Raw genomic sequence first — 55,389 nt, forward strand, 5'->3', positions numbered from 1 at the left:
GATCAGAAGCTTCGGCCGGCAGCTCAGGCCGATCGCGATCATCACGCGCTGTCGCTGGCCGCCGGAGAACTCGTGCGGGTACTGGTCGAGGCGCGCGGCCGCGTTCGGGATGCGCACGAGGTCGAGCAACTCCCTGGCCCGGGCGCGGGCCGCGCGGGCGTCGAGGCCGAGATGGATGCGCAGCGGCTCGACGATCTGCGCCGCCACGGTCATGCCGGGGTTGAGCGAGCTCATCGGATCCTGGAACACGAAGCCGATCGCGCCGCCGCGGATCTTGCGCAGCTCCCGCTCCTTCAGGGCGAGGAGGTCGCGCCCCTCGAACAGCACCTGCCCGCCGGTGATGCGGCCGGGCGGGCGCGGAATCAGGCCCAGCATGGCCAGCACGTGCACGCTCTTGCCGGAGCCGGACTCGCCGACGATCCCCAGCGTCTCGCCCTCGTGCAGGGTGTAGGACACGCCGTTGACCGCGTGGACCGCGCCGCCATCGGTGTCGAAGGCGACCGCGAGGTCGCGGACGTCGAGGAGAGGCTTGATCATGTCCGCTGCCTCGGATCGAGGGCATCCCGTAGGCCGTCGCCGAACAGGTTGAAGGCGAGCACCGCCAGGAAGATCGACAGGCCGGGCCAGATCGCCATCCAGGGCGCCTCGTCCATGAAGTTCTTGGCGGTGTTGAGCATCGCCCCCCAGGACGGGTCGGGCGGCTGCTGGCCGAGGCCGAGGAACGACAGGCTCGCCTCCGCGATGATCGCGGCCGCGATGGTGAGCGTCGCCTGCACGAGGATCGCCGGGACGATGTTGGGCAGGATGTGGACCCGGGCGATCCGCCAGGGCGGGTTGCCCATGGCGCGGGCCGCCTCGACGAACTCCTCCGCCGCCACGGCGCGCACCTGCGCGCGGGTCAGCCGGATGAAGGTCGAGGTCGCCGAGAGGCCGATCGCGATCATCGCGTTGACAAGGCTCGGGCCTAGGAAGGCGGCGAGCGCGATCGCCAGAATCAGGAATGGGATCGCCAGCAGCGCGTCGGTGAGCCGGGAGATCGCGCCGTCGATCCAGCCGCCCGCGTAGCCGGCGAGCAATCCTAGGGGCAGGCCGAGGGACACCGCCAGCGCGACCGAGACGAGGCCGGCGCCGAGTGAGGCCCGGGTGCCGAAGATGATCCGCGAGAGCACGTCGCGCCCGACCTCGTCGCCGCCGAACGGGTGCGCGAGGCTCGGGGGCCCGCGGACGTTGCCCCAGTCGGTGGCTGTCGGGTCGTAGGGAGCGATCCAGGGCGCGAACACCGCCATCAGCACCAGCAGGCCGACGATGACGAGGCCCACGACCGCGCTCCTGCGCGCGCGCAGGCGTCGCCAGAAGGCCGCGTAGGTGCCGGGCTCTCGGAGGATGGCGTGGGCGGGGGCGCCGGACGGGGCGGCCTCCAGGCCGACCGCCTCGGCGCGGGCGATCTCGCTGCCGGTGCTCATGCCCGCCTCAGCTTCGGGTTCACGGCCGCCGCGAGCAGGTCGGCGGCGAGGTTCAGGGCGATGTAGGTGGCGGCCGTGCAGATCACGACGCCCTGCACGGTGGCGAAGTCCCGGTTGAACACCGCATCGACCATCAGCTTGCCGAAGCCCGGCACGGAGAAGACCTGCTCGGTGAGCACCGCCCCGGAGAGGAGCTGGCCGAATTCCAGCGCCCCCAGGGTGATGATCGGGATCGCGGCGTTGGGCAGCGCGTGCCGCAGGGTGACCCGCAGCGGCGAGACGCCCTTGGCGCGCGCGGTGCGGACGTAATCGGAGCCGAGCACGCCGAGCATCGCCGCGCGGGTGTGGCGCATCATCACCGCCGCGATGGCGTTGCCGAGCACGAAGGCCGGCATCACCATGGCGGCGAGGTTCTCCGACAGGCTCTCGAAGGGCGAGACGTAGCCCGAGGCCGGCAGCCAGCCGAGCTCCACCGAGAACAGCAGGATCAGCAGGATCCCGAGCCAGAAATTCGGCACCGACAGGCCCCAGAGGGCGATACCGTTGGCGACCGTGTCGGCGGCCTGACCGCGCTTGACCGCCGAGAGCACGCCCATCGGCACGCCGATGGCCAGCGCCACCAGCATGGCGAGGCAGGCGAGTTCGAGCGTCACCGGCAGCTTCTCGACGATCAGCTCGGAGACCGGCTTCTGCAGCCGGATCGACTCGCCGAGATCCCCCCGCAGCACGCCGCCGGCCCAGTAGGCGTAGCGCACCGGCAGGGGCTCATCGAGGTGGTACTTTTCGCGGATGAACGTGATCACTTGCGGGTCGCGCTCCTCGCCGGTCAGCGCGGTGGCGACGTCGCCCGGCAGCAATTGCTGCAGGGCGAAGATGATCATCGAGGCGAGGATCAGGGTCGGGACCGCCAGTGCGAGGCGTCGGGCCAGAAATCGGAGCATCAGGCGCGCAGCATCAGTTCAGCTTCAGCCCGGTGAAGCGCACGAGCCCGTCCGGGTAGGGCACGAAACCCGTGATCTTCTGGCTGTAGGCCCAGAGCAGCTTGCGGTGCAGGATGTAGATGCCCGGGCGATCCTTGAGCACCTGATCGGCCAGAGCCTTCCAGGCGGCCTTGCGCTTGGCCGGGTCGACAGTGCCCCGCTCGGCCTGGAGCGCCGCGTCGGCTTCCGGGCTGCAGTATTTCGGATAATTCAGCGCCGCCTTGCAGAACAGGAAGCTGAACGTGTTGCCGTCGGGGTCCGAGCGGCCGCTCCAGGAATAGAGCTGCGCCTCGTAATTGCCCTTGTCGGCGGCATCGAGCGCCGTGGTGAAGTCCACCGCCTGGATCTTCACGTCGAACCCGGCCTCCTTGGTCATCGCCTGGATGACCTGCCCGACCTGCGGCGACTCGCTGTTGGCGTAGACGGTCAGCGTGATCTGCGGGTTCGGCTTGCCGGCCTCGGCCAGCAGCGCCTTGGCCTTGGCGACGTCCCGCTTGGGGATCGGGTACTCGGCGACGTAGTTCGGGTTCTTCGGGTTGACCCACTGGTTCCCAGCCAGGAACTCGCCGTTGTAGACCACCTGATTGATGGCGTTGCGGTCGATGGCCGCCTCGAAAGCGGCGCGCACCTTCGGGTCGGAGACCGGCGAGCCGGCCTTGTGGGGGTTGAACAGGATCTCCTGGAAGCCGAGCTCGTAGGTGGAGTCCAGCTTCAGCTTGGCGTCGCGCTTCACCTGCGCCACGTCGGTGGGGGCGAGGCGCTCCAAGAGGTCGAGCTGACCCGCGCGGAGGTTGGTGAGCCGTACGGTGGCGTCGGGGATCGGCCGGAACTCGATCCGCTGGATGTGGATCGCGTCCTTGTTCCAGTAGTCGGGGAAGCGCTCGACCACGATCCGGTCCTGCGGCACCCGCTCCACGAACTTGTACGGACCGGCGCAGACCGGCGCGGAGGCGAACTTGTCGCCGAGCCGGTCTGCGGCCTTGGGCGAGACCATCATGCCGGCCCGGTCGGTGAACTGCGCCAGCAGCGGCGCGAACGGCTGCTTCAGGTTGATGCGGAAGGTCAGGTCGTCGACCACGTCGACGGAGTCGATCGGCGCGATCTCCGAGCGGCGCTGCGAGCCCGGCATCTTCATGTGCCGCTCGATCGAGAACTTGGCGGCGGCGGCGTCGAGCTTCTCGCCGTCGTGGAACAGCACGCCCGGGCGCAGGTGCATGGTCAGCGCCTTCTCGTCGGGCGACAGCTCCCAGGAGGTGGCGAGCTGCGGCACCGGCTTCAGGTCCGGGCCGATATCCACGAGCTTGTCGCAGAGCGCGGCGAACACCATCCGGCTCGCGAAGGTCCGGGCGAGCGTCGGGTCGAGGGCGTCCGGATCCTCCATCATGCCGTAGCGCAGGGTCTGCGCGGCGGCGGGCCCGGTGAGGGCGAGCCCGGCGAGGAGACAGGCGGCGTAACGCAACATGAGACCGATCCGGGCGGAGGCGGGAGAAGCGGAGCGGACCGGCCAGGTCCATTCCGGGGGCGGCCGGCAGTGTTGCGCGGCCGTTTGGCATGCACAATCCCAGGCAGCATCCATGCCATACAATCAGGATGCATCTTTTATTCAGTTCGCGCCGCGAGCCTCTGGAGCGGCCGTTTCGGGCTGGCCGGCGGAGCTCGATGACGGCGCGACCGCGCCCAGCGTCGAGATCGGCCTTCTGCCAGCTCCGTGAGCGCCGGATCTCAGGTGCGACTTAGATCGGGATAAGTCCAATTTTACGCATTGCTTGAACAGGCCGGAAAAAACTTCAGCCCCAGAAGGTCGCCGATGTATTCTTCATGATGATGCGGGTGTGATGGTCCGGCGGCACATCGTCATGTTGCCCGCGTTGTGCTGGAACCAGCGGCGTCGCGATTTCTACGCCGTGACCGCCGACGTCTCGACCGAGGGCATCCGATTCCGCTCCTCTTCGCTCCTGGCGCCGGGTGAGCAGCTCACCTGCAGCATCCGCCATATCGGCACGCTCGAGGCCCGCATCGCCCGCGTCGCCGGTCAGGAATTCGTTGTCTGTGTCCGCGGTGGACGCGCGACCCTCACTGACCTCGCCCGTCAGTTCGTGACGCTGGCAAAGGCCCAGGACCTGCAACCCGAACCGATCCGCGCTTACCGTCGGATCGTGCCGAAGCAGAAGATCGTCCAGATCACCACCGCGTCGGGCGAGGCCTTCCAGGGACACGTCCTCAACGTTTCGGCCTCCGGCGTGGCCCTCCTCGTCGACCACGCGCTGGAGATCGGGACGATGATCCGCGTCGGGCGAAAGACCGCCACCGTGATGCGCCACTTCACCCACGGTGTCGGGGCCGCCTTCGCGGAGCCGTTCGCGCCGTCCGCGGTCCACGAGGCGATGTCGCTCTGAGGGCCGCCCGCGAAACCGGGCGCCGCCGCCGAGCTGCGATCATCGGCCACCCGCCCCTCGCAGAGGCGGCGGAAGGGCGCTACAACTTCGCGGGTCCAGCGAAGGATCACCGATGAAGCGACCGCTCTCCGCCCGTTCCGCCACATCCCTGGCGCTCCTGCCGGCCGCACTCGTCCTGCTGCCCCAGGCGGCCTTCGCCCATCCGGGGCACGGCAGCGCGACGGGCGCGGAGGCGGGGTTCCTCCATCCGCTTCTGGGCGCCGACCATGTTCTCGCGATGGTCGCGGTCGGCCTCCTCGCCAGCCTGCGCGGCGGACGGGCGCTCTGGGCGCTGCCCCTGTCGTTCCTGGCGTTGATGAGCGTGGGGGCGGGGCTGGGCATGGCCGGCACGGTGCTGCCGCATGTCGAACTCGGGATCGCGCTGTCCATCGTCGTGTTCGGCCTCGCCGCCATCGTCGGCCTGCGCGCGCCGGTAGCCCTGCTGGCTGCCCTGGTTGGGGTCTTCGCGGTGTTCCACGGCTACGCCCACGGCGCCGAGATGCCCGAGACCGCCTCCGGCCTGTCCTTCGGCCTCGGGTTCCTCGCGGCCACCGCGCTCCTGCACGCCGCGGGGATCGGACTCGGTGCCGCGGCGTCGCGGATCGGAGCGACGCGGGCCGCCCCGGCCCTCGGCGCAGGCCTCGCCGCGGCCGGTCTCGCGCTGCTGGCGCTCCCCGCCTGAGCGCCGTACCCGACCCGCTCCGGGGCCCCGACCGGGCCGCGGGCGCGGCGCCCCGGCTGAGCATCCGCATCGATCTCGGGCCGGGGCACCGCCTCGGCCCCGGCAAGGTGCAGCTCCTGGAGATGATCGCCGAGCACGGTTCCATCGCGGGCGCTGGCCGTGCGCTGGGCATGTCGTACCGCCGGGCCTGGCTGCTGGTCGAGGCGATGAACACCGGCTTCGGTCGCCCCGTGGTCGAGGCGCAGACCGGTGGCCGGGCCGGCGGGGGTGCGCGCCTCTCGGCCTTCGGCGCCGACGTGGTGCGGCGCTACCGGGCCGTCGAGGCGGCCGCGGAGGCGGCGGCCGCGCCGTTCCTGCGTTGCCTGGGACAGGCCGGGGACGCGTAACCGGGCCGGGCACGGGCGCGAACCCGGATGCGACGTCACAGGCCCTCGTGGGCTGACGTCCCGTCATCCCGCCCCACGTCCAGCCGGTCGTGACAATCCCGGCAGCAGGAAGAGAACCCCCATGGCAAAACTGACGACGCTCGCCCTGATGAGCCTGCTGGCCATCACCACCGGTGCGCAGGCGGCACCGAAGGTCGAGCGCCTGCGCGGGACCGTCGAGGCGGTCGCGGGCGACGGCTTCACGCTGAAGACGCGGGACGGCGCGTCGGAGACCGTGGCGCTCGCCCCCGACGCCAAGGTTTCCTGGGTGGTCCCGTCGAGTCTCGACGCGATCAGGGACGGGGTCTTCATCGGCACGGCCACGAAGGGCGAGCCGCCGGTGGCCCTGGAGGTGGTGCTGTTTCCCGAGGCGATGCGCGGCACCGGCGAGGGACACTACGACTGGGACATGATCCCCGACCACACGGCCGGCGGGGCACCGGTGAGGAGCGCCATGACCAACGGAACCGTGAAGGCGGACGTGCGCTCGACCGCTCCCGACGCGCCCCGCGTGAAGAGCGCGATGACCAACGGGACCGTCAAGGCGAGCCGCGGCGGGGCGGAGCGGACCCTCACGGTCGATTACGGTCAGGGCCAGTCGCTGCAGATCCTGGTACCGCCACAGGCGCCGGTCGTCAGCTTCGAGCCCGCCAGCGCCGCGGCCGTAGCGCCCGGCGCCAAGGTCTTCGTGATCGCCGCGCGCGGGGACGACGGCCGCATCACGGCGCGGCGCGTCGCCGTCGGAAAGGACGGGCTGACGCCGCCCATGTAAGGCGCCCGTCCGGCGCCGGCGAATCGGCTGGGACGGCGTGAGCCGCCCGGTCCCGGGTCGGGGCCGGGCGAAAGGCTGCCCGTCGGCGCGGCAGCTCAGCCGCTCAGGACAGCATTCGTGCACATTCGGCGGACCGTTGCCGACTAAAGCGCCCCGAGAATGTTGCCAGGCCGCAACATCGCGCTGGAACTGCCAAGGCAGCCGCGAATCCTCGTTGCTCGCGGAAACCCGTTCGCACATGGTGATCGTGCACGGGGGCATCGCCAAGCGAGAGCCCGCAGGAGCCTGCCACCTAAGACGCGGGCCAAACCTACAGAACGTGCGGCTAGACCCGGATAACCGGGCAGGTCCGCATCATTGGGTCTCGAAGCTTTGGAGATGTCTATGAAGCTCTTGAAGAGCTCATTGCTCGGGTCTGCTGCTGCGTTCGCGGCCGTAGGCGCAGCCCACGCCGCCGACCTCCCGGTCAAGAAGGCGGTCCCGATCGAGTACGTCCGCGTCTGCGGCGCCTACGGCGCCGGCTTCTTCTACATCCCCGGCACCGACACTTGCCTGCGTCTCTCCGGCCGCGCCCGGTTCGAGGGCGGCTACATGACCAGCTACTCGCGCCAGGGCACCAACGGCGACACGTCGGGCTACCAGGGCCGGATGCGCATCAACCTCGATGCCCGCACCCAGACCGCCTACGGCACCCTGCGCGCCTTCGTCCGCCTCGATGCCGGATCCCGCACGGGCTACTCCGGCGTCGGCACCTCCGGCACCCAGCAGCGTATCGCTCAGGCCTTCCCGGGCCTCGGCATCGACCAGTTCGGTCGCGCCCAGCAGTTCGTGAACGTCGACAAGGCCTTCATCCAGTTCGCCGGCATGACCGCCGGTCGCGCCTCGTCGTTCTTCGACTTCTACGCCCACGACTTCGAGTTCGCCGGCGCCACGCTCGGCTCCGACGTCGCCTCGACCAACCTGCTCGCCTACACGGCCACGCTCGGCAACGGCCTGTCCGCCACGATTTCGGTCGAAGATCCGGTCTTCCGCCGCAGCCCGATCTTCTCGCAGACCAACAACCCGACCGGCGCCACCGTTAACGCGACGATCCAGAACTTCGCTCAGACGGCCGCGCCCGCCGAGGTGTTCATCGGCTACACCGGCGGCGTGCCGACCCGGTTCAGCTTCGTCGACGCGATCCAGCGCTCGCGCATGCCCGACTTCGTCGGCGCCCTGCGCCTCGACCAGGCCTGGGGTTCGGCTCAGGTCTCGGCCGCCGTGCACGAGCTGAACGTCGGCAACGTGCAGAACGGCGCCGGCACCGGCACCGGTTCGAACATCAGCATCCCGCACACCAGCAACTCGTACGGCTGGGCGGTCCAAGGCGGCCTGAAGATCAACACGCCGTTCATCGCGCCGGGCGACGCCCTCTACCTGCAGGGCGCCTACGGCTCCGGTGCCCAGATGTACACCGGCTACTGCGCCTTCAGCGGCTGCTACTCGCAGAACCCGGCCACCATCCAGGGCCAGAAGTTCGCGCAGTACATGAACGACGCGACGATCAACCCGTTCTCGGGCCGACTCGAGCAGTCGACGAGCTTCACTGCGACAGCCTCGTACCTCCACTACTGGACGCCGGAGTGGCGCTCGGCCTTCTTCGGGTCGTACGGTGAGATGAGCTACAGCAGCGGTGCCCGTCTGGCCCAGGGCGCGGCCTTCGCGCTCGCCAACCCGGCCGGTGCCAACTCCTTCGGCGTGAACGCCGTCGGCGTGCCGGGCACCCGGTTCTTCCAGCTGAGCGAGGCGCTGCGCGACACCTACCAGTTCGTGGCGGGCGGCAGCATCATCTGGTCGCCGGTGAAGGATCTCGATATCGGTGTCGAGGGCTTCTACACCCAGATCGGCGTCAAGAACGGCCGCGTGATCGACCGCGACAAGACCCCGACGGCCTACGCGAACGTCGCCGGCATCAACAACGGCACCTTCGTGCCGCGGACCACGACGGCGGACAGCGTGTCCACCTTCCGCTTCCGCGTCCAGCGCGACTTCTAAGCCACTCCACCGGCGCCGGGGCCTCGGCCTCCGCGCCGGTCCCCGTGCTTCAGAAACCTCAAGGCTCGGCTTCAGCCGGGCCTTTTTCGTTGTGCCGGGCCGCCCTGGATCCGTAACGCCTCCGGCCGCCAGCGCGCGGTCGGCACGCGACCCGGTGCGTTCCGCGCCGCGATCCCGCCCGCTCCCGGCCGGTCCGTTGACCGACCCATGATAGGGTCCGGCGATGCGCCGCCCCGCGCGCAGGGCGCCGCCGATGCGCGCCATCGTTCGTTCGGACCCGCTTTCCGGGCGCGCGCCGCGTCCATCGAGCCGGGCAAACGCCGCCGCGCCGTGCGACACGTGCCATCCCGCAAATGAGCCGAGCCTCCGGCCGACGCGTCGGACGGGCAGGATTCGCGCGTCGAATCGCTCGCCGGCGACCGCGTGCCGTTCGCGGGGCACCCAGGCGGTTCTGACTGCATCCGCCACGCCTGTCCGGTCAGAGACGGCCCGCACGACAGCTCCGAGTTGACTTCCGGGCCATCGCTTCTCGATTGGTGCTGGTCGTTCGAACGAGCCGATTTTATCAATATTTCATCCGCTCGGCTAACCTGATAATATATAGATATACTGAGTAATTATCTCCGATTTTGCATTATTGGATAACATTTTGTTGCGTACGCGCAACGTTCATATGCAGGATTGAAGATAAATCCGAATCTTTGTTGCACGCGGTGGTGCCGCTGCACATCGTCGCCGGGCAAATGGGCCTCAAAACCGCCGTGGCGAGCGAAAACATGCCAATGATCTGCGAACAAATCGTGGATTATATTTGGTGTGTCCGGTCTCGCTCATCCGTTTGCGAGAATTGAGCTTGAAATTCCGGAGACATCGATGACATTACTGAGATCATCGCTGCTGGCGACTGCCGCCGCGTTCGCGACAATGGGCGCTGCGCACGCCGCCGACCTGCCGGTCAAGAAGGCTGTCCCGGTCGAGTACGTCCGCGTCTGCGGCGCGTACGGCGCCGGCTTCTTCTACATCCCCGGCACCGACACCTGCCTGCGCATCTCGGGCCGCGCCCGGTACGAGGGCGGGTACATGACGGCGTCGACGCGGCAGGCCGGCACCAACGCCGGCGACAGCGCGGGCTATCAGGCGCGTCTGCGCATCAACCTCGATGCCCGCACGCAGACCGCTTACGGCACCCTGCGCGCCTTCGTCCGCCTCGATGCGGGATCCCGCACCGGCTACGCGCGCTCGGGGACGCAGGCGCGCATCGGGCAGGCCTACGACGCCACCGGCGTCGACCAGGCCGGGCATGCGCAGCAGTTCATGAACGTCGATAAGGCGTTCATCCAGTTCGCCGGCCTGACCGCCGGTCGCGCCTCGTCGTTCTTCGACTTCTACGCCCACGACTTCGAGATCTACGGCGCGACCGCGGGCTCGGACGTCTCCTCCACCAACCTCCTCGCCTACACGGTGACGGCCGGCGCCGGGCTGTCGGCCACGCTGTCGGTCGAGGACCCGGTCTTCCGGCGCAGCCCGATCTACGCGCCGGCCGGCACCGCGTCGCCGGTCAGCCCGGTCTTCGTCGGCTACTTCAGAGGCGCACCGATCGGGGTCAGCGGCGTCGACAGCATCCAGCGCGAGCGGCTGCCCGATGTCGTCGGCGTCCTGCGCGTCGATCAGGGCTGGGGCTCGGCGCAGGTCTCCGCCGCGGTTCACGAGCTGAACGTCGGCAACATCGCGGCGACGCCCGCGGCGGGCGCCAATGTCAGCGTCGCGCACACCAGGAGCGTCGAGGGCTGGGCGGTGCAGGGCGGCCTGAAGATCAACGCCCCCTTCGTCGCGCCGGGGGACGCCCTCTATCTCCAGAGCGCCTACGCCGACGGCGCGCAGATGTATACGGGATACTGCGCCTTCACCGGCTGCTACACGCAGCTCAACAACGGCTTCCAGGGCCAGAAGATCTACCAGAGCTTCTCGGACGCGACGGTCAACCCCTTCACCGGCCAGTTGCAGACATCGCAATCCTTCTCGGCGGTCGCGTCGTTCCTGCATTACTGGACGCCGGAATGGCGCTCGGCGGTCTTCGGCGCCTACGGAGAACAGGACTTCTCCCGCAACGCGCGCCTCGCACAGGGCGCGCTCTACAACGTCCTGAGCTTCAACGGCGCCGCCAATCTCGGCTCCAACGCGGTCGGCGCGCCCGGAACCCGCTTCTACCAGTTGAGCCAAGCGCTGCGCGACACCTATCAGTTCGTCGCGGGCGGCAGCATCATCTGGTCGCCCGTGCGCGACCTCGATATCGGCGTCGAGGCCTTCTACACCCAGATCGGCGTGAAGCACGGTCGCGCGATCGACTCCGACAAGAGTCCCACCGCCTACGCCAACGTCGCCGGCATCAACAGCGGCACGTTCGTCCCGCGCACCGTGACGCAGGACTCGGTCTCGCAGGTCCGCTTCCGCGTCCAGCGCGACTTCTGATCGACGATCCCGGCGGCGGGGCCTCAGTCCCGTCGCCTGTCCCCGTCCGATGCCGTCATGGCCCGGTCGGCCGCTTGGCCAATTCTCTGAGCTGTGATCACGACGGAGACGGGATCTTAATCCCGGCCGACGGGACAGGTCGCGTCCTTTGTTCCCTGGATCGCGTTGCCGCCCTTCATCCGCGCTGATACGCCGGATGTCACTTTATCGCCGCCGATTGTGCGCGACCCGATGGATCGCGGCCCGGCGCGCGGTCGCGAGGGCGCGGCGAAGCGGCCCGCGAGCGGTCAGAGATCCGGGGGGACGCCATGACCAGCACCGTTTCACCGAGCCCGATCCCGTCGCCGGCGGAGGGCCGGGCTGAGGACGGGCGCGCGGCCCGGTTCTGGCCGGACGTCTGGTGGCGGCTGATCGACTTCAAGATCGGCATCATACCGCTCCCGATCTTCGTCGTGCTGGCGATCCTCCTCACCGTCCTGGTCCAGGAGGGCGAGATCAAGCCCGACGGGCCGACCATGATCGCCGTGCTGGTGATGGGCGGCTTCACCTGCGCGGAGATCGGCAAGCGGATCCCGATCCTGAAGAACATCGGCGCCGGGGCGATCTTCGCGACCTTCATCCCCTCGGCGCTGGTCTACTACGCCCTGGTGCCGCCGCAGATGGTCAAGGCGATCACCGATTTCACCAAGTTCACCAACTTCCTCTACATCTACATCGCCACGATCATCGTCGGCTCCATCCTCGGGATGGACCGCGAGGTCCTGATCAAGGGCTTCCTCAAGATCTTCGCGCCGCTCGCCCTCGGCTCGGTGGCGGCGGCCCTGGTCGGGACGCTGGTCGGCACGCTCCTCGGCCTCGGCCCCTACAAGACCTTCTTCTTCATCGTCGTGCCGATCATGGCGGGCGGCGTCGGCGAGGGGGCGATCCCGCTCTCCATCGGCTACGCGGCGATCCTGGGGATGCAGCAGGGCGTGGTCTTCGCTCAGGTGCTGCCGCCGGTGATGCTGGGCTCCCTGACCGCGATCATCCTGTCGGGCACGCTCAACTCCGTCGGCAAGCGCTACCCGCACCTCACCGGCGAGGGCCGCCTCCAGCCCGATTCGGACGGCATCAAGTCGAGCGACGCCCAGGCCAAGGCCGAGGCGGCCAAGGGCCAGATCGATCCCGCCACGATCGGTGCGGCCGGGCTCACGGCGATCACCCTCTACCTGCTCGGCGTCATGGCCCACCACCTCGTCGGCCTGCCGGCGCCGGTGGCGATGCTGTTCCTCGCCGTCCTGGCGAAGCTCGCCAGCGCGGTGTCGCCCCATCTCCAGGCCGGCGGCTTCGTGGTCTACAAGTTCGTCCAGGTCTCGATGACCTACCCGCTGCTCTTCGCCATCGGCGTCGCGCTGACGCCCTGGCACGAGCTGATGGCGGCCTTCACTCTGGTGAACCTGATCACGATCGTGTCGACCGTCGTGACCCTGATGACGGTCGGCTTCTTCGTCGGCCGCTGGCTCGGCATGTATCCGATCGAGACCGCCATCGTGAACGCCTGCCACAGCGGCCAGGGCGGCACCGGCGACGTGGCGATCCTCACGGCGGCGAACCGCATGGCCCTAATGCCCTTCGCGCAGATCGCCACCCGCATCGGCGGCGCGCTGACGGTGACCGGCACGATCGTCGCCATGAAGTGGATCGGTGCCTGACGGGCACCCGGAAAGGACGTCGTCATGGCCGGTGATCCCGGGGCCGTCGGGGCCACGCTCAAGTCGCGGATCGGCGCGATCCTCCGCTCGACGAGCGGCAACTTCCTGGAGATGTTCGACTTCTTCCTGTTCGGGTTCTACGCCACCTACATCGCGCGGGCGTTCTTCCCCTCGGGCAACGAGACCACCGAGCTGCTCCTGACCTTCGGCACCTTCTGGCTCGGGGCGCTGATGCGGCCGCTCGGGGCGATCGTGCTCGGCGCCTATATCGACCGGATCGGCCGCCGGAAGGGCCTGATCATCACCCTCGCAATCATGGCGAGCGGAACGGTGCTCATCGCCTTCTGCCCGAGCTACGACACGATCGGGGTCGCGGCCCCGCTGATCGTGCTGGCCGGGCGCCTGCTGCAGGGCTTCTCGGCGGGCGTCGAGATCGGCGGCGTCTCCATCTACCTGTTCGAGATCGCCACGCCGGGCCGGCGCGGCTTCTACACGTCGTTCCAGTCGGCGAGTCAGCAGGTGGCGATCATGTTCGCCGCCCTGATCGGCTACGGGCTGAACGCGTTCCTGACCAAGCAGCAGCTCGGCGATTTCGGCTGGCGCATCCCGTTCTTCATTGGCTGCCTGATCGTGCCGTTCATCTTCTTCATCAGGCGGTCGCTCCAGGAGACGCAGGAATTCGCCAAGCGGACCCGCCACCCGACCACCCGCGAGATCCTGACCACGGTGGCCGCCAACTGGCGGATCGTGCTGCTCGGCATGATGCTGACCACGATGACGACGGTGACGTTCTACATGATCACCGTCTACACCCCGACTTTCGGCAAGAACGTCCTCAAGCTCACCGAGACCGACAGCCTGATCGTGACGCTGTTCGTGGCGATCACCAACTTCGTCTGGCTGCCCGTGGGCGGAGCCCTGTCGGACGCCATCGGCCGCAAGCCGGTGCTGCTGACGATCTCGACCCTGTCGCTGCTGACGACCTACCCGGCGCTGCACTGGCTCGTGGCCGACCCGACCTTCGGCAAGATGCTCGCCGTCGAGCTGTGGTTCTCGTTCTTCTTCGGAGTCTACAACGGCGCGATGGTGGTCTCGCTCTCGGAAGTCGTGCCGGCCCATGTCCGCGCCAGCGGCTTCTCGCTGGCCTACAGCCTCGCCACCGCGCTGTTCGGCACGGCGACGCCCATGGTCTCGACCTTCCTGATCGAGAAGACCGGCGACCGGGCGGCGCCGAGCTACTGGCTGATGGCGGCGGCCGCCTGCGGCATGGTCGCGACGCTCGCCCTGTTCCGCGGCCGGCCCGGTCTGGAGCGCGTGCCGGCCCACGCCTGAGGGTCGGGGGCCCTCAGCTCTCCTGCCAGATCCGGATCCGCGCCTTGAAGGCAGCGCGGATATGGGCCCGGGCCGCGGCCTCGGCGGCATCCCCGTCGTGGGCCCGGATCGCCGCCACGATCGCCGCGTGCTCGGCGAGCGATTCCGCGGCGCGGTCGGGTGCCGCCAGCGTGGTGGCGCCCGGGAGCAGCACCAGGGACAGGCGCATCGTCTCCAGCGTGCCCTGCAGGAAGCGGTTGCGCGCCGCCCCGTGGATCTGGCGGTGGAACAGCCGGTTGGTCCGTGCCAGCGCGGGCGCGTCGCCGAGCAGCGTCCGGTCCCGGGCGACCATCTCCTCCAGGATCTCGGTCTCGACCGTGCTGGCGTGGATCGCCGCGAGGCGCGCGGCCGTCCCCTCCAGCACCTCGCGCAGGTCGTAGAGCTCGCTCACCTGCCCGTAGTCGAGCTGCGCCACGCTGGCGCCCCGGTGCGGCTCGTGGGCGACGAGTCCCTGCGCCTCCAGCCGGCCGAGCGCCTCGCGGACCGGCGTGCGGCTGATCTGGAACCGCTCGGCAAGCTCCGCCTCGCGCAGGCGGCTGCCGGGGGCGAGCTCGCCCTCCTCGATCGCCCGCAGCAGCCGCTCGTAGGCGCCGGCGCCGCTGGAGCGCTCCGCTTCGCTGGCCTTCATGTCCGGCTCTCCTCGGCTCGGCCATAGCGCGAAAGCGTGACGCCTGAAACGCTTGCGAAGAATTGCATGCAAACGTATACAATGCTCCGAGAGCAGTTGTTGGAGAGGAGGCAGGCATGCAGCGTCCGGACGATGCGCCGTGGGACGTGGTCGTGGTCGGGTCAGGCAACGCCGCCATGAGCGCCGGCCTCGCCGCCCTGGAGCGCGGCGCCTCGGTGCTCATGATCGAGAAGGCCGAGCGGGACCTCGCCGGCGGCAACACCGCCTACACGGCCGGGGCCATGCGCTTCGTCTACGCGGGCAACGACGACCTGATCCCGCTGCTGGTCGATCCCGAGGACCCGCGCCTGCCGCGGACCGATTTCGGTGCCTACACGGCACAGAAATTCGAGGCGGACCTGCTCGGCTTCAACGACGGGCGGCCGCTCTCGCGCGAGCAGCGCATCCTGATCGACGAGAGCGGCGCGGCCCTGCGCTGGCTGGCGACGCAGGGGGTGAAGTTCGAGCCGATCTACTCCCGTCAGTCGTTCGAGAAGGACGGGCGCTTCGTGTTCTGGGGCGGCCTGACGCTCGCCACCCACGACGAGGGCTTCGGCCTTGCCCGGGCCGAGCTGGAGGCCTTCACTCGGGCCGGCGGCGAGATCCGCTACGGCTGCCCGGCCCGGGGCCTGATCGTGGAGGACGGGCGCGTCGTCGGCGTGGAGACGCCGCAGGGTCCGGTCCGGGCGACGTCCGTGGTGCTGGCCTGCGGCGGCTTCGAGTCGAACGCCGCCCTCCGGACACGCTTCATCGGCGAGGGCTGGGACAAGGCCCGGGTACGCGGCACGCCCCACAACCAGGGCGACGGGCTGCAGATGGCGCTCGACCTCGGCGCGAAGGCCCACGGCTTCTACGGTGGCTGCCACGCCACGCCGATGGACCTGCACACCCCCGATTACGGCAACCTCGAGCTGCCGCACGGCGAGCGCAAGCACTACCGGAAGATCTGCTACTTCCTGGGCCTCATGCTGAACGCGGACGGCGAGCGGTTCGTCGACGAGGGCAAGAATTTCCGCAACTACACCTACGCCCAGTTCGGCCGCTCGATCATGGAGCAGCCCGGGCACGTGGCGTGGCAGATCTTCGACGCCAAGGTCGATCACCTGCTCTACAGCGAGTACCGGTTCCACGACGCGCACTTCGTCGAGGCCGACACCCTGGACGGGCTCATCGACAAGCTCGAGGGCATCGACCGCGCGGCGGCGCGGCGGACCATCGCGGCGTTCAACGCCGCCGTGGACGAGAGCGTGCCCTTCGACCCGACCGTGAAGGACGGGCGCGGCACGAAGGGGCTCGCCCTGCCGAAGTCGAACTGGGCGCAGCGGATCGAGACCGGGCCGTTCAAGGCCTACCCGGTCACGGGCGGCATCACCTTCACCTACGGCGGCGTCGAGGTCGGCGACGACGGCGGCGTGAAGCGCGCGGACGGCGGCGCGATTCCCGGCCTCTACGCCTGCGGCGAGATGGTCGGTGGCGTGTTCTTCAACGGCTATCCCGGCGGCTCGGGGCTGACCTCCGGCGTTGTGTTCGGCCGCCGCGCCGGCTACGGCGCCGCCGCGAGGGCGAAGGGCTGAGGTCAGCGGCGGAGCGCGACCGAACTCCTCCGATGCGGGGAGGGAAGCCGCGCGATCGTTCCCCAGCGGCCCATCGTCCCCTGTCCGCCGCCCCGGCGCGGGCGTAGAAGCCCAGCCATGCCCGCCCGACAGGCCGTTTTCACCATCTCCCGCGGCGTCCCGTTCCTGCCGACGCTCGCCGAGGCGCTGCTCTCCGGCCGCCTCGTCGGGCCGGTGGCGGACGATCCGCTGGCGCTCGCCTCCGTCACGATCTACCTGCCGACCCGTCGCGCGGCCCGGGCGCTCGGCGCGATCCTGGCCGAGAAACTCGGCCGGGGCGCGCCCGGCCAGGCGACGCTGCTGCCGCGGATGGTGCCTCTCGGCGAGGCCGACGAGGCCGAGCTCGACCTCGCCGCCGAGCCGCTGCTGGAGGAGAACGCCGATCCCCTGAGCATCCCGATGCCGCCGCTGGAGCGCCGGCTGATCCTGGCCCGCCTCGTCCAGGCCTGGGCCAGGACCGTCGACCGGACGCTGCTGCCGCTGGACGCCGAGGTGCCGTTCCTGGTGCCGTCCTCCCCCGCCGACGCGGTCGGGCTCGCCGGCGATCTCGAGCGCCTGATGGACGCGCTCACCGTCGAGGGCCTGCCCTGGTCGGAGATCGGCGCGGCCGTCGAGGCCGAGTATTCCCGCTACTTCGGCCTGACCCTCGACTTCGTGAAGATCGCCGCCGAGAACTGGCCGAAGCTCCTGGCCGAGCGGGGCCTCGCCGATCCCGTCGCCCGCGCCCGCGGGCTCGTGCTCGCCGAGGAGAGGCGCCTGTCGCGCGGCGCGACGCCGGACCCGGTGATCGTCGCCGGCTCGCTGGGCTCCGTCCCCGCCACGGCCCGGCTCATCGCCGCCGTGGCCAAGCTGCCCCACGGCGCCGTGGTCCTGCCCGGGCTCGATCTCGACCTCGACGCGGCCGGCTGGGACGGCATCGACACCGGGGAGGGTTTTTCCCGCGTGATCGCGCACGGCCATCCGCAGGCGGTGCTGCACCGGTTGCTCGGACCGGAGAACCTCAACCTCGACCGCGCCGAGGTCGTCGCCCTCGGCGAGCCCGACCCCGGCCAGGCGGCGCGAGCCGCGCTCCTGTCGCAGGCCCTGCGGCCGGCCGACACCACCGACGCGTGGGCCGCCCTCGACCCGGCCGAGCGCGACACCGTCGCCCGCCTCGGCCTCGAGGGGCTCGCGCTCGCCGAAGCGGCCGACGAGCGCGAGGAGGCGCTGGTCGCGGCGCTGGCGCTGCGCGAGACCCTGCAGACCCCCGGTGCCACTGCGGCGCTCATCACGCCCGACCGCGGGCTCGCCGGCCGGGTCGCCGTCGAGCTGCTGCGCTGGGGCATCGTGGCCGAGGATTCCGCCGGGCTGTCCCTGGCCGTGAGCCCGGCCGGGCGTCTCGCCCGGCTCGCGGCGGAGCTCGCCGCCGACCTCGCCCGCGATCAGGCCGACGCGATCCCGGCCCGGCTGATCGCGCTGCTCTCCCATCCGATGGTCCATCTCGGCCTGCCGCGTCCCGACGTGGTCCGGGGCGCGGCCGCCCTGGAGATCGGATTGCTGCGCGGCCCGGTCCCGGCCCCGGGCTTCGACGGCCTGCGCAAGGCCCTCGCCGCCGAGCGCGCCGGGCCGCCCGAGCACCGGCCCCGGGCCAAACGCCGCCTGAAGGACGTCGACTGGGAGCTGGCCGCGAACCTGCTGGACCGGCTCGATCTGGTGTTCCGGGATTTCCCGGGACCGGACGGGGCGGGGGAATGCGACCTCGTCACCACCGCCGCGGGTCACCGTGAGGCCTGCGACCGGCTGATCGCCGGGCCGGAGGACGGTCCCCCGGTCGAGACGGACGGATCCCTGTCCTGCCTCGACGCCCTGTTCGACGACCTGGAGATGGCGGAGCCCGGCCTGATGCCGGGGCGGTTCGACGACTACGCCACCTTCTTCACGTCGCTCGCCCGGGAGCGCAAAGTCGCCTGCTCGGGCGAGGCGCCGCATCCGCGCCTGCGCATCCTCGGGCTGCTGGAGGCGCGCCTGCTCTCGGTGGACCGCGTGGTGCTCGGCGGGCTGGACGAGGGCGTCTGGCCGGTGCGCACGCTGACCGACTCGTTCCTCAACCGGCCGATGCGCGAGCGGGTCGGCCTCAACCCGCCCGAGCGGCGGATCGGGCAGATGGCCCACGACTTCGTGCAGGCGCTCGGTTGCCGCGACGCGGTGATCACCCGGGCGCTGAAGCGGGAGGGCGCCCCGACCGTGCCGTCGCGCCTGATCCAGCGCCTGCGCGCGCTCTCGGGCGACGCCCGCTGGGACGCCGTCCTGCACGCGGGGCGCCGGCTCGCGGGCCTCGCCGCGCGGCTGGACACGGCGCCGCCGGAGCCGCGGCTGAAGCGCCCCGCGCCGAAGCCGGACCCGGCGCTGTTCCCGCGCTCGCTCAGCGTCACCGAGATCGAGACGCTGGTGCGCGATCCCTACAGCATCTTCGCCCGCCACGTGCTCGGGCTCGACCCGCTCGATCCGCTGGCGGCGGCGCCGGGCGTCGCCACCCGCGGCTCCCTGGTGCACGACGTCTTCGCGGAATTCGCCAGTCGCCATCCCAAGGACCTGCCGCCGGACTTCGCGGAGCGGCTGCTGAACTTCGCGGTGAACGCCTTCGGCGACATCGAGGCGGAGTACCCGAACCTCTACGCCGAGTGGTGGCCGCGCTACGAACGCATGGCTTCGGCCTATCTGGACTGGGAGGCGCGGCGCCGGCCCGGCCTGACCCGGGTCTACCCGGAGGTCTCCGGGCGCTGGGCGATCCCGATGGGGCGCGAGACCTTCACGCTGCGCGCCCGGGCCGACCGGATCGAGCTGCGGCCGGACGGCACCGCCTGCATCGTCGATTACAAGACCGGGACGCCGCCCTCGGGCAAGATGATCTTCTCCGGGTTCTCGCCGCAGCTCACCCTGGAGGCGGCGATGCTGATGCACGGCGCCTTCGCGGATCTGCCGGCCGTGACGACGACGCCGGACCTGCTCTACGTCCACGCCTCGGGCGGCCGGAAGCCCTTCGTCCCGATCCCGGTGAAGCCGCCCCGGGGCGAGGAGCGCGGCGTGGAGGCGATCGTGGCCGAGCACGCCGCGCGGCTCCGGGGGCTGGTGGCCCGGTTCATGACCGGCGAGGCGGCCTACACGGCGCGGCCTTACCCGCAATATGCCAGCCGGTACGGCGCCTACGACCACCTCGCCCGGGTGCTCGAGTGGTCGCTCGCCGGGGACGAGGGCGGGGAGTGACCCCGCCCGCGCCCTCATCCTGAGGTGCCGAACCGCAGCGGAGGCCTCGAGGAAGCCTCCAGATATCGCCGCGATCCCGGGGGACTTCTTCGAGGCGGCGGCGCCGCACCTGAGGATGCGGTGATCCGGTGGGAGCGCGTCCTCCGCGCCTCAGAAGAACGCCTGCAGCCCCGTCTGGGCCCGGCCCAGGATCAGGGCGTGGACGTCGTGGGTGCCCTCGTAGGTGTTCACCGTCTCGAGGTTCTGGGCGTGGCGCATCACGTGGTACTCGCCCATGATGCCGTTGCCGCCGTGCATGTCCCGGGCGGTGCGGGCGATGTCCAGCGCCTTGCCGCAATTGTTGCGCTTGACCAGCGAGATCATCTCGGGCGCCATCTTGCCCTCGTCCATCAGCCGCCCGACCCGGAGCGAGGCCTGCAGGCCGAGGGCGATCTCGGTCTGCATGTCGGCGAGCTTCTTCTGGACCAGCTGGGTCTGCGCCAGGGGCCGGCCGAACTGCTTGCGCTCCAGCGTGTAGTTGCGGGCGCGGTGCCAGCAATCCTCGGCGGCGCCCATCGCGCCCCACGAGATGCCGTAGCGCGCCCGGTTGAGGCAGCCGAATGGCCCCTTCAGCCCCGAGACGTTCGGCAGCAGCGCGTCGTCGCCGACCTTGACGCCCTCCATGACGATCTCGCCGGTGGTGGAGGCGCGCAGGGACAGCTTGCCCTTCAGCGTCGGGGCGGACAGGCCCTTCATGCCCTTCTCGAGGACGAAGCCGCGGATCGCGCCCTCGTGCGCGTCGGACTTCGCCCAGACCACGAAGACGTCCGCGAAGGGCGCGTTCGAGATCCACATCTTGGCACCGGTGATCCGGTAACCGCCGTCGATCTTCTCGGCCTTGGTCTTCATGCCGGCCGGGTCCGAGCCGGCATCCGGCTCGGTGAGGCCGAAGCAGCCGATCCACTCGCCCGAGGCGAGCTTCGGCAGGAACTTCTCGCGCTGCTCCTCCGAGCCGTAGGCGTGGATCGGGTACATCACCAGGGAGGATTGCACGCTCATCATCGAGCGGTAGCCGGAATCCACCGCCTCGACGGCCCGCGCCACGAGCCCGTAGGCCACGTAGGAGGCGCCCGCGCAGCCGTACTCCTCGGGGAGGGTCACGCCGAGCAGGCCGAGCTCGCCCATCTTCCGGAACAGGCCGGGATCGGTCTTCTCGGAGGCGTAGGCCTCGACGATCCCGGGGAGAAGCTGCTCCTGCGCGAAGCTCTGGGCGACGTCGCGGATCGCCCGCTCGTCCTCGGTGAGCTGATCCTCCAGCAGGAAGGGATCGTCCCAGACGAAGCGGGCCGAGGCCGGGGCCGACGGGGAGGCGCTGCCCGGAGGGCGCATCGGAGCGTTCATCGAGATTCCTCGCCTGCAGGGTGGCGCGGGTCTTCGCGGCCCGCGCGCTTGACCCTACCCTAGACCCGCGCGCCGCCCGGTCCAACGCGCGTGGTGACGCCGGGGCGCCGCCGTCACGCCCGGCCGAGGAGCATGAGCCAGAGCAGCGTGGTGAGCGGCGCCAGCAGCGTCGAGACCAGGACCGAGGCCGCGACCATGCCGGTCTCGGTCCGGTAGCGCGCCGCCAGCAGGTAGGCGTTGATCCCCACCGGCATCGCGGCGAACAGGGTCGCGACGCCCGCGTAGGCGGCCGGCATCGCGAAGACGTGGAAGGCCAGGACCCAGACCGCCAGCGGGTGCAGGAGGTTCTTCAGGAGCGCGATCACGAGCGCACCCTTGAGGTCGAACAGCACCCGGTAGCGCTTCAGGCCGGCGCCCAGCGCCACCAGGGCGCAGGTGGAGGCCGTGCCGGCGAAGGCGTCGATCAGCGACTGGGCGATGCCGACCGGCGCGAGGCCGAGGGCCTTCATGGCCATGCCGATCAGCAGCGCCACGAAGATCGGGTTGCGCAGCAGCACCAGGGCGAGCCCGCGGATCCGCGCCAGGACCGGCAGGCCGGAATCGGACTCGATCAGGAAGGTGGCGCTGCCCATCATCAGGGGCAGGTGGACGGCCAGCAGCATGAACAGCGGGAAGGCGCCCTCCTCGCCGTAGGCCTGGAGGATCATCGGGACGCCCACGAACACCGTGTTCGACTGGCTCGCCGCGAAGCCGTGGAGGATCGCGCCCCGGCGCTCGATCCCGGCCCGCCGCCGGGCGATCAGCGTGCCGACAGACCACGAGATCGCCGCGCCGCCGAAATACGCGACCCAGTAGGACCACGCGATGGTCCCGCTCATCCCGGGCTTGGTCAGCGTGGCGATGATCAGCGCCGGGACGGCGACGGCGAAGACGTATTCCGACAGCCCGTCGCTCACCTTGTCGGAGAGGAGCCCCGCGAGGGCGGCCGCCCAGCCGATCAGGACGATCCCGAAGATCGGGGCGATGATGGCGAGGGCGTTCACGGGGCCGGCGGGAGCGGGGGCTGGTGCGCGGGGAGAGGACTCGGCCCATAGCACGCCGGCGCGCCGCGTCGCGCCCCGTCGGAAGCTGTGCTGGCATGTCGGACGAGAGGGGGGAGAATCACCGCGCCGCCGAGCGCCCCCCGGACGCCTTGGCGGTGCGGGCCCTCATCGCCGGCACCCGGCAACGCGCCGGCCGGGAAACCCTCGACTTCCCTTCCGTCACGACGGTCGACAGCGGCGCGTGACGGCGCCGCCTACTTGTTCTCCAGCACCTGGATCGGATCCGTGCGCTGGCTCGCGGGCGGTTCCTTGGTCAGGTTGGCGCCGCCCTCCCGCTGCACCTTGACGTCCTTCGGCGCACCCGGCCCGCCCACCGCGCGGCCGCCCTCGGCGCTCTGGGTCGGCACCGTGCCGGACGCCAGTTCCAGGCAGGTCACCATCTCTACGTAGGAGGGGAAGCCGCCCGCCTTGAACTGGTTCTGGCACTGGCTCTTCGCGGCGGGCGTGTAACTGCTCCAGTGGCGCTCGGCCTCCTTCTTGGCGTCGCGCTCGGAGCGGATGCAGCCGTCGTAATTCGCCTTGTCGCTGATGCTCGTGTTGGCGACCTGAGCCGACCGGCAGGTCCGCTCGACGTCGAGATCGGGCACCGCGTCGGCCCGGGCGGAGGCCGGCGCGAGCGCCAGGATGAGCAGCGCGAAGGTGCCGGGGACCATCGTGCGGGAACGGGTCGTCATGTCGTCAGACTCGCGATCTGTGGCGGTTCGCGCCGCCGGAACTGCCGGCACAACGCGCCAGGAGCCGGTTCGGCACCAAGCGCCCGCGACGATCAGCCCGCGTGGGCGCCGCGCAGGGCCTGGTCGAGGTCGCCGTACAGGTCGTCCGTGTCCTCGATGCCGGTGGACAGGCGCAGCAGGTCCGGCGGGCAGGGGCTGCCCGGGCCTTCCACCGAGGCGCGGTGCTCGACCAGGCTCTCGACGCCGCCGAGCGAGGTCGCCCGCTTCCAGAGCCGCACCCGCGCCGCCGTGGCGATGGCGCCGGCCTCGCCGCCGGCGACCCGGATCGACAGCATGAAGCCGAACCCGTCCCGCATCTGCCGGCGGGCGACCGCGTGGCCGGGATCGTCCGGGAGGCCTGGGTAGAGGACGCGGGTCACGTGCGGGTGCCCGTTCAGGCGCCCGGCGAGGCGCAGGGCGCCCGCCGCCTGCGCGGCCGCCCGCAGGTGCAGGGTCCGGAGCGAGCGCATCAGCAGGTAGGCCTCGAACGGCCCGAGGATGCCGCCGCTGCCGGCGCGGATCCCCCGGATCCGCTCCCAGAACGCGTCGGCCCGCGCCCCCGCCAGCACGCCCGCAACCACGTCGGAATGACCGTTCAGGATCTTGGTGGCCGAGTGCATCACGATGTCGGCGCCGAGTTCCAGAGGGCGCGTGTGCACCGGTGAGGCGGCCGTGGAATCGACGGCGAGCCGCGCCCCCGCCGCGTGGGCGATCTCGGCCGCCGCGGCGATGTCGGTGACGGTCCAGAGCGGGTTGCCGGGGGTCTCGATCCAGACGAGCTTGGTCCGGCCGGGCTCGATCGCGGCGCGCAGGGCACCCGCGTCGTCCGTGTCCACGAAACTCAGTGTGAGGCCGCGCCGGGGCGCCTCCTCGCGCAGCCAGCGCTTCAGCGCCCAGTACATGACCGTGCCGGCGACCACGTGGTCGCCGGGCTCCAGCGCGCCGAACACCGCGGTCGCCGCCGCCATCCCCGAGCCGAACAGCAGCGCGCCGGCGGCGGCGCCCTCCAGCATCGCCAGGACCGACTCCGCCTCGCGCACCGTGGCGTTGTCGGGCCGCGCGTAGCTGTAGCCGGAGCTGTAGCCGTTGTCGGGATCGCGGATGAAGGTGGTGGCGACGTGGAGCGGCATCACGACCGCCCGCGTCTCCGGCTCGATCCGGCCCATGGCCTGGGCGGCGAGGCTCCGGCGCGTGTATTCCGGCTCGGCGTCGCTCCGGGTATCCGACGGACCCTGCGGCGCGTAAGGCTGTGACATCTGGCGATTCTCGGCGGATGGAGACGGGCGCGTGCCACGGCGCGCGGGTGCCGGCAAGCCGCGCCACATGCCGGGCCACATGCCGCGCCACATGCCGCGCCCCGTGGAGACAGACGATCATGACCGCCGCCACACAGGTCCCCGAGGGATCGCCCCTGCCGCGCTGGCTGCGCCTCGCCGCCGCGATCCTGCCCGTCGCGGCCACGGCCGCCGTCGGCTCGGTGTCGACCCAGGCGGAGATCCCGGGCTGGTACGCGAGCCTGAACAAGCCGGCCTTCAACCCGCCGAACTGGGTGTTCCCGGTCGCCTGGACGATCCTCTACACGATGATCGCGGTCTCGCTCTGGCGCCTGCTCGGCGCCATGCCGCGCACGGGACCGAGCCGCCAGGGCTGGTGGCTCGCCCTCGCGGCGTTCGTGGTGCAGATCGCGCTCAACGCCGCCTGGACGCCGGTCTTCTTCACCGCCCACGCGATCGGCGCCGGCCTGATCGTCGTCGCGATGCTGCTGGTGATGGTGCTCTGGACGATCCGGCTGACCTGGCGGTTCGACCGGCTCGCGGCGTGGCTCCTCGTCCCCTACACGGCCTGGGTCGCCTTCGCGACGCTCCTCAACGCCGCGATCCTGCGGATGAACTGATTTCCAATTCCGGTTCGGTTTCCTTCCGTCATCGCGAGCGAAGCGACCCAGTGCAGCGTTACCTCGGTCGGCGTGGCGCAACTGGATTGCTTCGCTGCGCTCGCAAGGACGGTCAGGGCAATCCGGACGCCGTCAGGCGTACGGATCAGTGCAGGTCCTTCGTGAACGCCGCGAAGGCGCGCGGATCTCAGGACACGTGCTCGGGCTTCTCCTCGCCGGCCGGCTTGCCGTCGTCGCGCGCGCGGTGCAGCAGGAAGATCGCGAACACCATCGTGAGGATCAGCCCCGCCAGCACGCCGAGCTCGATCATCGAGGCCTGGAACAGCGCCTGCTTCTCCGGCGACCAGTCCTTGGCGTGCATGATCTCCGACGATTGCAGGGTGATCACCAGAACCCGCCGGATCGAGGCGATCAGCCCGACGATCAGGAACGGCTCGCAGGTCAGCGTCCCCGACCGCATCGAGACCCGGACCGTGTGCAGGATCTCGATCAGCATCAGCAGGAACAGCAGCCGGTCGATCACCTCCAGGATCTGCTGCGCGCCGCCGAGCGCCCGCATCGCCTCCCAGGTCATGCCGGCGGCCTCGATCAGCGCCACGAGGGCCGTGAGCGCCAGCAGGATGCCGAGCGCCGCGTAGATCGCGTGCTCGGTGTGCAGGAAGATCGCGCTGGCGACCTTCGTCAGGCGGCCCTGGTCTTCTGAGTGTTCCGACATCATTCCCCCCTGGAATGCGCCGAGACGATCAGCTTCCGGACCGCGCGTCCAGTGCGGCGACGCTTGTCCTCGATCGATCGGGATCGGGGGTGGCGTTACGTCGCTGCCGGCGGCCGGGGCCGATCAGTGGAAGAACGGCAGGGCGTGCGGCGCGAGGTAGCCGAAGCCGAGCAACGCCGCCCCGGCGAGGCCCAGGAAGCCGCCGGCGAAGACCAGCAGGCTGATCCCGGTGATGACCTCGGCCGAGGCCAGCACGATGCCGATCTGGAAGGCCGCCGAGGCCAGCTCGTAGTGGTGGTAGCGCAGCAGCGCGAGGTCGCGCCGGCCCTCCGAGGCGCGGGCCTTCTCGGATAGCTCCTTGCGGCCCTCGCCGGTCGACGGCTCCGAATCCCAGCGCGCCAGCGTCTTCGACCACTCGGCGCGCTTGGCGGCGATGGCCTCCTGGTTCGGTCCCGGGGGCACCAGCGCCAGGGCCTCGTCGGCGGTCTTGAGCACCGTCGCGCGGATCGTGCGGGCCTGGAAATAGGCCCACTGGTTCGCGGCCTCGACGTTGGCGCCGATCGAATCCGTCTGGGACGCCTTGCCCAGTGTCTCGCTGAACGCGAGGAACAGCGCCAGCACCGAGATCAGCAGCGCCACGCGCTTGTTCGACCCCTCGACCGCCCCGTGACCACCCGACATCGTCTCGCTCGTCTCCGTTGATTCGGCGGGGCCGAGTCACAGCCCATCGCGGCGCGCGACGCAATCCGCGCCGCCGATCCGGCACCCGCTCTCCGCGCCGACCCGCTCTACTCCGCGGCGATCCGCGGCGGCGGCGGGTGCCCGTCATTGGCCGGATGGGCCGGATCGAAGACGGGGGTATCCTCCGGATCGTCGCGCTCGCCGATGAAGCGGCCGAACAGCCGCGTCAGCAGGCGGGACAGGTCGTCCATCAGCACGAAGATCGCCGGCACGAAGACGAGCGACAGCACCGTCGAGACGATCAGGCCGCCGATCACCGCCACCGCCATGGGCGAGCGGAACTCGCCGCCGATCCCGTAGGCCATCGCGGAGGGGACCATGCCGGCCGCCATGGCGATGGTGGTCATCACGATCGGCCGGGCGCGCTTGCGGCCGGCATCGACGATCGCGACGTTCCGGTCGACGCCGGCGCGGATCTGCTCGACGGCGAAGTCCACCAGCATGATGGCGTTCTTGGTCACGACGCCCATCAGCATCAGGATGCCGATCACCACCGGCATCGAGATCGGCATGTGGCAGATCAGCAGCGCCAGGATCGCGCCGCCGATGGAGAGCGGCAGCGAGAACAGGATGGTCAGCGGCTGCAGGAAGTTGCCGAACAGCAGGATCAGCACGCCGAAGACCATCATCAGGCCGGCGCCCATGGCCAGCGCGAAGCCCTCGAAGACCTCGCCCATCACCTCGGCGTCGCCGGTCTGGCTGATCGTGACGCCGGGCGGCAGGTTCTTGGCGGTCGGCAGGTTCATCACCTGGCCGATCAGCGCGGCGAGCGCGTCGGTGCCCTGCATGTCGCCCTCCAGGGCGACGCGCACGGCGCGGTCGTAGCGGTCGATGCCGGTCGGGCCCTGGCCCAGGCTGATGTCGGCCACGGTCGCGAGCGGGACGGCCGTCCCGCCCTTCACCGGCACCTTCAGGGTCTCGAGGTCGGAGAGCCGGCCTCGGACGCTCTCGGGGAGCTGCACGCGGATCGGGATCTGCCGGTCGGTGGCGTTGAACTTGGCGAGGTTCATGCCGATGTCGCCGATCGTCCCGACCCGCACGGTCTCGGCGATGGTGTCGGTGCTGACGCCGAGATCGGCCGCCACGGCGGGCTTCGGCCGGATCCGGACCTCGGTCCGGTCGAGGGGGGCCGTCGACATGACGTTGACGAGGTGCGGGACCTGCTGGGCCTCGCGCTGGAGCTTGGCCGCCGTCTCGGCCACCACGGCTTTGTCGGGGCCGGCGATGATCAGCGCGAGGTCGCGCTGGCCGCCCTCGCGCAGGGCCCAGAAGCGCAGGTCCGGCTCCTCCCGGAGGATTGCCGCGACCTCGGCGTCGATCTGCTTCTGCGTCTTGTCGCGGCTGTTCTTCGGCGTGAGGTTGATGGTGAGGCTCGCGAGGCGCACCTCCTTCTTGGCCGGCAGCTGGCGGCCGCCGTCCACGAACACGCTCTTCACCTCGGGCAGCGCGCGGATCTTCTCCTCGATGCGGTCGGTGACCCGGACCGTGTCCTGGAGCCGGGCGCCCGGCGGCAGCTCGACCACGAACAGGGTGCGGGCCTGGTCCTCCGCCGGCAGGAAGCCCGCGGGCAGCAGGCCCGTGGAGGCGATGGAGCCGGCGAAGCACGCGAGGCCGAGCACCAGCGTGATGAACTTGTGCCGGACCGACCACGCCACGAGGCGGGTGTAGCCGCGCATGACGACGCCGTCCCGCTCGTGGTCCGGCCCGTGGTCGCGCAGGAAGTAGGCGGCGAGCAGCGGCGTGATCAGGCGCGCCACGAGCAGCGACATGAACACCGCGGCCGCGATGGTCAGGCCGAACTGCTTGAAGTACTGGCCGGCGATGCCGCCCATGAACGACACCGGCGAGAAGATCGCGATGATCGTCGCGGTGATGGCGATGACCGCGAGGCCGATCTCGTCCGCGGCCTCGAGCGACGCGCGGTAGGGCGATTTCCCCATCCGCATGTGCCGGACGATGTTCTCGATCTCCACGATCGCGTCGTCCACCAGGATGCCGGTGACGAGCGTGATCGCCAGCAGGCTGACGGCGTTGAGCGAGAAGCCCAGGGCGCTCATCACCCAGAAGGTCGGCAGCACCGAGAGCGGCAGCGCCACCGCGGCGATCAGGGTCGCGCGCCAGTCGCGCAGGAACAGCAGCACCACCACGACGGCGAGGAGGGCCCCCTCGATCAGGCCCATCATGGCCGAGTGGTAGTTGCCGATCGTGTTGACGACGCTGGTGTCGATCAGGTCGAACCGCACGTTGGGATTGGCCGCGTGCAGCGCCGCGATCTTCTTGGCGACGCCCACCGACACGTCGGCGTCGCTGGCGCCGCTGGCGCGGGAGATCGCGAAGGCGACCACCGGCTCGCCATTGAAGCGCGCGAAGGTGCGGGGCTCCTCGGCGGTGTCCGATAGGGTCGCGAGCTCGTCGAGGCGGACCTTGCGGTTGCCCGGCACCACGATGGAGGTCTTGGCGAGCGTCTCGAGACTCGCCGAGGCGGCCAGCGCTCGGATGGACTGCTCCTGGCCGCCGACCTCGGCCCGGCCGCCGGCCATGTCGGCCGAGGTCAGGCGCAGCTGCCGGTTCACGTCCGCGGCGGTGATGCCCAGCGCCAGCAGGCGGTCGGGCTTCAGGGTGACGCGGATCTCGCGGGCGACGCCGCCGAGGCGCTCGACGCCGCCGACGCCCTTCACGCTCTGCAAGCCCCGGGCGACGACGTCGTCCACGAACCACGACAGGTCCTCGGGCGTCATGGCGGGTGCTGAGGCGCCGTAGACCATGATCGGCAGGCCGGCGATCTCCACGCGCGAGACGATCGGCTCGTCGATCGTCCGCGGCAGGTTCTGGCGGATCTTGGCGATCGCGTCCTTGACGTCGTTGGTCGCCCGATCCTGGTTCACCTCCAGGCGGAACTCGATCGTGGTGGTGGAGGTGCCCTCCGTGATCGTCGAGAGGATGTGCTTGACGCCCTTCACGCCGGCGACCGAATCCTCGACCCACTTGGTGACCTGGGTCTGAAGCTCGGCGGGCGCGGCGCCCGACTGGGTGATCGTCACCGAGACGATCGGGATGTCGATGTTGGGGAACCGGGTGATCGGCAGCGCGCGGAAGCTCACCAGCCCGAGGATCATCAGGACCAGGAACAGGACCACCGAGGGCAGGGGCCTTCGGATCGCCCAGGCGGAGACGTTGAGGCGCATGGCCGGATCCTTCGACTCGTCCTACCGCGGGGCCGCGTCGGCGATCGGCGTGCTGGTGGGCGCCGGCACGGGGCGCACCCGGTCGCCGTCGCGCAGGAAGCTCCCCGCGCGGGCCACGACGCTCTCGCCGGCCGCGACGCCGGAGCGGAGCTCGGTGAAGCCGTCGGCCGAGAGCCCCGCGGCCACGGGCCGCGCCTCGACGCGCCCGTCCTTCACCACGAGGACGCTGGCGCGGCCGTCGGCCGCGTAGAGCAGGCTGGAGACCGGCACGGCGACGCCGGTGCGGCGCGCGATCTCGACGTTGCCGCGCGCGAAGGCGCCGATGCGCAGGGCCGGATCGTCGCCGAGGCGGATGCGCACCTTGCCGAGCCGCGTGGCCCGGTCGACCTCCGGGTAGACCCGGCGAACCTTGCCGGCGAGGCGGCGGCCGTCATCGAGGTCGAGGCTCGCCGGGTTGCCGACGTGGATGCGCGCCAGCGACGTCTCCGGCACCTCGCCTTCCAACTCGATCTCGCCCCGGGCGATCAGCCGGAACAGCGGCTCGCCCACCGCGGTGGCTGTGGCGCCGATCCGGGCGGTGCGGCGATTGACGATGCCGGCCTCCGGCGCCCGGATATCGGTGCGGGCACGCCGCAGGGCGATCTCGGCGCCGGCCGCCCGGGCGGTGGCGAGGTCGGCCTGGGCCGATTGCAGGCCGCCCCTGGCGGCGGCGAGGCGCCCTTCCGCCCCCTGCGCCGCCGAGACGCGCTGTTCCAGCACGGCCGCGGTTGCGTTCCCGGTCTTGGCGAGCGCCTGGGCCCGCTCCAGCGACTGCTTGGCTTCGACGTTGGCCGCCTCCGCCTGGACGATCTGGCTCTGGGCCTGGACGATGGCCGCCTCGGCCCGGGCGATCGCCGCGGCGTTCGAGGCCTCCTGGGTGACGATCATCTCCAGCGACAGCTTGGCGAGAACCTGTCCCTTGGTGACGCGGTCGCCCTCCTCGACGAGGAGATCGGTGATGCGCAGGCCCTCGACCTCCGGGGAGACGAGGATCTCGTCGCGTGGGACCAGCGTGCCGGTAACGACCGCCCGCTCGACGATCTCGCGGTTCTCGGCCGGGACCACGGTGACGGCGGGCGCGATGGCGGCCGCGTCGGGAACGGCGGCGGTCTCGACGGCCCTGGCCGGCGCCCCGGCGAGGATCGCGAGCCCGCACAGGAGAGTGAGGCGGGGCGCGCGCCAACGGACGGAGTTCACGACGGGGGCCTCGCAATCGGCGCTGGACTGGTATTGCCTCTCCCTCGCTGGGCAGGTCGGCGTTTTCATGGCGAGCCACTCCACCGGAGGTCGAGCATAGCGCCATCCGGCGGGGCCGTCGCCGGGCCTCGCGCCGCAGGTGATCGGGGCGGCCGGAGCGCGGCCGTTCACGGCGCTCAACCTGCAACCAGCCACGAATAGCGACGTTAATAGGCCGATGGTCTTCTCGGGACCGGGGAGGGGTCGATGAGCATTTTCCAGATTAGGCAGACGAAGAGCGGCGCGGTGCTCTGGACGGGGGCGGCCGACGACGAGCAGACGGCCCTCGACGCCATGGCGCGCGAGGCGGGCTATCGCGACTTCTCGTCCCTGCCGGACACGATCCGCGCCGACGGGATCGAGGCCGCGAAGCTCGACCTGATCTCCTGAGTCCGGACATGAGTGCGGACTGAGGCACCCGCGCCGGCGCGGCGACCGCCCGCTCCGTCGCGGCCCGGCCGTTCAGAGATCCGCGATCAGGGTCTGGATCGTCGCGGCGCAGGTCCGGACCGCGTCCGGGTCGTGCAGGCCGCCGATCACCGATGGGTCGATGGCGCGGGCCGCCGCGATGAGGCCAGGCCACGCCGCGGCCGAGGGCCAGCCGGGATGAACGATCGCGGCCCCGAGCCGGGCCAGAGCCTCAGCCTTCTCGGTCTGCTCCCCGTAGGCACGCTCCTCCGGGAGGCAGACGAAACGCTTCCGCTGCGCGGCCGCCAGGGCGACCACGCCGTCGCCGCCGCCGCCCACCAGCAAAGCCGCCCGGGCGACCCGCGCCTCGACGTCCGGGACCCAGCCGTGCAGGTGCAGGTTGCCGGGGACGGCGCCCGAGCCTGATACCGGTCCCAACACGTGCCACGGCCGGTCCGGCACCGCCCGCGCGGCCGCGGCGAGATCCCCGAGGTCGCCCCCCGCGCCGCCGCGGCCGAACACGACCACGATCTCGCGTCCCGCCTCGATCGGGGCCTGCGCCGGCGCGCCCAGGAAGCCCGCGTAGAGCGTCTTGGCCCGGACCCAGTCCGGCACGGCCGCGCCGTCGAGCGCCGCGGGGAAGGGGGCCAGCAGCCGCGTCGCGCCGCGGAAGGCCTCCAGATGCGGCCGGTCGGTCCGCGTCCCCGCGAGCCGCACCACCAGGGTCGGCACCGACAGGAGGCGCGCCAGGAGCGCCACCTCCACCGAGACGTCGACGACCAGGAGGGCCGGCTCGGCCCGCTCCGCCCAGGCGGCGATGCGCGCCATCCGCGCGCGGACCCCCGGATGGTTGAGCGGCGCGTAGTGCAGGGCCTCGGGCCGCCCGGTCGCGCCGTCCCGGCCGTCGAAGGCTCCGTCGCCGAGGGGGCGGTCGTCGGGCAGGTCGACGATGTCGAGGCCGGCGGTGTCGAACCCGGCCAGCGTCCCGAGGATCGTGCAGGGCCGGTCCAGGGCGCGGGCGACGGCCCGGGCCCGCTGGAGATGGCCGGCGCCCTGGTGATGGACGTACCAGCCGATGCCCCGGGTCACGCGGCGTCCCTCAGGGACGACGCGAGGGCGTCGAGATCGGCGACCGCCTGGTCGAGGGCGCAGTCCCGCGCCGGCGGGCTGCGCGACTCGAGGATCCGGTCGGCCCGCTCCACGAAGGCGATGTCGTTCGGGCAGGCCCCGACGGCGGCGAGGTCGTCGGCGTCGAGACCGAGCCGTGCGCAGGCCGCGGCGCGGGCCTGCGGGTCGAGGTGGAAGGCCCGGCGCAGGGCCGCGCGGCGCAGGATCAGCGCCTGCCAGTGCGCGGCCTCCGGCAGCAGGTAGGCCTCCCCGTCGAGGACGCGGGTCCGGCGCAGCATCTCGGTGGCCATGCCGCCCGAGACCCGCCCCTGGTGGCGGGACGAGACCAGCACCTGCACGTCCGGGCAGTGGCGCAGGCGCGCGCCGTTGGCGCGCAGCAGCCCGACGAGGGCGTTGTCCTCGCCGCAGGGCAGCGCCGGCAGCCCGCCGACCGCCCGGTACAGGATCGCGGGAACGGCGAGGCTCGCGCCGGTATGGTCGCCGTGACGGGGGGCGGGATCGTAGGGCGGCGGGTCGAGCAGATCCTCCAGGCGTCGGACGCCGGACCAGTAGCGCTCGATGCGCGCGTGCAGGTCCGTCAGGGCGGGGTCCGGCGTGCCGTCGTCGTCGATCACCAGCCGGCCACCGACGATGTCGGCGGCCTCCAGCGCGCGGAGGTTGGCCGCGACCCACTCGGCCGGCAGGCGGGCATCCGCGTCGGTGGTGAGGAGGATGCCGTCCGGCTCCCCGTCCGCCTCCAGCCACTCGGCCCCGGCATCGAGCGCCATGCGCCGCGCCGTGCCGACATGGGCGTCCGCGCCGCCGAGCTCGACCGCGATCAGCCGGAGGGTCAGGGTCGCGAGGATGCCCGAGGCCTCAACGTCCCGCACCGCCTGGACGGTCCCGTCCGTGCAGTTGTTGGCCAGCACCACGACGCGCAGGGGCGCCCGCGCCGAGACGCCGTTCTGCGCGGCCAGGGAGGCGAGCAGGCGCGGCAGGCGCTCGGCCTCGTTCCGGGCGGGGATGCAGACGACGCAGGGCGGTGGGGCCGGATGGTCGGCGTCGGTGGTCATGGCAGGTCTCCCGTGGCACCCTCGTGCGCCGCGGAGGTCGTGGGCGGCCCGTCATGCCGCCGGGCTCCGGGCTCGGGTGCGGATTGCGGCGCGCGGATCCGCGCCGTTCAGCCGCGTCCTCCGGCGACGCGCAGGGCCGGCCGCGCCCGCTCGGCGCAGCGCGCGATCACGGCGTCGTAGGCCTCCAGGTAGCGCCCGGTCATGGCGGCGGCATCGTAGAGCGCCTCGGCGCGGTCGCGACAGGCCCGGCGCGACAGGCCGGCGGCCTCCCGGATCGCCACCGAGAGATCCTGCGGGTCGTCCGGGCGGGCGAGGCGGCCGCAGGACGCGTCCAGGATGTCGGGCATGGCGCCGCGCCGGAAGGCGGCGACCGGCGTGCCGCAGGCCAGGGCCTCCGCCACGACGAGGCCGAAGGGCTCCTCCCAGCGGGGCGAGACGATCGCCACGCGGGCCCGGCCGAGATGATGGGCGAGGTCCCGGTGGGAGAGATGGCCGAGATGCGTCAGGTCCGGCCCGAGACGCGGGGCGATCTCTGCGGCCCAGTAGCCGGGATTGAGCTTGGGACCCGCGAAGGTCAGCGGCAGCCCGGCGGCGCGCGCCGCGTCGATCGCGAGGTGCAGCCCCTTCTCGGGCACGATCCGGCCCGACCAGAAGGCGAAGGGCGTATCGTCGGCAGCGTGTGAGAACGCGAAGGTCGAGAGGTCCACGCCGTTGTCGACCACCTGGGCGCCGGGCACGAGATGCGCCCATTCCTGCGCCAGCGACGGGGACACCGCCAGGAAGGCCATGTCGGGGTCGGCCTGGACGACGCCGCCGACCAGGGAGTCGAAGGGCGGCGTGTGCAGCACGGTGACCCAGGGCAGGCCGAGCCGGGCGCTCTCGCGCAGCGGCAGGGCGTGCAGCGCGTTGTTGTGGACGAGATCGAAGCCTCCGGCCGCGACCATCTCCATCATGCGCCGGTAGGCGTCCTCCTCCTCCCGGTCGATCGCCTCCTCCCGCTCCGGGTCGAGGAGCGCGTCCCCGGTCGGATCGCAGAGCATGACCGGGTCGAGCGCCGGGTCGGACCCGCGGCTCGCGAACAGCGTGACGTCGTGCCCGTGCCGCTTCAGCGCGACGGTCAGGAGATGCGTGTGCATCTCCAGGCCGCCGGCGTAGGGCTGGCCGATCGGGTATTTCAGATGTGCGAGGACAGCGATCTTCACGCGCGCACCGAGTCCGGTTGGGTGGGGATTTCTGCCGCCCGCAGCGGCGCGAAAGGACTTCTTTCCGCAGCGAGGGTGGCGGGGATCATGCCGAATATTTCTTCAACAAGCGTTGCGTTGACGGGGTCCGAGCGACGACGAACGCGACGCTTGCCGGCTTCCTAAGCGCGGCGGCCTGAACCATTGATGATCGACATCCGCGGGTGACCGTTCACGCCGCGGCGCGGCACGCCTCCGGGCTGCCCCGCGGACACGCGGTCGCGGAGCCCCGATCGGCCTGTTAGGCTGCGCGGCCGCGCCGGCCGTGGCGCCGTCAGGGGAGGGGTGTCGATGGGGCTTCCGTTGGGGCTGAGCGTGTTCGCCGTGGGCTTGGCGGTGCTGGCGATCATCACCCTGGCCGCGGGCGTGAAGATCGTGCCCCAGGGCCACGTCTACACGGTGGAGCGCTTCGGCCGCTACGCCCGCAGCCTCGACGCCGGCCTGGGCCTGATCACGCCCTTCGTCGAGCGGATCGGCCGCAAGGTCAACGTGATGGAGCAGGTCATCGACGTGCCGAGCCAGCAGGCCTTCACCCGCGACAATGCCGGCGTCACCATCGACGCGGTGGTGTTCTACCAAGTGCTCGACGCGGCGCGCGCCTCCTACGAGGTCTCGAGCCTCGACCTCGCGGCCACGACCCTGACCATGACCAACATCCGCACCGTGGTCGGCTCGATGGATCTCGACCAGCTCCTCGCCCACCGCGACGAGATCAACGAGCGCCTGCTCCGGGTGATGGACGCGGCGGCCTCGCCCTGGGGCGTCAAGATCAACCGGATCGAGATCAAGGACATCGTGCTCCCGGCCGACCTCGCCGGGGCGATGGCCCGGCAGATGAAGGCCGAGCGCGAGAAGCGCGCCTCGATCCTGGAGGCGGAGGGGCAGCGCGCCGCCGAGATCCTGCGGGCCGAGGGGCGCAAGCAGTCGGCGATCCTGGAGGCGGAGGGCCGGCGCGAGGCCGCGTTCCGCGACGCGGAGGCGCGGGAGCGCTCGGCCGAGGCCGAGGCGGCCGCGACCGGCATGGTCAGCCGGGCGATCGCCGAGGGCGACATCGCGGCGGCGAACTTCCTCGTGGCCGAAAAGTACGTCGACGCGGTGCGGGCGATCGCCACCGCGCCGAACCAGCGGGTCGTGGTGGTGCCGATCGAGGCGGCGGCCCTGGCCGGCACCCTCGGCGGCATCGGCGAGCTCACCCGCACGGTCTTCGGCGACGGCGCCGCGGCGCCCCGGCGCGCGGGGAGCCCGCCGAACGTCGCTCCGCCGCGGGCCTGACGCCGGTGACGCTCGATTCCCTCGCCGGAACCCTCGGGACCCTCGGGGCGGCCTGGAGCTGGGTCATCGCCGGCCTCGTGCTCGCCGGTGCCGAGATCCTGCTGCCCGGCGTGTTCCTGATCTGGCTCGGCCTCGCCGCCGTCGCGACCGGCCTCGCGGCCGCGGCGCTGCCCATGCCCTGGCAGGGCCAGACCCTGCTGTTCGCCGGTCTCGCCGTCGCCCTGGTGGCGCTCGCGGCGCGCCTCCAGCACCGCGGCAGGCGGGCCGGGCCGGACCTGAACCGCGCCGACCGCGGCCTGATCGGGCGCGAGGGCGTGCTCGACGAGCCGATCGTGCGGGGCGCGGGCCGGATCCGCTTCGACGACACGCTGTGGCGGGTCGAGGGGCCCGACCTGCCGGCGGGCCGCCGGGTGCGCGTCACCGGGATCGGCGGCACGGTCCTGCGGGTGGAGGCGGCCTGAGGGCCGCGCCTACCCGAACGCCCCGACCTCGTGCTGGATCATCCCCGAGATCTCCCGCACCTGATCGAACATCCGGCGGATCGGCTGGAACAGGTTGGCGTGCTCCGCCTCGTAGGTGCCGACGTCGCGCGGGCCGGCCGGCTCGCCGAAGTTCAGGCCCAGCGTCGGGTCCGGCGTGACCGGGAAGATCGCGTCGAGGAGCTTCAGGCAGCCGTCGATGTCCAGCCGCAGGAAGCGCTCCAGCAGCTGCTCGCGGGAGATGCCCGCCTGCGGCCGGAAGCCCGGGATGTGCACCGCCAGGAACCAGATCCGGTGGATCAGGGCGAGGCGCAGGGCGTGGAGCAGCGTCAGCCGGGCCGACATGGCGGGCAGGTCCGGGGCGGCAGCGCTCAGGGCGAGCCAGTCCCGGGTCAGGCGTCCGAACAGGTTCCGCAGCGCAGGAGCGAGGTCGAGGCGTTCCAGCGCTCCCGAGATCACCACCAGCTCGTCCCGGCGGAAATCCTTCTGGGTGCGCCGCGCCCGCTCCAGCCACACGGCCGGGTCCAGGGTGTCGATATAGGCCCGCAGCACGTCGAGGTCGCCGACTGAGGCGGCGTGCTGGACCAGCCGGAAGGCCCGGGAGAAGCGTACCGAATCGCGCCGCATGTCGCGGAACAGGTCGGGGCCGCGCTGGGCCGCCCGGCCGATCCCGTGGAGGGAGTTCGCCAGGAAGCCGAGCTGGTGCAGGATCGCGTTGTTGGGGATCGCCCGCATCTGGCGCGGATGGGTGATCCGCGCCGGGCCGCCGTTGTCGGTCTGGCGCGCCACCGGGCGCGACCCGGTCCGGTCGATCAGGCTCGGGCCGAAGGTGCCGAGGAGCGCCGCGTAGCCCGGGTCGTCGACCAGCGACTCCATGTCCTGGCGGGCTGCGGTGAAGAATTCGAGGGCGAAATCCGGCTCGGCGTAGATCGGGTCGACCTTGCCGTCGGAGGCCTTCGGCCGGTCGTTCAGGGCGTAGTCCGGGAACGAATCCTCCTCCGTCACGTCGAGGGCGTAGACGTGCTCGGCGATGCGGGCGACGCAGGCGCGCGCCAGCGCCTCGGTGCCGTACAGCAGGTAGCCGTCGGTGCCCTGGAAGCTCGATTCGAGCCGGACGCGGATGCCGGCCTTGCGGGCCCGGTCCCGGGCATCCTCCGGGGCGAGGTAGGCGAGGCGGTCGCGCAGGGAGGTCGGATGCGCGCCGCGCCCGATCGACTCGCCGTGCGTGTCGAAGATCGCGAGCTCGACGTCGGACAGGCCGTTCTGGACCAGCATCTCGGTGATGCGCAGCCGCAGCCGCTCGATCCAGAAGGTCGCCGCGAGCTGGCCGACGTAGCGGCCCGAATCGGAGTAGCCGAACTGCACGGTGAGGCGGCCGATGCGCTTCAGGTACTGGCGCCAGTGCGGGTTGCGCAGGGCGTCGTCGAGCACCCGGATGCCCTGCTCCAGCGCGCTCGCCGTCTCGAACAGCGGCGTGATCTCGAGCTTGTCGGCGATGCCGTAGTGGCGCGCGAGCCAGAGGGCGGCGAGCAGGGTGTAGCCGGTCTCGGTCTCGGCGATGAGGAAGCGCACCGGATGGGTGCCGTCGACGTGCTTGAGGATCTGGGCGATCGTCATCATCAGCCGCGCCGCCGAGGCCCGCTCGGCCGCGAGCGCCCCGAAATCGACCGCCACCGGGCGGACGTCGTTCAGCAGCGTGTGGATCGTCGCGAGGTGCGAGCGGCGCCGGGCCGCGTCGGTGGGCTCGCCCTCCAGGTCGATCACCCGCCGCACCGCATTGTGGATCTGGCTGGCGTTCAGCCGGAAATGCGGCAGGGCGTTCGACAAGCCGTGCGTCGCGACGCCCGCGCGCAGGACGGCGATCCGGCGCTGGTCGGCCGCGTCGTCGGCGGCCTCCAGGGCGTTGGTCAGCGCGGCGACGAGGGCGCCGGCATCGGTCTGGGCGCGCTCGCGCTCGATGATGAGCGCCAGGGCGAAGCGGTGCACCGCCTCGAGGGACGGCTGGTCGCCGAGGCGCGGCGCCACCGTGAGCTGGCGGTTCACCGCCGCCAGGGCGTTCTCCGCGAGGGCCCGGACCTCGCGGCAGGCGGGGATCTCGGGCAGGTCGCGCATCACCCGGTCGAACTGCATGCGCTTCGAGATCAGCCGGTAGCGCAGGGTGTCCCACCAGCCGATATCGGTCCGCCCGTCGGTGTCGCAGCCGACCCAGCTGGCGATGGCGAAGGGGCGGGGCGTCAGCTCGGTCCAGCGGTCGGGCCAGCGGGCGCGGGCGGCGTCGAGCAGGGCGCCGTTGAAGGCGTCGAGGGCGAGCCGGCCGTTATTGGCCGCCGCACAGGCCTGCTCGAACTCGACATCCAGGGTGATCGGGGCGTCCGGCCGGGTCGACAGGGCCGCCGCGCGCGCGATCAGCCCGGCGCGGTCCCTGGCGTTGGGCAGGCTCGCGGCCTCGGCGAGGAGGCCCGCGACGGCCCGCGGCATGCCGAAGGTGGGGTGGGCCGTGAACACCACCGCGAAGGCGGTGCGGTGGATCAGGGCCGCGAAGGCCTCGACGCCGTCCGGCCGGTCGGGTGCCGCCGCCACGAGCCGCGCGGGGATCGCCGCCTGCGGATCCTCCGGCCCGGCATCGAGCCCGACATAGGCCCGCAGCCGTTCCGCCCGCGCCGCCAGCGCTGCGGCACGCAGGCGCACGAACAGGCCGTCGAGGTCGCCCGTCGAGATCTCGTTCCGGTCGAAGCGCCGGGTGATCGCCAGGGTCACCGCCAGGACGGGATTGCGGAACGGGTCCTCCCGGGCCTGATCCCGGGCGGCCTCGATCAGTCCCAGGAGGTGCGCCTCCAGTTCCTCGGGCTCGCGGCTCGGCTCGTGTTGCATCGGTCGGTCCCGGCTCCGGTCTGCCCGCATCTACCCGGTCCGCCGGCCCACGCAAGGAGCGTTCCGCACGTGACCCGGGACTGACCGGCTACTGACCGAGGATGTGACGTTGGACGTGAGGGGACACACAACCGCGACGCGGCGGGGCGATATCGACGATGGGATGGGGTGGCGGCGGCCTGAACCGCAGGCTAGAGCTGACCTCCTGATGGAGCGCCTGTTCATCATCCTGGCTATTCTGGTCATCGCTGTCGCCATTGTCGCCGTGGCCGCGATGGCGGCGCGCGGCCGGCGCGAGCCCCTGCGCATGGGTTCCGAACTCGACATCGAGGACGAGGACCTCGTCATCGGCTCGGTCGGACCGCGCAAGAGCCCGATCGACCGCAGCGCCCAGGTGCTCGACCCGCGGGTGCTCGATCTGGACGCGATCGAGTTGGAGCCGATCCGCGCCCTCGACCGGACGCAGCGCGACGTGCCGCTCCGCCGGGACCCGCCGGGAGCTGGGCGATGAAGCTGTGCGCGCGCGGGGCGGCCGGGCTGCTGCTCGCCGGCCCTCTCTGCCTGTCGACGATGACGGGCGTTACGGCCGCGCCCGCCGGTAAGCCGGCCGCGGCGGCCATTCCGGCGCAGGCCGCGCCTCCCCAGGCTTCGCCTGCGCAAGTCGCGCCTGCACCGGCCGCGCCCGCCGCGACGCCGCCGCCAGGTGAAGCCGCCCCTCAGGCGGCGAGCCCCACGCCCGCCGCCGGCCCGACCCTCGAGCAGCCCTGCGGGACGCAGGCGGCCCGCTTCGAGAGCGCCAAGGGGTTCAAAATGGTGATCACGCGGGCCGGGCAGGTCCGCACGACGAACCCGCTCAGGCCGCTGACGACCGAGGTGAACGAGGTTCTCCAGGTGGTGATCGCCGGAAAGGTCGCCACGGCCTACGGGCCCGATTTCACGACGCTGCGGCGCGGCGGCGCCGCGTCGGGTATCGAGGCGATGCTGGGCGGTTCGATCCACTGGGAGCCGACGCTGCCGACCTTCCCCGATCCGATCGCGATCGTCAGCGAGGAGGGGACGCCCCTGGCGCAGCTGACCTTCCGCGCCTGCGAGGCGGCGCCCGCCGTCAAGGCGCCGAAGGTGCCGAAGGCCGAGGCCCGCAAGAAGGCGCCCCGCCAGGCGGCACCGAAGGCGGCGGCCCCGAAGACGCCCCCCGGCTTCTCCATGCCTCAGGGGGCGATCGCGGAGTAGCGGCTACTTCTGCTTGGCGATGACCTTGTCCTTGATGCCGTCGTAGACGTTCTGCGGGATGATCTTCTTGGAGACGAGATCGTCCTTCCCGCGATACGGCCGTTCCTTGATGATCGCGGCCGCGCGCGCCGCGCCGATGCCGGGCAGCGCGTCGAGCTCCTCGGTGCTGGCGCTGTTGAGATCGATCAGCGCCCCCTTGGCGGCGTTCGGCGATCCGGCGACGGGCGCGCTCGGGGCGGCGGGCTTCGCGGGGGCCGTCGGTGCCGCGGTCGTCGGCGCCTGCGGCGCCTGCGCCAGGGCTGGGGCCGCGACGAGGCTCGACAGGAGGGCGAGGAGGGCGAGGGTCTTGGTGGAGGAAGCCATGGCGTTCTCCCGAGAGGCGCGGCCCGCACCGCGGTGCCGTCCGGCCAGATCTGCGCCGCTCCGCTTGAACCCGCCCTTAACGGTTGTGGTCCGGCACCCCTAGTCACGGGCCGGCGCCGGAGCTATAAGCCCGGCCTCATCCGTATCCCGCGGTGTGCGTGGCGATCCTCGATCGAGGAGCCGCCCGCGCGCCGCTTTGTCCGCGGCGTCACGAAGGATCCAGCCATGGCCGTTCCGAAGCGAAAGACCTCCCCCTCCCGCCGCGGCATGCGCCGCTCGGCCGACGCCCTCAAGGCGCCGACCTACGTCGAGGACAAGGATTCCGGCGAGCTGCGCCGTCCGCACCACATCGACCTGAAGACCGGCATGTACCGCGGCCGTCAGGTCCTGAAGGTGAAGTCGGCCGAGGCCTGAGCCTCGCGAAGGCGGCGCCTCAGGCGAGGCGCCGCGCGGCCTCCGCGTAGCGCGCGGCGGCCATCCGGGTCCGTTCCAGGCGCGACGGCAGCAGCGTCGGATCGCCCGCCGTCAGCAATTGCGCGATGAAGCCGGCGCGGGGTCTCCCCGCGGCCGTGCGTTCCGCTGTCCGGGGGGCGGGCGGCTCATCGGACCGGCCCCCGTCGATCAGGGCGAGCGCCTGGACCTCCGTCCGCGCCGCCTCGGGGGAGGCGTCCGCGTCCGGGACCGGCGCGCGCCGGGTGGAGCGGACCTGTGTCGGGCCGAGACGGCTGACTGTTCCGATACGCACCATGCGCACATTCTCCGCACGTTTCCGTGCCCGTGTCGCAAAGGTGGGGCCGACGTTTACCGATCGTCAACCCTTCGTCCGGTCGGTCCGGCCGAATTACTTTTTCGCGAGCGCCTCCAGGCGCTGCTGCATCTCCAGCATCTGGCGCTTGAGATCGTCCAGCTCGCCGCCCCCGTAGGATGTGGGCTGAGTCGCGGCCGGCGCGGTCGGCTGGGCTCCCGGCGCGGGCGGGGCGAAGCCCGTGAACATCTTCATGGCATCGCCGAAGAAGTTCATGTTGGTGCGCACCTGCTGCTCGATGGCGTTCTGGAACGCCGCCGGGCCGAAGCTCTGGGCGAATTTCTCGCGCAGGCCGTCCTGGTCCTTGGCGAAGTTCGCCATCGAGAACTCGAGGAAGCTCGGCACCATCGTGCGCATGCTGTCGCCGTAGAAGCGGATCAGCTGGCGCAGGAACGCCACCGGGAGCAGGTTCTCGGCGCCGGCCTTGTTCTCCTGCTCGAAGATGATCTGCGTCAGGACCGAGCGCGTGATGTCGTCGCCCGTGCGCGCGTCGTAGACGACGAAATCCTCGCCGTTCTGCACCATCGTGGCGAGGTCCTCCAGCGTCACGTACGTCGAGGTGCCGGTGTGATAGAGGCGCCGGTTGGCGTACTTCTTGATGACGGTCTGGGTGGCCTTGACGGTATCCGCCATCGGGAACGGCCTTTCTGGACTCGGGACCGGGGGGCGTTGCAGACGCGCGGTGCTGTCTGACGGGGGCTGTCTTCGCGCCCGCAACACGATCCTTAAAGCCTTCCCCGGGCGCAGAAAACAGCAAACTGCAGCTGTTCAACGCAGAATAATGCAGAGCGGGCGGGACGGTCGCGCCATTTCAGTCTCGCGGTCGCGTCATCGGCGCGTTTGGCGCGTTGATCCACAACCTTGACTTCGCCCACCTCAGGCCCTTCATCCCAGGGCCGGCACAGAGCGCGCCCCGGGACGTGGAAGGCGCGCCGGCTCGCGAGAGGAGAACGTTCACATGGCAGGCAGCGAAGAGATCGTCATCGTCGGGGCGGCGCGCACGCCGGTCGGCTCGTTCGGCGGCGCCTTCGGGGCGGTGCCGGCCCACGAGCTCGGCGCGACGGCGATCAAGGCCGCCCTGGAGCGCGCCAAGGTCTCGCCCGACGAGGTGGACGAGGTGATCTTCGGCCAGGTCCTCACCGCGGGCGCCGGCCAGAACCCCGCCCGGCAGGCGGCCATCAAGGCCGGCATCCCCGAGAAGGCCACCGCCTGGGGCCTCAACCAGGTCTGCGGCTCGGGCCTGCGCACGGTCGCGATCGGCATGCAGCAGATCGCCAACGGCGACGCCAAGGTCATCGTGGCCGGCGGCCAGGAATCGATGTCGCTGTCGCCCCACGCGCAGTACCTGCGCGGCGGCCAGAAGATGGGCGACGTGAAGCTCGTCGACACGATGATCAAGGACGGGCTCTGGGACGCCTTCAACGGCTACCACATGGGCCAGACCGCCGAGAACGTCGCCCAGGCCTTCCAGCTCACCCGCGAGCAGCAGGACCAGTTCGCGACCCGCTCGCAGAACAAGGCCGAGGCCGCCCGCAAGGAGGGCCGGTTCAAGGACGAGATCGTCCCCGTCACGGTGCCGGGGAAGAAGGGCGACACGGTCGTCGACACCGACGAGTACATCCGCGACGGCGCCACCCTGGAGGCGATGGGCAAGCTGAAGCCGGCCTTCACCAAGGACGGCACCGTCACGGCCGCCAACGCCTCGGGCCTCAACGACGGCGCCGCCGCCCTGGTGCTGATGTCGGCCTCGGAGGCCGAGCGCCGCGGCCTGACCCCGCTCGCCCGGATCAAGTCCTGGGCGACCGCGGGCGTCGACCCGAAGGTCATGGGCACCGGCCCGATCCCGGCCTCGCGCAAGGCCCTGGAGAAGGCCGGCTGGAAGCCGTCCGACCTCGACCTGATCGAGGCCAACGAGGCCTTCGCGGCCCAGGCGCTGGCCGTGAACAAGGACATGGGCTGGGACGACGCGAAGGTGAACGTCAACGGCGGCGCCATCGCCATCGGCCACCCGATCGGTGCCTCGGGCGCCCGCGTCCTCGTCACCCTGCTGCACGAGATGAAGCGCCGCGACGCCAAGAAGGGCCTCGCTACGCTCTGCATCGGCGGCGGCATGGGCGTGGCGATGTGCGTCGAGCGGACCTGATCGGTCTGTCACGACAGTATCGGCCCACAACATAGACTTAAGGCCGAAGTCAGAAAAAATCGCGTGCGGACGCCATCCGCACGCGGCATCAAGTGATGCGAACAGGAGGAAACAATGGCTCAAGGACGCGTCGCCCTCGTGACGGGCGGCACCCGCGGCATCGGCGCGGCGATCTCGAAGCGGCTCAAGGACAAGGGCTACAAGGTCGCCGCCAACTACGCCGGCAACGACGAGGCGGCCAACGCCTTCAAGGCCGAGACCGGCATCCCCGTCTTCAAGTTCGACGTGGGCGATCTCGCGAGCTGCGAGGCCGGCATCAAGGCGATCGAGGCCGAGCTCGGCCCGGTGGACATCCTGGTGAACAACGCCGGCATCACCCGGGACGGTGCCTTCCACAAGATGACGTTCGAGAAGTGGCAGGCGGTCATCAAGACCAACCTCGACTCGATGTTCACCTGCACCCGTCCGCTGATCGAGGGCATGCGCAGCCGCAACTTCGGCCGCATCATCATCATCTCGTCGATTAACGGCCAGAAGGGCCAGGCCGGGCAGACCAACTACTCGGCCGCCAAGGCCGGTGTGATCGGCTTCGCCAAGGCGCTCGCGCAGGAGAGCGCCTCGAAGGGCATCACGGTCAACGTGGTGGCGCCGGGCTACATCGCCACCGAGATGGTGATGGCGGTGGCGGAGGATATCCGCAATAAGATCATCTCCACGATCCCGACCGGCCGCCTCGGCGAGGCCGACGAGATCGCCCACGCGGTCGAGTATCTGGCGAGCGACGAGGCCGGCTTCGTGAACGGCTCGACGCTGACCATCAACGGCGGCCAGCACTTCGTCTGATCGCCGCGGGCGCGCCGGTTCGACCCGGCGCGCCCGCCCTGTGGGCGAGCCGCCCCACCGCGCCGGACGCGCAACTCTCCGTCCGGTGAGCGTTCCTTCCGACACTCCGCGCGGCCGAGCCCGACGACGGCGCTCCCCGCGCCGGCCCCACCTGCCGGCGACCGTCCCGGGCCGCGCCGGTTCGGCCCACGCGCCGCGCGCGCCGCCGGCCGTGGTCGCGAGCCCGGACCATCCGACCCATCAAGCGTGACGAAAGTCCTTCCCCGCGTGCGGAATCGCGCGTCGGGCGGGATAACGGGCATTGCGGGCAGCGATCGAGCCTCCGGCCCGCGTGTTCTGAGACACGAACAATTCGAACGGCCTCGTATAGACCTCCTTCCATCGGCTCACGGATGGTCCTGCCGATAGAAATCGAGGTTTCGAGGATCATGAACAACTGGTTTCACGGTAAATTCGGCGTTCAGTTTATCGGCGCGAGCCAGAATTGTTCTTCCCGCACGACCGCGATGCGTGACGACCGCTCCGCGGCCCGCCGCCCCGCGCTGCCCGCAATCGCGAAGCTCGGGCTCGCGGCGGCCTGTGCCCTGGGGCTGGCGGCCTGCGTCACCCCGCAGGAGCGCCACGCGCTGGATCAGAACCAGTGCTACGCCTTCGGCTTCGAGCCCGGCACCGACGGCTTCGCCGAGTGCATGATGGGGCTCCACCAGCAGCGCGCCGTCGCCCAGACCAACAGCAACCTGTACTGGCAGGCGCAGCTCGCCGAGCAGAACCGCCGCCGCGAGGCCCAGCAGGACCTCTACAAGGTCATGAGCCTGCAGCGCACCGGCGACGCGCGGTTCCCCGTCTGCGGCGCCTCCTCGGACGGCGGCATGGATCGCCGGACCATGACTTGGTACGGCCCGAACTGCCGCGCCCGCTGATCCGGATCGAGGGAGGTTCCCATGTCTGACGTGACGACGCGCGGCCCGCGCAACCCGAGCCGGATCATCTTCGTGACCGTGGCCCTGATCGGCATCGCCGTCGGGTTCGCGACCGCCAGCCTCGTGTGGTTCACGCTGGCCGTTCTCGGCTCCGCCGCGCTGACCTGCGCGGGGTACGGCCTGATCCGGCGGCGGCTCGGCTGGAAGCCGCTGAACGGCGAGTACCTGTCCAACCTCCTCTACGTGCTGAGCCCGTACTAGACGGACACCACGCATGCCCCCGCGGTCGCGCCGCGGGGCTCATCGGCGGGCGGCGCAGGTCCACGAAGACCTGGCCGCGCCGCGCACCCATCCCCCAGACCGCGCCGCCTCCGAGGCCACCATGACGCTCGCCCTCATCATCACCGGCTTCCTGATCGTGAACTTCGTGATGGCCGGCCTCTTCTCCCTCGTGGCCCTCTGGGCCGACTGAGCGGCGGCGCTAAGGAGCGCCGACGCAGTTGGCGTAGAAGGTCGTGGTCGCGGGCCAGTCGGAGAAGACCCCCAGCACGCCGACCTGTCCGTGCAGGACGTCGAGCAGCCGCAGGATGTCGCCGTCGCCGGTGACCACCGGCTTGATCGACTGGTAATAGTACCCGCCGCCGCCCTTCAGGGGGCCCGAGCGCTCCAGCGACCACGCGATCAGCCCCAGCCCGGCCGCCTTGGCCTCCCGGGCGTAGGTCGAGGGCTCGATCGTCCCGTCCGGGCCCGGCCGGACCAGCATCCACAGCGGCGGCGCCAGGATCTTCACGCCCTTCCGGGCGAGCTCGGCCATGCCGGGCTGCCACGTGGCGGGCTTCTCCGGGTCGAAGCCCTTCGCGGTCTCGTCCCGGTCGTCGAGGAAGATCGCCTGGCGGCCGAATTCCGGATCCTTCTCCAACCAGTAGAGGATGTCGCGGAGCTGGAAGCTCTGCGGGTAGACGTCGGAGGCCGGGATCCCGGCCTCCCGGTACTCGTCGACCAGCTGCTGGGCATACATGTCCTGCGTGTAGGTGCCCTGGAACGGCATCGGGACCTGGGGCGCCTTCAGCTCGGGGGTGAATTTCCGCCCCATCCCCTTCACCAGGGCGATGTACTCCTTGTGCGACATCAGCGTGCCGGTGCCAGCGTAGAGGTCGGTGCGCCAGCGCGGCGTGGCGTTCATGTAGGCCGCCACCGTGGTGGCGTCCGGGTCGGACGCGTCCATCTTCCCGTTCAGCGACTTGAATTCGTCCAGCGTCAGGTCGCTGGTGCAGCACTTGGCCGAGGCCTTCCGCCCGGTGGCCGGGTCGGCCGGCGTGAAGCCCTGCGTGCACTTCGCCGCGAGCTCGGGCCGGGCGAGGATGTCGGTGGTCGTGTGCAGGTCGCACTGGCTGTGGCGGCAGACGAGCTGGCGGTCCTTGGTGAAGGCCACGTCGCACTCGATGATCCCGGCGCCCATCCGGTACGCGGCGAGCAGGCCCTCCCGGGTGTGTTCGGGGAACATCAGCGGCGCGCCGCGGTGCGAGATCGAGAAGGTCCGGGGCGTGTAGGTCCGGTCGACGCCGCAGGCGGCGAGCCTGTCCTTGAGCGGGCCGGGCTTTAGCTGGTCGACGAGATAGAAGGGCCGGGGGCCGAGCTGGGCGGCCTCGCCAGCGAGCGCGGGGCCCGCTCCCAGAAGCAGCCCCAGCCCCAATATGATCGCACGCATCGCGAACCTCCCGTTTCAGGCCGCCGGTAGAGGGGGACGGTGACAGGGGCGTGACCCCGCACGCCCCGGCGCGCCGCCGCCATGATAGCGGCGGATCATCCGCGCGGCGTCGGCCGCCAGTCGGGCGGCGCCATCTCGAAGCCGGCGAAGTCGAAGCCCGGCGAGACCGTGCAGCCGACGAGCGTCCAGGCGCCCAGGCTGGTGGCGGTCTGCCAGTGGCCGGCCGGCACGACGCATTGCGGGCGCTGCCCGGCGGCGAGGTCCGGCCCGAGATGCCGGGCCTCGGCGTCGTGCCCGTTGGGGCTCGTGGTGATCACCAGCGGCGCGCCGGCGTGCCAGTGCCAGATCTCGGTGGCGTCGACCCGGTGCCACGCTGAGACCTCGCCGAGGTCGAGCAGGAAGTAGATCGCGGTGCCGACCGAACGGCCGTCGACGGTCCGTGGATCGCGGAACGTCTCGCGGTAATGGCCGCCCTCCGGATGGGGCTTCAATCCCAGGGTCGCGATCACCTCGGCTGCCGTCATGTCCAGCTCCCTGTCGGTCCCGGCCGCGCGGATCGTCCGCGGCTTGCCGGCACTTGGCACCGATGCTACCGGCCGAAAACCCCGCAAGGTCCGAGAACGATGCCGAGCCCGACCGTACGTCTCCACCGCGGCGACCTGCCCGCCACCTACGACGCGGGGCGGGCGGTGGCCATCGACACCGAGACGCTCGGTCTCAACCCGCATCGGGACCGCCTCTGCGTGGTGCAGCTCTCCACCGGCGACGGCACGGCCGACGTGGTGCAGATCCCGCAGGACGGGCCGGAGCCGGTCGTGCTCAAGCGGGTCCTGGCCGATCCCGGCATCCTGAAGATCTTCCACTTCGCGCGGTTTGACGTGGCGGTCCTGTACAGGGCCCTCGGCGTCATGCCGAGCCCGGTCTACTGCACCAAGATCGCCTCGAAGCTCGCGCGCACCTACACGGATCGCCACGGGCTGAAGGACGTGGTCCGCGAGCTGGTCGGCGTCGACCTGTCGAAGCAGCAGCAATCCTCGGACTGGGGCGCCGAGACCCTGTCGCAGGCCCAGCTCGACTACGCGGCCTCGGACGTCCTCCACCTCCACGCGGCCCGGGAGCGGCTCGACGCGATGCTGGCCCGGGAGGGTCGCACCGACCTCGCGTCCGCCTGCTTCGGCTTCCTGCCGACGCGGGCGCGCCTCGACCTCGACGGCTGGCCCGAGACCGACATCTTCGCGCACACCTAATCGTCCGGCGGGGCCTGCACACTTCCTGTGCGGAGTGAGACTTTCCTGTCACCGCACCGCGATAAGTCGCTGGTAGGTTGTGGCTGCCTGGGCTTCCGAGTCCCGGCCAGGCCCTCCTCGCCGGTCGCCCACCCGATCAGGCCGGCGAGGAGGGTCCGTCGCCCTCAGGTCAGGGTCCGCGGGCCCGACGGCGTGCTGATCCGGGCAGTCCAGCGCGGGCCCGGGCCGGACACAATCTGCGGTGGAACGTCGAGGCCCAGCGCCGCGTGAAGCCCCGCGACGGCGGCGGGATCCGGATCCGTCAGGACGAGCGCCTCCAGACCGGCGCCGGGATCCGGCATCGTCGCGGCGGGATTGCCGCGCGGTCCCCACGCCATCGCGCAGGGCGCGGCCCCGTCCGCCGGCCACGCCCCGCCCGGGGGCACCGCGAAGCGCCAGGACAGGTCGCCCCGGGTCATCGTCGCCGCCGCGCCCAGGAGCGCGCCGTGCGCGGCGAGGAGGCCGTCGAGATCGTCCGCGCGGGCGACGAAGCCGCGCAGTCGCCGGCCCGAATCCCAGTCGGCCCGCACCCGCGCCGCGTCGCCGAGGCCGAACCAGCGGGCGCCCGACGGCGGCGGCGCCTCCGGATCGACGGCGATCACCTCCAGGAACAGGGCGTCGCCGAGGCGCAGCAGGTGGTTGCGCGTGCCCATCTCGCGGTGGCGACCGCCCTCGGGCATGGCGAGGCCGAGGCAGTCCCGCACATGGGCCACGCCCTCCGCGAGGTCGGGCGCGACGACGACGAGGTGGTCGAGGGTGAGCATCGTTCGGGCTCCGTGTGCGCGGGCACCTATGCAGCCGGCCGCCGGGCATGCCCGGGACCGCACCGGTCCCGACCCGGTCTCGGCGCTCACGGGCTGCCTCGGGTGAGGCGGCGAGGGGTAACGTCTGAGCGTCCCCAAGAAAAAGGCCGGGGCCCCGCGAGAGGCCCCGGCCCGGAAGTGCGTGCCGGGCCGGGCCTCGTGCCCGGCCGGCTCTCACCTCACAGCGAGTAGTACTGCACGAACTCGATCGGGTGCGGCGTCATCTCGTAGCGCAGCACCTCGGTCATCTTCAGCTCGATGAACGAGTCGATCTGATCGTCCGAGAACACGCCGCCCTCCTTGAGGAAGGCCCGGTCCTTGTCGAGGCTGTTCAGGGCCTCCCGGAGCGACCCGCACACGGTCGGGATCTTCTTCAGCTCCCGCGGCGGCAGCTCGTAGAGATCCTTGTCCATGGCCGGGCCCGGGTCGATCTTGTTGCGGATGCCGTCGAGGCCGGCCATCAGCAGCGCCGAGAAGGCGAGGTAGGGGTTCGCCATCGGGTCGGGGAAGCGGACCTCGACGCGCTTGGCCTTCGGGCTCTTGGTCCACGGGATGCGGCAGGAGGCCGAGCGGTTGCGCGCCGAGTAGGCGAGCAGCACCGGCGCCTCGTAGCCCGGCACCAGGCGCTTGTACGAGTTGGTCGACGGGTTGGTGAAGGCGTTCAGCGCCTTGGCGTGCTTGATGATGCCGCCGATGTACCAGAGGCACTCCTGGGACAGGCCGGCATACTTGTCGCCCGCGAAGACCGGCTTGCCGTCCTTCCAGATCGACTGGTGGACGTGCATGCCCGAGCCGTTGTCGCCGTAGACGGGCTTGGGCATGAAGGTCGCGGACTTGCCGTAGCTCTGCGCGACGTTGTGGATGCAGTACTTGTAGATCTGCATGTGGTCGGCGAGCAGGGTCAGCGTGTCGAACTTCATGCCGAGCTCGTGTTGGGCCGAGGCCACCTCGTGGTGGTGCTTCTCGACCTTCACGCCCATGGACTGCATGGCCGCGAGCATCTCGCCGCGCATGTCCTGCGCCGAGTCCTGCGGCGGCACCGGGAAGTAGCCGCCCTTGGTCTGGACCCGGTGGCCGAGGTTGCCGCCCTCGTAATCGGTGAAGCCGTTGGTCGGCAATTCGGTGGAGTCGAGCTCGAAGCCCGTGCGGTACGGGTCGGCGCCGAACTTCACGTCGTCGAACACGAAGAACTCGGCCTCGGGGCCGACGTAGATCGTGTCGCCGATGCCGGTCTGCTGCAGGTAGGCCTCGGCGCGCTTGGCGGTGCCGCGCGGGTCACGGCCGTAGGGCTCGCCGGTGGCCGGCTCCAGCACGTCGCAGACGATCGACATGGTCGCGGCCGAGAAGAACGGGTCCAGCGTGGCGGTGACGGGATCCGGCATCAGCAGCATGTCGGACTCGTTGATCGCCTTCCAGCCGGCGATCGAGGAGCCGTCGAACATGGTGCCCTCGTCGAAGATCTCCTCGTCGATGAGCGACACGTCGAACGTGACGTGCTGCCACTTGCCGCGCGGGTCGGTGAACCGGAAGTCCACGTAGCGCACGTCGTTGTCCCGGATCGTCTTCAGCACCTCGGCCGCAGTCGTCATCGTGGGCATCCTCCAGGGATCTCTGAATCGGCTCTCGTGGCGCACCCGCACGCGGTCGCGCGCACCGGCAAGCGGCGCTTGATATCCGGCGCGGGCGTACCTTGCCACCCGCCGGGCAGCGGAATCGGCCGACGGATGAAACGATCGGCCCATTCGCGCACCCGATCTCGTAACCGTGATCGGCAGCTCCGTTTCTAGGGCACCGTTGTTCTCCGGCAATGGCCTTGCTGGCACGATCCATGCAATTGCGGCCGCAGCCGTCGACGAGGCGGCAAGCCGTTCGCGTCTTCCCGGGTTGCCCAGGTCGCGCATCGATACGGACGAGAGAACCGGAATGACCAAATACAAGCTCGAGTACATATGGCTCGACGGGTACACGCCGACCCCGAACCTCCGCGGTAAGACGCAGATCAAGGAATTCGACAGCTTCCCGACCCTCGAGCAGCTCCCGATGTGGGGCTTCGACGGCTCGTCCACCAAGCAGGCCGAGGGCGGCAGCTCCGACTGCATGCTGAAGCCCGTGCGCCACTTTCCCGACCCGGCCCGCAAGAACGGCGTGCTGGTGATGTGCGAAGTGATGATGCCGGACGGCGTGACCCCGCACGAGTCCAACAAGCGCGCCACCATCCTGGACGATGCCGGCGCCTGGTTCGGCTTCGAGCAGGAGTACTTCCTGTACAAGGACGGCCGCCCGCTCGGCTTCCCGGCCTCCGGCTACCCGGCGCCGCAGGGCCCGTACTACACCGGCGTCGGCTATTCGAACGTCGGCGACGTCGCCCGCAAGATCGTCGAGGAGCACCTCGACCTCTGCCTCGACGCCGGCATCAACCACGAGGGCATCAACGCCGAGGTGGCCAAGGGCCAGTGGGAGTTCCAGATCTTCGGCAAGGGCTCCAAGAAGGCCGCCGACGAGATGTGGATGGCCCGCTACCTCCTGCAGCGCCTCTGCGAGAAGTACGGCATCGACGTCGAGTACCACTGCAAGCCGCTCGGCGACACCGACTGGAACGGGTCGGGCATGCACTGCAACTTCTCGACCGCGTTCATGCGCGAGCACGGCGGCAAGGCCTACTTCGAGAAGCTCATGGAGGCGTTCAAGAACGCCCGCGAGGAGCACATCGCCGTCTACGGTCCGGACAACCACATGCGCCTGACCGGCAAGCACGAGACCGCCTCGATCCACGAGTTCTCGTACGGCGTGGCCGACCGCGGCGCCTCGATCCGCGTGCCGCACTCCTTCGTGAACAACGGCTACAAGGGCTACCTGGAGGACCGCCGTCCGAACTCGCAGGGCGACCCCTACCAGATCGCCTCGCAGGTGCTGAAGACGATCGCTTCCGTGCCGACCGAGGCCGCTGCAGCCGCGTAAGACGCGGAGCTTCGACAGACGATGCGAAGCCGGGCCCTCGGGTCCGGCTTCGCCGTTTCCGGGGTAACGGGCTTCCGATCTACCCCGTCCTGGGGGTTGGAGCGCGGCGCAGGCCTCGACGGAGGCCTCCAGGGATCGCGCGGACCGCCGGGCGCCCTCTCGAGGCCCGCTGGCGCGGGCACGTCAGGATGAGTGGGTCGGGTGAGGGAGCCCGTCGGGCCCGCTCGACGGCCGCAGGGGCACCATCGCTCCCGAATTACCTCCACCTCAGGGCCGCCGCGGGCGCTCGTCCTCGCGGATGGCGGCCTCGTGGTACCACGCGCCCCCGCCGAAGCTCGGCACGGGCGAAGGCTTCGCCTCCGGAGCCGCCCGGGCGGTCTCGCGCGCGCGTCGGAACGCGGACAGATCGTAGATCTTGGCGGTCTCGCGCGGGTCCGTGGCGGCCATCGCACTTCCTCCTGCATCCGGTTCGAGCGGCCGGTCGGGCCGGTCGTTCCCGATGATGTGGGGTGCGGGAAGCGGCGCTCCAGGGCCGGAGGCGCCGATGCCGGACATTCGCGCAGTGCGAAATCTTAGGCAGTGTCGCGCGGTGCGCGGCCGCCGGCGGTCCTGGACCGCGGGCGGGCTCGGGTCAGATCGCGTCCGTGCCGGTCTCGCCTGTGCGGATGCGGATCGCCTCCTCGATCGTCGAGACGAAGATCTTGCCGTCGCCGATGCGCCCGGTCTGGGCCGACTTGCGGATCGCCTCCACGGCGCCCTCGACCAGGGCGTCCGAAAGGACGATCTCGAGCTTCACCTTGGGCAGGAAGTCGACCACGTACTCGGCGCCCCGGTAGAGCTCCGTGTGGCCCTTCTGACGGCCGAAACCCTTCGCCTCGATGACGGTGATGCCCTGGAGGCCGACCTCCTGGAGCGCCTCCTTCACCTCGTCGAGCTTGAAAGGCTTGATGATCGCTTCGATCTTCTTCATGCCGCTCGGGCCTGCGCTGCGGTGCCTGGCATTTCTAACATCCTCGTGACGCCTTCGCCACGCCGTTTTCGCGGCGTGTCCGACCATAGTGCCTATTTGCTGTGCGATGCACGCACATCCTTAGAGCGCTTCACCGGAATCTGGCGCGATTTTAGTCAGGGCTGATCGGTGCACGGGCAGAGGCGGAGACGGATATGCGGTTGCTGACGGTTGCGGCAATGAGGCGGGTCGATGCCGCGGCAATCGAGGGCGGCGTGCCGGGCCTGACGCTGATGGAGACGGCCGGGGCCGCTGTGGCCGGGCGCGCCCGGGCGAGGCTCCCGGCCGGTGGCCGCGTCGTCGTCCTGTGCGGGCCGGGCAACAACGGCGGCGACGGCTTCGTGGCCGCGCGCCTGCTGGCCGAAGCCGGCTACGCGGTCGAACTCCTCTGCCTCGGCGCGGTGTCGGCGCTGACGGGGGACGCCGCGCTCGCGGCCGCGGCCTGGACGGGGCCGGTGCACCCGGCCGAGGGCGGCGCGCTGCCGTCCGGCGACCTCGTGATCGACGCCCTGTTCGGCGCCGGCCTGTCGCGCGACCTCGACGGCGCCGCCCGCGCGCTCGTCGAGGCGGTGAACGAGGCCGGGATGCCGGTGCTCGCCGTCGACGTGCCGAGCGGGGTCGACGGCGATACCGGCGCGGTGCGCGGCGCCGCCATCCGGGCAGTGGAGACCGTGACCTTCGTGACCTTCAAGCCCGGGCACCTGCTCCAGCCTGGGCGGGGCCTGTGCGGCCAGCTCAGCCTCGCCGATATCGGGACCGGCCCGGCGGCGCTGGAGGCGGGCCTGGCCGCCCGCGCGCCCCTCGACCGGAACGGGCCCGACCTGTGGGGCCGGGACTTCCCGCGCCTCACCGGCGCGAGCCACAAGTACACCCGCGGCCACGCCCTGGTCCTGTCCGGGCCGGCCACCAAGACCGGCGCCGCCCGGCTCGCCGCCCGCGGCGCCCTGCGGGTCGGGGCCGGGCTCGTCACCGTCGCGTCCCCGACCGCCGCGCTGCCCGAGAACGCCGCCCACCTCACGGCGATCATGCTGCGGCCCTGCGAGAGCGCCGACGACCTCGACGACCTGCTCACCGACGAGCGGCTGAACGTGATCCTGGCCGGACCCGGGCTCGGCACCGGCGAGCCGACCCGGGAGCGCGTGGCCGTCGCGGCCGCGGCCGGGCGCGGCCTCGTCCTCGACGCCGACGCGCTGACGAGCTTCGCCGGCAAGGCGCCGCTGCTCGCCGCCCATCTCGCCGACGGGGACGCGCGGGCCGTGCTGACCCCGCATGCCGGCGAGTTCGCGCGGCTCTTCGACGGGACGGACGCGATGGCCGAGGGCGCCGACAAGGTCGCCCGGGCCCGCGCGGCGGCCGCGCTCACCGGTGCCGTGGTAGTCTTCAAGGGGGCCGACACGGTGATCGCGGCCCCCGACGGCCGTGCGGCCATCAACGACCACGGCAGCCCCTATCTCGGGACGGCCGGGTCCGGGGACGTGCTCGGCGGCCTGATCGCCGGCCTGCTCGCGCAGGGCATGGAGCCCTTCGCGGCCGCCGCGGCCGGCGTCTGGCTCCACGGGGATGCGGGCCTGCGCCACGGGCCGGGCCTGATCGCCGAGGACATCCCCGAGTTGATGCCGGCGGTCCTGCGCGACCTCGTCGCGTCGACCGGGGGCTGACACGGCGGCCGACCGCTCAGGTGACCTCGAACATCGTCCAGAGGCCGGTGTCGAACCGTTCCAGCACCGTGGCGCTGATCAGCCAGCGCCCCGGATTGTCCGCCAGGAAGCCGATCCGGGCCGTCCGCCCCTCCAGGAGCTGGAACGTGTCGAGCCAGTAGGGCTCCCAGCCGTCGTCCAGGGGATGAAGCAGGCGGAAGCAGTGGCCGTGCAGGTGCAGGGCCTGCGGGAAGGCGGTCTCGTTGCGCAGGGCCAGCACCACCACCTGCCCGCGCTTCACCGAGAAGATCGGCGCGAGGCCGGCGGTGCCGCTCGCGCCGTTCACCGACCAGATCTTCTGCGGGTCGCCCGTGTAGACCGG

Annotated in this window: 52 protein-coding genes (2 of these 52 running past the window's edge); 25 read left to right on the top strand and 27 right to left on the bottom strand. The window is 71.2% G+C overall.

Translation table 11 applies throughout. The annotated features are described in order from the left end of the window. The 4 genes in view from C4T42_RS02215 to C4T42_RS02230 are tightly spaced (at most 13 nt apart) and all read right to left on the bottom strand, a layout consistent with a single transcriptional unit that may run on beyond the window. On the bottom strand, positions 1–537 hold the 5' portion of the coding sequence (locus C4T42_RS02215) for an ABC transporter ATP-binding protein (protein WP_103984664.1). The gene continues 480 nt to the left of window position 1, outside the view; only the first 537 of its 1,017 coding nucleotides appear in the window; the start codon lies at positions 535–537; its stop codon lies beyond the left edge, outside the window. Next, positions 534–1,463 carry an ABC transporter permease gene (locus C4T42_RS02220; RefSeq protein ID WP_103984665.1) on the bottom strand — a complete coding sequence of 310 codons (930 nt, stop codon included), beginning with the start codon at positions 1,461–1,463 and terminating at the stop codon, positions 534–536. The genes C4T42_RS02215 and C4T42_RS02220 overlap by 4 nt, the downstream gene beginning before the upstream one ends. Beyond that, positions 1,460–2,404, bottom strand: a complete 945-nt coding sequence (locus tag C4T42_RS02225; RefSeq protein WP_103984666.1) for an ABC transporter permease — start codon at positions 2,402–2,404, stop codon at positions 1,460–1,462. Before C4T42_RS02225 ends, C4T42_RS02220 begins: the two co-directional genes overlap by 4 nt. Positions 2,405–2,417: 13 nt before the next feature. Next, positions 2,418–3,905, bottom strand: coding sequence for an ABC transporter substrate-binding protein (locus tag C4T42_RS02230; protein ID WP_103984667.1), 1,488 nt, complete (start codon positions 3,903–3,905; stop codon positions 2,418–2,420). Positions 3,906–4,347: 442 nt separating this feature from the next. On the opposite strand from C4T42_RS02230, the gene C4T42_RS02235 reads away from it, so the two are divergent. The 8 genes from C4T42_RS02235 to C4T42_RS02270 all read left to right on the top strand — a co-directional run bounded on the left by C4T42_RS02235 (position 4,348) and on the right by C4T42_RS02270 (position 14,283). Continuing rightward, positions 4,348–4,839, top strand: coding sequence for a PilZ domain-containing protein (locus C4T42_RS02235; RefSeq protein WP_244603155.1), 492 nt, complete (start codon positions 4,348–4,350; stop codon positions 4,837–4,839). 112 nt (positions 4,840–4,951) lie between these two features. Further along, a complete protein-coding gene (locus C4T42_RS02240) occupies positions 4,952–5,560 on the top strand; it encodes a HupE/UreJ family protein (RefSeq protein ID WP_103984669.1) in 609 nt (202 codons plus the stop codon). Between the two features lie 107 nt (positions 5,561–5,667). Beyond that, positions 5,668–5,946 carry a LysR family transcriptional regulator gene (locus C4T42_RS02245; protein WP_244603156.1) on the top strand — a complete coding sequence of 93 codons (279 nt, stop codon included), beginning with the start codon at positions 5,668–5,670 and terminating at the stop codon, positions 5,944–5,946. A gap of 121 nt (positions 5,947–6,067) precedes the next feature. After that, positions 6,068–6,757, top strand: coding sequence for a metal ABC transporter permease (locus tag C4T42_RS02250; RefSeq protein WP_103984671.1), 690 nt, complete (start codon positions 6,068–6,070; stop codon positions 6,755–6,757). 384 nt (positions 6,758–7,141) lie between these two features. Further along, complete coding sequence (locus C4T42_RS02255) at positions 7,142–8,791, top strand: porin (RefSeq protein ID WP_042671926.1); 1,650 nt, start codon at positions 7,142–7,144, stop codon at positions 8,789–8,791. A gap of 873 nt (positions 8,792–9,664) precedes the next feature. Beyond that, on the top strand, positions 9,665–11,260 hold the full coding sequence (locus C4T42_RS02260) for a porin (RefSeq protein WP_026604560.1): 1,596 nt from the start codon (positions 9,665–9,667) through the stop codon (positions 11,258–11,260). 308 nt (positions 11,261–11,568) lie between these two features. After that, a complete protein-coding gene (locus tag C4T42_RS02265; protein ID WP_056531483.1) occupies positions 11,569–12,951 on the top strand; it encodes a 2-hydroxycarboxylate transporter family protein in 1,383 nt (460 codons plus the stop codon). A gap of 24 nt (positions 12,952–12,975) precedes the next feature. After that, positions 12,976–14,283: an MFS transporter gene (locus C4T42_RS02270; protein WP_103984672.1), complete on the top strand. Its 1,308-nt coding sequence runs from the start codon at positions 12,976–12,978 to the stop codon at positions 14,281–14,283. Positions 14,284–14,296: 13 nt separating this feature from the next. Here the strand turns inward: C4T42_RS02270 and C4T42_RS02275 are convergent, their stop codons facing one another. Further along, positions 14,297–14,950 carry a GntR family transcriptional regulator gene (locus tag C4T42_RS02275; protein ID WP_056531487.1) on the bottom strand — a complete coding sequence of 218 codons (654 nt, stop codon included), beginning with the start codon at positions 14,948–14,950 and terminating at the stop codon, positions 14,297–14,299. Between the two features lie 116 nt (positions 14,951–15,066). Between C4T42_RS02275 and tcuA the strand changes: the two genes are divergently transcribed. Both tcuA and addB read left to right on the top strand, forming a co-directional pair. Beyond that, positions 15,067–16,563, top strand: coding sequence for an FAD-dependent tricarballylate dehydrogenase TcuA (gene tcuA / locus C4T42_RS02280; protein WP_103984673.1), 1,497 nt, complete (start codon positions 15,067–15,069; stop codon positions 16,561–16,563). Between the two features lie 117 nt (positions 16,564–16,680). Further along, positions 16,681–19,845 carry a double-strand break repair protein AddB gene (gene addB, locus C4T42_RS02285; protein WP_103984674.1) on the top strand — a complete coding sequence of 1,055 codons (3,165 nt, stop codon included), beginning with the start codon at positions 16,681–16,683 and terminating at the stop codon, positions 19,843–19,845. Between the two features lie 150 nt (positions 19,846–19,995). On the opposite strand, the gene C4T42_RS02290 is transcribed toward addB, so the two are convergent. Beyond that, positions 19,996–21,225, bottom strand: coding sequence for an acyl-CoA dehydrogenase (locus C4T42_RS02290; RefSeq protein WP_103984675.1), 1,230 nt, complete (start codon positions 21,223–21,225; stop codon positions 19,996–19,998). 113 nt (positions 21,226–21,338) lie between these two features. Beyond that, positions 21,339–22,268: an AEC family transporter gene (locus tag C4T42_RS02295; RefSeq protein ID WP_020090796.1), complete on the bottom strand. Its 930-nt coding sequence runs from the start codon at positions 22,266–22,268 to the stop codon at positions 21,339–21,341. Between the two features lie 95 nt (positions 22,269–22,363). On the opposite strand from C4T42_RS02295, the gene C4T42_RS31840 reads away from it, so the two are divergent. Then, positions 22,364–22,513, top strand: coding sequence for a hypothetical protein (locus tag C4T42_RS31840; protein WP_181049140.1), 150 nt, complete (start codon positions 22,364–22,366; stop codon positions 22,511–22,513). 9 nt (positions 22,514–22,522) lie between these two features. On the opposite strand, the gene C4T42_RS02300 is transcribed toward C4T42_RS31840, so the two are convergent. Continuing rightward, positions 22,523–23,002: a hypothetical protein gene (locus C4T42_RS02300; protein WP_056531494.1), complete on the bottom strand. Its 480-nt coding sequence runs from the start codon at positions 23,000–23,002 to the stop codon at positions 22,523–22,525. A gap of 92 nt (positions 23,003–23,094) precedes the next feature. Continuing rightward, positions 23,095–24,297: an aminotransferase class V-fold PLP-dependent enzyme gene (locus C4T42_RS02305; protein WP_103984676.1), complete on the bottom strand. Its 1,203-nt coding sequence runs from the start codon at positions 24,295–24,297 to the stop codon at positions 23,095–23,097. Positions 24,298–24,416: 119 nt separating this feature from the next. Between C4T42_RS02305 and C4T42_RS02310 the strand changes: the two genes are divergently transcribed. After that, positions 24,417–24,935: a TspO/MBR family protein gene (locus tag C4T42_RS02310; RefSeq protein ID WP_020090792.1), complete on the top strand. Its 519-nt coding sequence runs from the start codon at positions 24,417–24,419 to the stop codon at positions 24,933–24,935. Positions 24,936–25,122: 187 nt separating this feature from the next. On the opposite strand, the gene C4T42_RS02315 is transcribed toward C4T42_RS02310, so the two are convergent. The 4 genes from C4T42_RS02315 to C4T42_RS02330 form a co-directional block, all read right to left on the bottom strand. Continuing rightward, positions 25,123–25,650 (bottom strand): phosphate-starvation-inducible PsiE family protein, encoded by a 528-nt coding sequence (locus C4T42_RS02315; protein WP_043712027.1) that lies wholly within the window; start codon positions 25,648–25,650, stop codon positions 25,123–25,125. 123 nt (positions 25,651–25,773) lie between these two features. Beyond that, on the bottom strand, positions 25,774–26,331 hold the full coding sequence (locus tag C4T42_RS02320; RefSeq protein ID WP_020090790.1) for a DUF4337 domain-containing protein: 558 nt from the start codon (positions 26,329–26,331) through the stop codon (positions 25,774–25,776). Positions 26,332–26,438: 107 nt separating this feature from the next. Beyond that, positions 26,439–29,576: an efflux RND transporter permease subunit gene (locus C4T42_RS02325; RefSeq protein ID WP_103984677.1), complete on the bottom strand. Its 3,138-nt coding sequence runs from the start codon at positions 29,574–29,576 to the stop codon at positions 26,439–26,441. Between the two features lie 21 nt (positions 29,577–29,597). Further along, positions 29,598–30,881, bottom strand: a complete 1,284-nt coding sequence (locus C4T42_RS02330) for an efflux RND transporter periplasmic adaptor subunit (protein WP_081636434.1) — start codon at positions 30,879–30,881, stop codon at positions 29,598–29,600. Between the two features lie 177 nt (positions 30,882–31,058). Here C4T42_RS02330 and C4T42_RS02335 point away from each other — a divergent pair, with 177 nt between their 5' ends. Next, a complete protein-coding gene (locus C4T42_RS02335) occupies positions 31,059–31,241 on the top strand; it encodes a hypothetical protein (RefSeq protein WP_020090787.1) in 183 nt (60 codons plus the stop codon). A gap of 72 nt (positions 31,242–31,313) precedes the next feature. Here the strand turns inward: C4T42_RS02335 and C4T42_RS02340 are convergent, their stop codons facing one another. The 3 genes from C4T42_RS02340 to C4T42_RS02350 form a co-directional block, all read right to left on the bottom strand. After that, positions 31,314–32,348 carry a glycosyl transferase gene (locus C4T42_RS02340; RefSeq protein ID WP_020090786.1) on the bottom strand — a complete coding sequence of 345 codons (1,035 nt, stop codon included), beginning with the start codon at positions 32,346–32,348 and terminating at the stop codon, positions 31,314–31,316. Beyond that, positions 32,345–33,439 (bottom strand): glycosyltransferase, encoded by a 1,095-nt coding sequence (locus tag C4T42_RS02345; protein WP_020090785.1) that lies wholly within the window; start codon positions 33,437–33,439, stop codon positions 32,345–32,347. Before C4T42_RS02345 ends, C4T42_RS02340 begins: the two co-directional genes overlap by 4 nt. A 107-nt stretch (positions 33,440–33,546) precedes the next feature. Further along, positions 33,547–34,641, bottom strand: coding sequence for a glycosyltransferase family 4 protein (locus C4T42_RS02350; RefSeq protein ID WP_020090784.1), 1,095 nt, complete (start codon positions 34,639–34,641; stop codon positions 33,547–33,549). A gap of 330 nt (positions 34,642–34,971) precedes the next feature. On the opposite strand from C4T42_RS02350, the gene C4T42_RS02355 reads away from it, so the two are divergent. Together C4T42_RS02355 and C4T42_RS02360 are read left to right on the top strand one after the other, a co-directional pair. Beyond that, positions 34,972–35,952, top strand: coding sequence for an SPFH domain-containing protein (locus C4T42_RS02355; protein WP_026604558.1), 981 nt, complete (start codon positions 34,972–34,974; stop codon positions 35,950–35,952). 5 nt (positions 35,953–35,957) lie between these two features. Beyond that, positions 35,958–36,413: an NfeD family protein gene (locus C4T42_RS02360; RefSeq protein ID WP_020090782.1), complete on the top strand. Its 456-nt coding sequence runs from the start codon at positions 35,958–35,960 to the stop codon at positions 36,411–36,413. 9 nt (positions 36,414–36,422) lie between these two features. Here the strand turns inward: C4T42_RS02360 and C4T42_RS02365 are convergent, their stop codons facing one another. Then, on the bottom strand, positions 36,423–39,302 hold the full coding sequence (locus C4T42_RS02365) for a phosphoenolpyruvate carboxylase (protein WP_103984678.1): 2,880 nt from the start codon (positions 39,300–39,302) through the stop codon (positions 36,423–36,425). Positions 39,303–39,510: 208 nt separating this feature from the next. Between C4T42_RS02365 and C4T42_RS02370 the strand changes: the two genes are divergently transcribed. Both C4T42_RS02370 and C4T42_RS02375 read left to right on the top strand, forming a co-directional pair. After that, positions 39,511–39,813, top strand: coding sequence for a hypothetical protein (locus C4T42_RS02370; RefSeq protein ID WP_020090780.1), 303 nt, complete (start codon positions 39,511–39,513; stop codon positions 39,811–39,813). Continuing rightward, positions 39,810–40,532 (top strand): hypothetical protein, encoded by a 723-nt coding sequence (locus tag C4T42_RS02375; RefSeq protein ID WP_020090779.1) that lies wholly within the window; start codon positions 39,810–39,812, stop codon positions 40,530–40,532. Before C4T42_RS02370 ends, C4T42_RS02375 begins: the two co-directional genes overlap by 4 nt. Before the next feature lie 3 nt (positions 40,533–40,535). Here the strand turns inward: C4T42_RS02375 and C4T42_RS02380 are convergent, their stop codons facing one another. Then, positions 40,536–40,895 (bottom strand): helix-hairpin-helix domain-containing protein, encoded by a 360-nt coding sequence (locus C4T42_RS02380; protein ID WP_020090778.1) that lies wholly within the window; start codon positions 40,893–40,895, stop codon positions 40,536–40,538. 225 nt (positions 40,896–41,120) lie between these two features. On the opposite strand from C4T42_RS02380, the gene rpmF reads away from it, so the two are divergent. Continuing rightward, complete coding sequence (gene rpmF / locus C4T42_RS02385) at positions 41,121–41,309, top strand: 50S ribosomal protein L32 (protein WP_003601373.1); 189 nt, start codon at positions 41,121–41,123, stop codon at positions 41,307–41,309. 19 nt (positions 41,310–41,328) lie between these two features. On the opposite strand, the gene C4T42_RS02390 is transcribed toward rpmF, so the two are convergent. Next, entirely contained in the window at positions 41,329–41,643 is a 315-nt protein-coding gene (locus C4T42_RS02390; protein WP_020090777.1) for a hypothetical protein, read from the bottom strand. A gap of 93 nt (positions 41,644–41,736) precedes the next feature. Continuing rightward, a complete protein-coding gene (phaR, locus tag C4T42_RS02395) occupies positions 41,737–42,333 on the bottom strand; it encodes a polyhydroxyalkanoate synthesis repressor PhaR (protein ID WP_020090776.1) in 597 nt (198 codons plus the stop codon). Between the two features lie 325 nt (positions 42,334–42,658). On the opposite strand from phaR, the gene C4T42_RS02400 reads away from it, so the two are divergent. The 4 genes from C4T42_RS02400 to C4T42_RS02415 all read left to right on the top strand — a co-directional run bounded on the left by C4T42_RS02400 (position 42,659) and on the right by C4T42_RS02415 (position 45,867). Continuing rightward, positions 42,659–43,843: an acetyl-CoA C-acetyltransferase gene (locus tag C4T42_RS02400; protein WP_056531524.1), complete on the top strand. Its 1,185-nt coding sequence runs from the start codon at positions 42,659–42,661 to the stop codon at positions 43,841–43,843. 114 nt (positions 43,844–43,957) lie between these two features. After that, positions 43,958–44,686 (top strand): acetoacetyl-CoA reductase, encoded by a 729-nt coding sequence (gene phbB / locus C4T42_RS02405; protein ID WP_020090774.1) that lies wholly within the window; start codon positions 43,958–43,960, stop codon positions 44,684–44,686. A gap of 506 nt (positions 44,687–45,192) precedes the next feature. Then, positions 45,193–45,606: a hypothetical protein gene (locus tag C4T42_RS02410; RefSeq protein ID WP_020090773.1), complete on the top strand. Its 414-nt coding sequence runs from the start codon at positions 45,193–45,195 to the stop codon at positions 45,604–45,606. Between the two features lie 21 nt (positions 45,607–45,627). Next, positions 45,628–45,867, top strand: a complete 240-nt coding sequence (locus C4T42_RS02415) for a hypothetical protein (protein WP_020090772.1) — start codon at positions 45,628–45,630, stop codon at positions 45,865–45,867. A gap of 220 nt (positions 45,868–46,087) precedes the next feature. On the opposite strand, the gene C4T42_RS02425 is transcribed toward C4T42_RS02415, so the two are convergent. Both C4T42_RS02425 and C4T42_RS02430 read right to left on the bottom strand, forming a co-directional pair. Then, entirely contained in the window at positions 46,088–47,314 is a 1,227-nt protein-coding gene (locus C4T42_RS02425) for a glycerophosphodiester phosphodiesterase family protein (protein WP_103984680.1), read from the bottom strand. 95 nt (positions 47,315–47,409) lie between these two features. Then, the gene (locus C4T42_RS02430) at positions 47,410–47,838 is read right to left on the bottom strand and encodes a cupin domain-containing protein (protein WP_020090769.1); all 429 of its coding nucleotides are present in this window, start codon (positions 47,836–47,838) and stop codon (positions 47,410–47,412) included. A gap of 99 nt (positions 47,839–47,937) precedes the next feature. Between C4T42_RS02430 and C4T42_RS02435 the strand changes: the two genes are divergently transcribed. After that, on the top strand, positions 47,938–48,561 hold the full coding sequence (locus tag C4T42_RS02435; RefSeq protein WP_020090768.1) for a ribonuclease D: 624 nt from the start codon (positions 47,938–47,940) through the stop codon (positions 48,559–48,561). A gap of 164 nt (positions 48,562–48,725) precedes the next feature. On the opposite strand, the gene C4T42_RS02440 is transcribed toward C4T42_RS02435, so the two are convergent. Both C4T42_RS02440 and glnA read right to left on the bottom strand, forming a co-directional pair. Beyond that, complete coding sequence (locus C4T42_RS02440; protein WP_103984681.1) at positions 48,726–49,364, bottom strand: VOC family protein; 639 nt, start codon at positions 49,362–49,364, stop codon at positions 48,726–48,728. 218 nt (positions 49,365–49,582) lie between these two features. Then, positions 49,583–50,992: a type I glutamate--ammonia ligase gene (glnA, locus tag C4T42_RS02445; protein ID WP_012322030.1), complete on the bottom strand. Its 1,410-nt coding sequence runs from the start codon at positions 50,990–50,992 to the stop codon at positions 49,583–49,585. A gap of 334 nt (positions 50,993–51,326) precedes the next feature. Here glnA and C4T42_RS02450 point away from each other — a divergent pair, with 334 nt between their 5' ends. Then, entirely contained in the window at positions 51,327–52,361 is a 1,035-nt protein-coding gene (locus C4T42_RS02450) for a glutamine synthetase beta-grasp domain-containing protein (RefSeq protein WP_012322031.1), read from the top strand. Positions 52,362–52,628: 267 nt separating this feature from the next. Here the strand turns inward: C4T42_RS02450 and C4T42_RS02455 are convergent, their stop codons facing one another. Together C4T42_RS02455 and C4T42_RS02460 are read right to left on the bottom strand one after the other, a co-directional pair. Beyond that, positions 52,629–52,808, bottom strand: coding sequence for a DUF2735 domain-containing protein (locus C4T42_RS02455; RefSeq protein ID WP_103984682.1), 180 nt, complete (start codon positions 52,806–52,808; stop codon positions 52,629–52,631). A gap of 184 nt (positions 52,809–52,992) precedes the next feature. Further along, positions 52,993–53,331: a P-II family nitrogen regulator gene (locus C4T42_RS02460; protein WP_003600526.1), complete on the bottom strand. Its 339-nt coding sequence runs from the start codon at positions 53,329–53,331 to the stop codon at positions 52,993–52,995. Positions 53,332–53,525: 194 nt separating this feature from the next. Here C4T42_RS02460 and C4T42_RS02465 point away from each other — a divergent pair, with 194 nt between their 5' ends. Beyond that, positions 53,526–55,028 carry an NAD(P)H-hydrate dehydratase gene (locus tag C4T42_RS02465; protein WP_103984683.1) on the top strand — a complete coding sequence of 501 codons (1,503 nt, stop codon included), beginning with the start codon at positions 53,526–53,528 and terminating at the stop codon, positions 55,026–55,028. 16 nt (positions 55,029–55,044) lie between these two features. Here the strand turns inward: C4T42_RS02465 and C4T42_RS02470 are convergent, their stop codons facing one another. Next, positions 55,045–55,389, bottom strand: the end of a protein-coding gene (locus tag C4T42_RS02470) for a multicopper oxidase family protein (RefSeq protein ID WP_020090764.1). 1,158 nt of this gene lie beyond the right edge of the window; 345 of the gene's 1,503 nt are visible here — the last part of the coding sequence; its start codon lies beyond the right edge, outside the window; its stop codon occupies positions 55,045–55,047.

The sequence above is a fragment of the Methylobacterium sp. 190mf genome, assembly GCF_900107945.1.
GTDB lineage: Bacteria > Pseudomonadota > Alphaproteobacteria > Rhizobiales > Beijerinckiaceae > Methylobacterium.

What these genes read in the sequence shown, in the direction of transcription:
- C4T42_RS02410 (WP_020090773.1), top strand. Translation starts at nt 45,193, where the DNA reads ATGCGTGACGACCGCTCCGCGGCCCGCCGCCCCGCGCTGCCCGCAATC.
- addB (WP_103984674.1), top strand. Translation starts at nt 16,681, where the DNA reads ATGCCCGCCCGACAGGCCGTTTTCACCATCTCCCGCGGCGTCCCGTTC.
- phaR (WP_020090776.1), bottom strand. Translation starts at nt 42,333, where the DNA reads ATGGCGGATACCGTCAAGGCCACCCAGACCGTCATCAAGAAGTACGCC.
- C4T42_RS02265 (WP_056531483.1), top strand. Translation starts at nt 11,569, where the DNA reads ATGACCAGCACCGTTTCACCGAGCCCGATCCCGTCGCCGGCGGAGGGC.
- C4T42_RS02275 (WP_056531487.1), bottom strand. Translation starts at nt 14,950, where the DNA reads ATGAAGGCCAGCGAAGCGGAGCGCTCCAGCGGCGCCGGCGCCTACGAG.
- C4T42_RS02225 (WP_103984666.1), bottom strand. Translation starts at nt 2,404, where the DNA reads ATGCTCCGATTTCTGGCCCGACGCCTCGCACTGGCGGTCCCGACCCTG.
- rpmF (WP_003601373.1), top strand. Translation starts at nt 41,121, where the DNA reads ATGGCCGTTCCGAAGCGAAAGACCTCCCCCTCCCGCCGCGGCATGCGC.
- C4T42_RS02345 (WP_020090785.1), bottom strand. Translation starts at nt 33,439, where the DNA reads ATGACCACCGACGCCGACCATCCGGCCCCACCGCCCTGCGTCGTCTGC.
- phbB (WP_020090774.1), top strand. Translation starts at nt 43,958, where the DNA reads ATGGCTCAAGGACGCGTCGCCCTCGTGACGGGCGGCACCCGCGGCATC.
- C4T42_RS02435 (WP_020090768.1), top strand. Translation starts at nt 47,938, where the DNA reads ATGCCGAGCCCGACCGTACGTCTCCACCGCGGCGACCTGCCCGCCACC.
- C4T42_RS02375 (WP_020090779.1), top strand. Translation starts at nt 39,810, where the DNA reads ATGAAGCTGTGCGCGCGCGGGGCGGCCGGGCTGCTGCTCGCCGGCCCT.
- C4T42_RS02255 (WP_042671926.1), top strand. Translation starts at nt 7,142, where the DNA reads ATGAAGCTCTTGAAGAGCTCATTGCTCGGGTCTGCTGCTGCGTTCGCG.
- tcuA (WP_103984673.1), top strand. Translation starts at nt 15,067, where the DNA reads ATGCAGCGTCCGGACGATGCGCCGTGGGACGTGGTCGTGGTCGGGTCA.
- C4T42_RS02320 (WP_020090790.1), bottom strand. Translation starts at nt 26,331, where the DNA reads ATGTCGGGTGGTCACGGGGCGGTCGAGGGGTCGAACAAGCGCGTGGCG.
- C4T42_RS02370 (WP_020090780.1), top strand. Translation starts at nt 39,511, where the DNA reads ATGGAGCGCCTGTTCATCATCCTGGCTATTCTGGTCATCGCTGTCGCC.
- C4T42_RS02425 (WP_103984680.1), bottom strand. Translation starts at nt 47,314, where the DNA reads ATGCGTGCGATCATATTGGGGCTGGGGCTGCTTCTGGGAGCGGGCCCC.
- C4T42_RS02355 (WP_026604558.1), top strand. Translation starts at nt 34,972, where the DNA reads ATGGGGCTTCCGTTGGGGCTGAGCGTGTTCGCCGTGGGCTTGGCGGTG.
- C4T42_RS02220 (WP_103984665.1), bottom strand. Translation starts at nt 1,463, where the DNA reads ATGAGCACCGGCAGCGAGATCGCCCGCGCCGAGGCGGTCGGCCTGGAG.
- C4T42_RS02315 (WP_043712027.1), bottom strand. Translation starts at nt 25,650, where the DNA reads ATGTCGGAACACTCAGAAGACCAGGGCCGCCTGACGAAGGTCGCCAGC.
- C4T42_RS02400 (WP_056531524.1), top strand. Translation starts at nt 42,659, where the DNA reads ATGGCAGGCAGCGAAGAGATCGTCATCGTCGGGGCGGCGCGCACGCCG.
- C4T42_RS02240 (WP_103984669.1), top strand. Translation starts at nt 4,952, where the DNA reads ATGAAGCGACCGCTCTCCGCCCGTTCCGCCACATCCCTGGCGCTCCTG.
- C4T42_RS02300 (WP_056531494.1), bottom strand. Translation starts at nt 23,002, where the DNA reads ATGACGACCCGTTCCCGCACGATGGTCCCCGGCACCTTCGCGCTGCTC.
- C4T42_RS02290 (WP_103984675.1), bottom strand. Translation starts at nt 21,225, where the DNA reads ATGAACGCTCCGATGCGCCCTCCGGGCAGCGCCTCCCCGTCGGCCCCG.
- C4T42_RS02415 (WP_020090772.1), top strand. Translation starts at nt 45,628, where the DNA reads ATGTCTGACGTGACGACGCGCGGCCCGCGCAACCCGAGCCGGATCATC.
- C4T42_RS02380 (WP_020090778.1), bottom strand. Translation starts at nt 40,895, where the DNA reads ATGGCTTCCTCCACCAAGACCCTCGCCCTCCTCGCCCTCCTGTCGAGC.
- C4T42_RS02250 (WP_103984671.1), top strand. Translation starts at nt 6,068, where the DNA reads ATGGCAAAACTGACGACGCTCGCCCTGATGAGCCTGCTGGCCATCACC.
- C4T42_RS02390 (WP_020090777.1), bottom strand. Translation starts at nt 41,643, where the DNA reads ATGGTGCGTATCGGAACAGTCAGCCGTCTCGGCCCGACACAGGTCCGC.
- C4T42_RS02230 (WP_103984667.1), bottom strand. Translation starts at nt 3,905, where the DNA reads ATGTTGCGTTACGCCGCCTGTCTCCTCGCCGGGCTCGCCCTCACCGGG.
- C4T42_RS02270 (WP_103984672.1), top strand. Translation starts at nt 12,976, where the DNA reads ATGGCCGGTGATCCCGGGGCCGTCGGGGCCACGCTCAAGTCGCGGATC.
- glnA (WP_012322030.1), bottom strand. Translation starts at nt 50,992, where the DNA reads ATGACGACTGCGGCCGAGGTGCTGAAGACGATCCGGGACAACGACGTG.
- C4T42_RS02305 (WP_103984676.1), bottom strand. Translation starts at nt 24,297, where the DNA reads ATGTCACAGCCTTACGCGCCGCAGGGTCCGTCGGATACCCGGAGCGAC.
- C4T42_RS02365 (WP_103984678.1), bottom strand. Translation starts at nt 39,302, where the DNA reads ATGCAACACGAGCCGAGCCGCGAGCCCGAGGAACTGGAGGCGCACCTC.
- C4T42_RS02440 (WP_103984681.1), bottom strand. Translation starts at nt 49,364, where the DNA reads ATGCTCACCCTCGACCACCTCGTCGTCGTCGCGCCCGACCTCGCGGAG.
- C4T42_RS02260 (WP_026604560.1), top strand. Translation starts at nt 9,665, where the DNA reads ATGACATTACTGAGATCATCGCTGCTGGCGACTGCCGCCGCGTTCGCG.
- C4T42_RS02455 (WP_103984682.1), bottom strand. Translation starts at nt 52,808, where the DNA reads ATGGCCGCCACGGACCCGCGCGAGACCGCCAAGATCTACGATCTGTCC.
- C4T42_RS31840 (WP_181049140.1), top strand. Translation starts at nt 22,364, where the DNA reads ATGTCGGACGAGAGGGGGGAGAATCACCGCGCCGCCGAGCGCCCCCCG.
- C4T42_RS02465 (WP_103984683.1), top strand. Translation starts at nt 53,526, where the DNA reads ATGCGGTTGCTGACGGTTGCGGCAATGAGGCGGGTCGATGCCGCGGCA.
- C4T42_RS02430 (WP_020090769.1), bottom strand. Translation starts at nt 47,838, where the DNA reads ATGACGGCAGCCGAGGTGATCGCGACCCTGGGATTGAAGCCCCATCCG.
- C4T42_RS02330 (WP_081636434.1), bottom strand. Translation starts at nt 30,881, where the DNA reads ATGAAAACGCCGACCTGCCCAGCGAGGGAGAGGCAATACCAGTCCAGC.
- C4T42_RS02325 (WP_103984677.1), bottom strand. Translation starts at nt 29,576, where the DNA reads ATGCGCCTCAACGTCTCCGCCTGGGCGATCCGAAGGCCCCTGCCCTCG.
- C4T42_RS02450 (WP_012322031.1), top strand. Translation starts at nt 51,327, where the DNA reads ATGACCAAATACAAGCTCGAGTACATATGGCTCGACGGGTACACGCCG.
- C4T42_RS02460 (WP_003600526.1), bottom strand. Translation starts at nt 53,331, where the DNA reads ATGAAGAAGATCGAAGCGATCATCAAGCCTTTCAAGCTCGACGAGGTG.
- C4T42_RS02335 (WP_020090787.1), top strand. Translation starts at nt 31,059, where the DNA reads ATGAGCATTTTCCAGATTAGGCAGACGAAGAGCGGCGCGGTGCTCTGG.
- C4T42_RS02310 (WP_020090792.1), top strand. Translation starts at nt 24,417, where the DNA reads ATGACCGCCGCCACACAGGTCCCCGAGGGATCGCCCCTGCCGCGCTGG.